The organism is Acidobacteriota bacterium (assembly GCA_035471785.1).
In the GTDB taxonomy this organism is placed as follows: domain Bacteria; phylum Acidobacteriota; class UBA6911; order RPQK01; family DATIPO01; genus JANQFM01.
Genome location: DATIPQ010000062.1, coordinates 1 through 57671 on the forward strand (window position 1 = coordinate 1; position 57671 = coordinate 57671).

The following is a 57671-nucleotide window of genomic DNA, read 5'->3' on the forward strand; positions in this document are numbered from 1 at the left end:
CAACTGCTGAAGGAATACGTGGCGGACGAGCAGGCTCGTTCCGAAATCCTCTCTTCGGTGACCTCCGCGATGGAAGCCAATCGATGATGAGCCATTACGCAGGTCCAATCCGCCCATGACTTCTGGTCTGTGCCCGGCGAAAGGGTGATCCTGCTCATCACCGTTGCCGGTCCCCCCATGATTTTTGTCCGGCTTGTGGAGGGAGATGATCTTGATTCTCGTGGGCAAGTTTTGGTTCGTCGTGTGTTCCAGCTCGTAGATCACGCTGTCTGGTTTCAAGGAAGGATCGAGTTGAAATGATACGGTCAGCTCATGGGTCGGCGCAATGACGATGGATTGCCACTCTTCTATTGTCCACTTGAGTTTGTAAAGCAAGGAATCGATGGTCGCTTGGCGAACGCCTCCCCGAGAGTGGAGAAGGAGACGCCCACCAGCGCCACTATGATCGACACCGGCCAGCGGACTCGTTGCCTTGCTTTCCGTATTTTCATTCTCCTTACTAAGAGTCGATCGAGCGAAGCAGAGTTCATCGCGCGGGCGGCCAGGGAGGGGTTCCTCGGTTGACCACTTGAAAGCCTGGGCGCATAATCGAGAGGAGCTTCGAAGGAGGAAAAAGTGTCGGAACCGTCACCGCGAACGATTCCGCCCGGGAGGATCAAGCTGTCCTACCAAGACTACTTGGCCCTGCCGGATGATGGAAAGCGCTACGAGATCATCGAAGGAGACCTCTACGTGACACCTTCGCCGACGACCCGTCATCAGCGGATCTCGAAGAGAATCTTGTTCCTCCTGATGCAAGAGTTGGAAGAACATGGCGAAGGTGAAGTCTTCAATGCTCCATGTGATGTGTTGCTCGATGAGCACAACGTGATTCAGCCGGACCTCATCTTCGTCCGCCAAGACAACGAGGCGATCGTCAAAGAGAAAAACATCCAGGGAACGCCCGACCTCCTGGTCGAGATCGTGTCGCCTTCCACCCGCCGAACGGACGTCATGATCAAATCCCGCCTCTACGCCCGTTTCCAGGTCCCTCACTACTGGATTGTCGATCCCGACCTCGACCGCATCGAAGCTTTCGACCTGTCCGAGGAAGGCGAATACCAATTGGTCAAGACCTTCTCCAGCCCCGAAGTACTTCAGCTAGAAGCCTTCCCCAACCTCAAAATCCCTCTCAAAGCGATTTTCCGCTAGAGATCGTGTTCCCAGCTTCTCCCTTCCCCCCTCTCAAATTGTCACCCTGCCAACCCTTCTCAAAGGTCACTACGGCGACTAGTTCAACCGCTTCCAGACGAACGCCGCCGCCTCCAACGCCAAGAAACCATCCAATGGGGCCTGATCTCCCCTGTTCCCAGCCGTCACCGGTGTCGGGCGTTGGCAAAGTGACACAGGCCTGGTGGGAGGCGCATCCTTGCGGCGATGGAGGAGATGCCCCCGGTCGGTAGACCGAAACCGGGGGCTGCACTGGATGGGTCAGCCGTTGTGGCGAGGAATTGGCACCGTCGGGACTAACCGGCGCGAATGGCGCAGGTTGGCTCCTGCCTCAGGGACGCTCTTGGCCTCCCTCTCCCACTCTTCAAGGTCATGGGCGGTGTGCCAGGTGATGGTGCGCACTTTGTCCATCAGGCGCTGCATGGCGCCGCGGGCCACCTGCAGGCTGCGCCCCGAGAGACCCGGCAGCGCCAAGGCCTGATTGGCCAGCTTGGCCAACTCTTCGACCTCGTTCCATTGGTGGCGGGAAATCTGTACACGGGGAATGTGCGATAAACTTCGTTCAGCCATTTCGTTCTCCTCTCGTGAGAATGAAGTGGTCAGGGGTCGCAGATAGCGCCTACTATCTGCGGCTCCGCTTAACCGGATTTTCGGTTTTGACCGGCCCCGGCATCGTTCGACTTCGCAGCCGATAAACTTGCAACAACCGAAATCCTATATTGTTTTACCAAGAATTTCGAGGTGAAAATCCACTTTTCTTTCAAGTTACTTAGGCTCGAGTGAGGTTGAGCTGTCTCGCAACGCCCTCTCCATCGCCGCAAGGATGCGCCTCCCACCCGGCCTTGGTACCGCTCAGTGGCCTCCCCGCCTAGCCGTACTGAGGCCTTCATCGGATAGCCGCCATAGGTACAACGGGTGACCGGCAACTGGACTGATCCTTCCAAAGCTGGGAGGCGCATCCTTGCGGCGACTCTCAAGCCGTGTGGCAAACTGACAGGAGCCGACCGACGGTCGACCCGTTTGGGAACTTGTTGACCACCTAGTCGCCCGAGTGCCGTAGGATGTGGAGAGGCCGCTGGATGCCCTAATCGGCGGTTCTGGGAGAGTATGAATCGAGAAACGATTCTTGGGCTCATTGACGGCATCAACGTGTGGAAGCGGGGATCGGTTCGTGCTCCTAATAAGCCCCTCTTGCTTCTCTACGCGCTCGGCAAGATCGCGCGGGAAGAAACTGAGCCGATTCGATTCGAGGAGGCTGCCCCTGTACTGACGGAGTTGCTGCGGGAATTCGGTCCCAGTCGGACGAACTACCATCCAGAGTATCCATTCTGGCGTTTAGCCAATGACGGCCTGTGGTTGCTGGAAGCTGAGGAACCGTTGAGCATGGAGGAAACGGGTCACGATCCCTCAGCCAGGGAACTGGTCGACAAGAAGGCCCAAGGGCGATTGCCGGATGCCTTGTCCGAGAGGCTTGGGTCTGATCCCAAGCTCACCTGGGAGCTTTCACTCTCAACGCAGAGCACCACATTTTGGTCTCAGAACGCGTCACCGGCTCAACCGGCTTTCATCACACTCTCCTGCGCCACCACGCCCACCCAGCCCGCCTCCCCCAACACCCCGAACACGTCCCCGATCCGAAGTCCCTGGCCTGGCACCGCAGAGAGGTGTTCAAAGCGCGTCCCCGGCACACTGCCTAGCTTTCTTTTGCCAGGTAATGGATCCAGCAAGGGGTCCCTAGATGCAGCCAGTGACAGCCAGATAAGATCAGACAAACTACGGAAAGAGAGGCATTTACAGCAGGGCGCCCAAGAGGAGGAAGAGGGTGACGGCTAGGGCGGCGGCGGTGGCGGCGTAGGGGGCTTGGGTGCGGACGTGGTCGATGTGGTCGGTGGCGGCGGCCATGGAGCTGATGATGGAAGTGTCGGAGATGGGCGAGCAGTGGTCGCCGAAGACGCCTCCGCCCAGGACGGCGGCGATGGTCAGAGATTGATCGAGTCCGATCAGGGTCACCATGGGGATGGCGATGGGCATCATGATGGCGAAGGTTCCCCACGAGGTTCCCGTCGAGAAGGCGATGAAGCAGCTCAGCAGGAAGATGAGGGCGGGAATGATGGCTGCCGGCAAGGCGGCCTGAGCCAGCTTGGCCACGTAGGGGCCGGTGCCGAGTTCCGTGCAGGTGGCTCCGATGGCGAAGGCCAGCATGAGCAGGGCCGCAACGGGCAAGAGCGGCTTGGCGCCGTTGATGGTCAGGTCGATGGACTCGTGCAGGTTGAGGACGCCTTGCAGGCGGTAGCTGATTGCAGCCACCACCAGGGCCGTCACCACAGCCCATAGCACCGCCTTCGATCCGCTGCCCGCCAGGATGTCGCCTCCGCCGTCCACGTAGAGGCTGATGGGCACCATTAGCACCAGCGTGACGACCGGCAGCACCATGTTGAAGGCCCGTGCCGGAACCCCCTCTTTGGCTTCGATCTCGCCCGCCTCTTCCGAGATCATGGGACGCGCGTCCGGATTCAGCTTCTTGCCCTCCAAGGTGCGCTTCTCAGCCGCCACCATGGGGCCGTAATCGCGTCCCGTGATGACCAGCACCGCCACCAGCAGCAAGGCCGCCATGGCGTAGAAGTTGAAGGGAATGGAGGAAATCAGCGCCTGCACCGGACGCTCGATGTTCTGGGCCGCCAGCAGTCCGATGACGTAGGCGCCCCATCCGTTGAGCGGCAGCAGCATGCACTTGGGCGCCGAGGTGGAATCGAGGATGTAAGCCAGCTTTTCGCGCGAAACCTTGTAGCGGTCAAAGAGCGGACGCGACACCGTGCCCGACACCAGGATGCAGATGTTGGACTCGATGAAGATCACCAGCCCCAGCACCCAGGCCATGAGTCCGGCCTGCTTGCGGTTCCTGACCAGCCCCCGCGACTCCACCCAGGTGATAAAGCCCTTGACGCCGCCCGAACGCTGGGTGAAGGCGATGACCGAACCCATCAGCAAGGTGAAGAGGATGGCCCTCGTGTTGGAGGCGCTCTCGAAAACCGAGACGATGGCGTCGATCGAAGAAGCCACGCCCGCAAAGGGATTCCAGTCGTCGATGATGGTCCATCCCAGGCCGATGCCCAGCAGCAGCGAGAGGTAGACTTGCTTGGTGGCGATGGCCAGGACGATGGTCAACACGGGAGGCAGCACGGAAAGCCAGCCGTAATCTTGCATCCGCCCGTTCTACGTGTCGGCGGGTGTGCTGTCAAGACGCGAGGCGTCGGTGTCAGACACGGGCACGGCGGAGTTAGAGAACGACAAGTTGGGGAAGCCGGGTGATTTTATGGGCGCCTTCAGTATGATCTCATTTCGATGCTAAATTGCCGGTTGGCGCTGGATCTCAGACTCAGCAGCAGGTTTCATTTCGAATAAACGGCCTTGCCAGCACCCTATTCTCGCCTAAGGGCTGTCGCATCGTTCCAGGAAAACGGGCCGTGTGCCGAGATTCTCTGGACGCGCCAAGGAGACTTCCTTTCAAGAAGTCCGTAACGCAGCCGGACACGGAATTTTTCGCCCAGAGTCGGCGCGTCCCTTCCAGCCCGCCAGATCGTGTCCTCGACCGATGGGTTGTAGCGATCTTGCAGAAGACCGTTCGGTATGGCGGCTGCAATGATGCTCTTCAGACTCGTATTCCTTTGTTCTTGTTCATAGTGGTACTTCACGATGATGATAGTGGTCAGGTAATGGAATTTTCCGCTTTCCCAGACTTTCGGCATAGAGCCGGGCTGGTCAATCAGCGTGCCACGGCGCTCTTGTCTGACACTCATCGAGGTCTGCGACATCTGAAGCGTAACAGTCTTGGCATCCTTCTCGGTTTTCGAATCGACGAATAGGGCCTGCCGCAAGGCATATTCAGGATGGAACACATATCTGGCGCGCTTGTAGTCGATTTTCCCAAATAGCCGGTCCTCGATGCGAGACAGGCCCATCCGATCCAAAGCTTCACGCGTGATGTCTTCGCCGACATCCTGAAGGTTGTGTTCGAATTTCTCCGTTTGAACCTGGAAGATTTTGAGGGCTTCTTCCCTGAATTCGATCAGCGCCTGAACTGCGAGGCGCAGAGACGCTTTCTCCACATCCTCCACAATAGTGGCCGTGGCATCTTCAGGATTCAGAAACATCACAGTTGCCGGGTCGACCGTCTGAGGTTTCGCCGGGCCAATTCAGCATAGCGCGGCTCGATGTCGATGCCGAGAAAACGCCGATTGTGTTTCGCTGCGGCAATCGCGGTGGTTCCGCTCCCGACAAAGCAGTCAAGAACAGTGTCCTCAGGATCGCTGAGCATCCTCAGAACTCTCGTCGGCAGTTCCTGTGGGAACTTCGCCTCATGGTCGTCGTTGGCCCGCACCGAGGGGAACTCCCACACGGCCCTGGAACCCCAATCGCGCCATTCCTTTCGACTCAACCTGGAACGGTCGATCTTCGTGACCCCCGGCTTCCAAAAGAAGTACAGGTACTCGAACTCGTCAACCGCCCGATACGACAGCGAAGCCCAGCGGCTGTTCTCCCAGGCGGCATCCTTGACCCAGATCCGGCGATCATAGAGATAGAATCCGGCATCCATTCCCCACTGTTCGATCAAGCCCCCTACCAGCTTGACTCGCGTTTGACTGCCGTATTTGCCTCCGCGGATATTGTTGCCGTTCAGTCTCCGGTCAACCGTCTGCTCGCTGCACCCGAGCATTTTGGCGATCTGGTAGCGATTCAGGTCCGGATTCTCCTCCATCGCCTGAACGACATCATCCCGCGTGACAGGCGAACGTCTTCGTCCTACGTTCTCGGTGGCGATGCGAGGCATTTCCGCATCCTTGAAACAGAGGATATCGGCGATGTTGATGACTAGAAATCCACCAGGCTGGATGATCGGATAATGAAGGGCGATGACCTGCTCCAGCAGGCGCTGCCATTCCTCAAAGCACAAATCAGCCTCGTAGCTCTTGCCCACGAAGTAGGGCGGTGACCAGACGCTGACCGCGATGCTGTTCGGCTCGACCTTCGGCAGCAGTCCAAGCGCATCGCCGCAGTGAATCGTATTGGTAGCCAGCCATTCCCTCTCCTCATTTCCGTTGCGCGAGTAGACTTTCTTGAGCTGTTTCTGCAAGTCCTTGGGTAATCTGTCGTAGTTGAACGGCATTTCCGCGCATGCGCTGCTCATCACAATCTCCTTTCCAGGGCTACCGATCGAACGGACCACTACAGGTTATATCTTGGGAGTGACAGTCAGACCCCAGGACCCGCCACCGCCAGATCCCCTTTTTCGTTTCCATTCGCCGTAAAGATGATGCCCTGTCGGGCGCGATGTTAAAATATCCAGTTTCGGGGTGGGCGGAACCTTCGGGGCTTGGACGGAGTATAAGACAGAGCAACGACTACAACTGTCATGGAAACTAAGCGACAAGAACTAGATATCGACGCCATTCAAGAGAAAATCCAGCAGGAGAGCGCCTTTGTGGGGCGGCTGACCGACGAGATCGGACGCGTCATCGTGGGTCAGGAATACATGGTGGAACGCCTGCTCATCGGACTGCTGGCCAACGGACACGTGCTCATGGAGGGCGTGCCCGGGCTGGCCAAGACGCTGACCGTGCGGACGCTGGCCCAGGCCATCCAAACCAAGTTTCAGCGCATCCAGTTCACGCCCGACCTGCTGCCGGCCGACCTCATCGGAACCCTCATCTACGACCAGAAAGACGGCGAATTCAAGACCAAGAAGGGACCCATCTTCGCCAACATCATCCTGGCCGACGAGATCAACCGCTCTCCCGCCAAGGTGCAGTCGGCGCTGCTCGAGGCCATGCAGGAACGCACCGTCACCATCGGCGAGAGCACCTTCCCCCTGGAGGAACCTTTCCTGGTGCTGGCCACCCAGAATCCCATCGAGCAGGAAGGCACCTATCCTCTGCCCGAGGCCCAGGTCGACCGCTTCATGCTCAAGCTCAGGGTGGGCTATCCCGACAAGCAGCAGGAGTTGGAGATCGTCCGCCGCATGTCGCGGCTGGAGCAGCCGCATGTGACGGCCGCCGTCACCCCCGAAGAGATCCTCAAGGCCCGCCGCGCCGTCGATCTCATCTACATGGACGCCAAGGTCGAGCACTACATCGTCGACCTGGTCTTCGCCACCCGCGAGCCCGAACAATACGGACTGGGCGAATTGTCGGAGCTGATCGATTTCGGAGGCTCCCCCCGCGCTTCCATCTGCCTGGCCAAGACGGCCAAGGCTCACGCCTTCCTGCACCACCGCGGATTCGTCACCCCCGAGGACGTGCGGGCCGTGGCCATGGACGTGCTGCGCCACCGCGTCATCGTCACCTACGAGGCCGAGGCCGAAGAAGTCACCTCGGAAGACATCGTCCAGAAAGTCATCAACAAAGTCGAAGTCCCATAGGCCCGCATGATTCCCAAAGAGATCCTGCGCAAGGTGAAACGCCTGGAGATCACCACCCGTGGACTCGTCAACGACGTCTTCTCGGGCGAATACCACTCCGTCTTCAAGGGCCGCGGGATGGATTTTTCGGAAGTGCGCGAATACCACTACGGCGACGATATCCGCAATATCGACTGGAACGTCACCGCCCGCAGCGGACGCCCCTACGTCAAAGTCTTCGAGGAAGAACGCGAGCTGACGGTGATGCTGCTGGTGGACGTCAGCCGCTCGGGCGAGTTCGGCAGCGCCCAGCGCATGAAAGGCGAAATCGCCGTCGAACTGTGCGCCCTGCTGGCCTTCTCGGCCATCAAGAACAACGACAAGGTGGGGCTGATCATCTTCACCGACCGCATCGAGAAGTTCGTCCCCCCGCGCAAGGGTCGCAGCCACGTGCTGAGGGTGTTGCGCGAACTGCTCTACTTCAAGCCCGAGGGGCGGGGCACCGACATCGGGGGGGCGCTGGAGTACCTGATGCGGGTGACCCGCCGCCGGGCGGTCGTGTTCCTGGTTTCGGACTTCATTTCAAAGCCCTACCGTCAGCCGCTCAAGGTGGTGGCTCAGCGCCACGATTTGGTGGGATTGCAGATGATCGATCCGCGCGAGATGGCCATTCCGCCGGTGGGGTTTCTCGAGATCGAGGACGCTGAAAGCGGCGAACACCTGTTGGTCGATACCGGCAGCCAGCAGTTCCGCAAGCTGGTGCGCGCCAACACGCAGGCTCAGCAGCGCCGGCGCGAGGAGCTGTTCCGCTCCCTCAAAGCCGACCTGGTGGAGATCATGACCGACCAGAGCTATTTCGAGCCGCTGGTGGAGTTTTTCCGCAACCGGGCCAGGAGGATCAGGCGGTGAGGAGTTCTTGGGCCAACTCGGAAATCGCCGCAGGGATAAGCTTCCCACGCTGCGCGCGGGCCGGGATGCTGTGCTTGCTGCTGACGGCTGGGCTGCAAGCCCAGTCGGTGGACGCCCAGCTCGACCGCCAGAGCATGCTGTTGGGCGACCGGGTGTCGCTGACCGTGACCGTGCTCCACGATCCCGCCGGACGCATCGTCTGGCCCCAGCCTGAGGAGGGACGCTTCGGCCCCTTCGAGGTGCTCGACGAGCAACTGCTCGACCCCGCCAGCCAGGACGGACGCATCGCCTCGCGCAAGCGCTGGATTCTGACCGCATTCGAGCTGGGCCAGCTCGACCTGCCGCCACTCAAGCTGGAGTGGATCCCGGCCGGACGCGACGACGGAGAGGTGCTGGAGACCCCCGCCCTTTCCCTCACCGTAGAAGAAGTCGGAGCCGATCCCCAGGGCGAGCTGCGCGACATCAAGCCGCCCGCCGAGATTCCGCTCGACCCCTGGAGGGTGGCTCTGTGGATCGCGCTGGGTTTGGCGGCGGCGGCCCTGGCCTGGTGGCTCTACCGGCGCTGGAGGCGGCGTCCGCGCCCCGCTCCGGTCCGGGCTCCGCGCCGCGCTCAGCCCCCCCTGCCGCCTCACGAGCTGGCCTACCGCGAACTGGCTGAACTGGAGGTCTCGCCGCTGCTGCAGGAAGGACAAATCAAGGAGTACTACACGCGGGCCTCGGAAATCATCCGCCGCTACCTGCGCGGACGCTACGGCATCGACGCCATGGAGATGACCAGCCGCCAGATTTCCCAGCAACTGCAGCGCCTGCGTCTCAGCCTGCACAACCAGCGCCTCTTCGAGCTTTTCAGCGAACGCTGCGATCTGGTCAAGTTCGCCAAGCTGCGTCCCAGCGCCGAGAACAACTCCAAGATCGTCCCCCTGGCCCGCCAGATCGTGGACGAAACCAAGGAAGAGCCCAACAAGCCCCAGCCTCAGCCGGCCGCGGCCATGGCCACAGCCTCGGGAGAGGAGGGCCCATGAGCTTCTACCGCTTCGCCGATCCTTACCTGCTGGGCCTGCTGGCGCTGCTGCCCTTGATGGGGCTCTGGTACTGGAGGCGCGTGAAACGCAAGGGCGCCACCCTGCTTTATTCCGACATCGGACGCCTCAAGCGGGCCGCCCGGGCCTCTTCGGCGCGCCGGCGCCATCTTCTCTTCGCGCTGCGCATGCTGAGCATGGCCTTGCTCATCGCGGCCTTCGCGCGTCCTCAGACGGGGGTCAGCGGCGAGGACATCCTGACCGAGGGCATCGACATCATGCTGGTGCTCGATTTCTCCAGCTCGATGCTGGCCGAGGACCTCCAGCCCAACCGCTCCCAAGCCGCCAAACAGGTGGCCTCTCAGTTCGTGCAGGGACGCCGCAACGACCGCGTGGGACTGGTCGTCTTCGCCGGCTTGGCCTACACCCAGTGTCCGCTGACCCTGGACTACGGGGTGCTGCAGGACCTGCTGGACGAGATGGAGGTGGGCATTATCGAAGACGGCACCGCCATCGGGATGGGGCTGGCCACCGCCGTCAAGCGCCTGCGCGACAGCGAGGCTGAGTCGAAGGTGGCCATCCTGCTCACCGACGGACGCAACAACCGGGGCGAAATCGATCCCCTCACCGCCGCCCAGATGGCCAAGGCTTTCGGAGTCAAGGTCTATACGGTGGGCGCCGGCACCCGGGGGGAGGCGCCCTATCCCGTCAACGACCCCATCATGGGACGCCAATACCGGCGCATCCGCGTCGACATCGACGAAGACACCCTGCGCCAGGTGGCCGAGACCACCGGCGGACGCTACTTCCGCGCCACCGACCGCGAGAGCCTGCAGCAGGTCTACGGCGAAATCGATCAACTGGAACGCACCGAGATCAAGGTCGAGCAGTTCACCCGCTACGGCGAGCTCTTCCACTATCCGCTGGCCGCCGGGCTGCTGCTGCTGCTTTTGGAACTGGCTCTGGCCCAGACGCGTTTCCGTAAAATCCCATAAGAAAGGGGGAGAGGCCGCCACATGTTTCGATTCGCATTTCAGTCCATGCTCATCGGCTACCTGTTGGTGCCCTTGCTGGCCCTCTTCCTGTGGTGGGCCTGGCGGCGCAAGAAGCAGGTCTTGCAGACCTTCGCGGGCAGCCGGTTGGCGCCCAAGCTGGCCCAGATGGTCAACCGCAGAGCGCCCCTCTACAAGGCCCTGCTGCTGGTCGTTGCGCTGACCCTGCTGATTACGGCGCTGGCCCGTCCTCAGTTCGGCACCCGCCTTGAAACCGTACGCCGCGAGGGGCTCGACATCATCATCGCGCTGGACGTCTCAGAATCGATGCTGGCCGAAGACATCGCTCCCAACCGGCTGGAGAAGGCCAAGCACGCCGTCTCCTCGCTCATCCGGCGCCTGGACGGCGACCGCATCGGACTGGTGGCCTTCGCCGGCGAGGCCTTCGTCCAGTGTCCGCTGACGCTCGATTACGGAGCCGCCCAGATGTTCCTGCGCTCGATGGACACCCAACTGCTCTCCGTTCCCGGCACAAACCTGGGCAAGGCGGTGGAACTCTCTCTCAAGGCCTTTCAGTCGGGAGAAATGAAACACAAGGTGCTGATTCTCATCACCGATGGAGAGGACCATCAAGGCCAGCCGCTGGAAAAGGCCGAGGAGGCCTCGGATCAAGGCGTGACCATTTTCACGGTGGGGATCGGATCGCCCCAGGGCGTCCCCATTCCCGAGTTCGATCAAAGGGGCCGCCGGGTCGGCTTCAAGAAAAACCAGCAGGGCGAAGTCGTCACCACGGCTCTGGACGAGGCCAGCCTGGAGCGGATCGCCGAGACCGCCCAGGGACGCTACTTCAGGGCCACGCCCGGCGAGGACGAACTGGCCGAGCTGGCTGGAGAAATCGAATCGATGGAGAAAAGGGAACTGGACTCGCAGCAGTTCAGGCGTTATGAAGAACAGTTCCAGCTCTTCCTGGGCGCGGCCTTGCTGCTGCTGTTGGGCGAGTTCTTCGTGCCCGAGCGGCGCAAGCCCAGCCGCATCTGGAAAGGACGTTTTCAATGAAGCCTTGGAACCGATCTCGCGACTTGCGTCACGGCCTGCTCGTGCTTTTGCTGTGGCTGGCCGCAGGCCCGTCTCTGCGGGCCCAGGCCGGACGTTCCCAAGTGGCCGAGGGCAACCGCCTCTATGAGCAGAAGCAGTTCCAGGAGGCGCGGGAGAAATACCTGCAAGCCCTGCGCGAGGCTCCCGACTCGCCCGTCCCGCCTTTCAACGAGGGCAACGCCCTCTACCAGAGCAGCGACTACGAAAAGGCCTTGCAGTCTTACCAGCAGGCGATTCAGAAGGCCGATCCCGGACTCGAGTCCAAGGCCTGGTACAACCTGGGCAACGCCTTCTTCAAGCAGGAGAGCCTGGAGGACGCCATCGAGTCCTACAAGCAGGCCCTGCGCCTCGACCCTTCCGATCAAGACGCCAAGTACAACCTCGAAATGGCCTTGCGCCGCCAGCAGCAACAACAGCAGCAACAGCAGAACCAGGACCAGCAGCAGAACCAGAAGCAGCAGCAAGATCAGGACCAGCAACAGGATCAGGACCAGCAGGACCAGCAGCAGGACCAGCAGCAGGACCAGCAAGAGCAGGGCCAGCAACAGCAGCAGCAGGACCAGGATCAGCAGCGAGATCAGCAACAACGGCAGGACCAGCGGCAAGACCAACAGGAGGACCAGCAGCAGCAGAACCAGCAGGACCAGCAGCAACAGCAGCCTGAGCAGGGCCAGGACCAGCAGTCCCGGCCGGAGGAAGGAGAGGGCGAGCCGCTGCCCATGAGTCCGCAGACGGCCGAGCAGTTGCTGCAGGCCATCCGCGAAGATCCCAAGGAAATCCGCCGCCAGCAGCTCAAGGCCAAGCGTCCCGTCAAGGTGGAGAAGGACTGGTAGAGGAGGGCCATGCGAAGAATCCCGGCAGGACTCGGTTTGGCGATCTGGACGGCGCTTTGGGCGGGGCTGGCCCTGGCTCAGGACGTGCAGGTTTCGGCCAGCCTCGACAAGGACGTGGTGGGGCTCAACCAGACCTTCGCCTTGGTGGTCGAGGTGCGGGGGCGCGACGTTGAGGGGGCCGAGACCGAGTTGCCCCCGGTCGGCTCATTCGCCTCCTTCCTGGGACGCAGCAGTTCTCAGCGCTTCGAGTGGAGCAACGGACGCAGCAGCCGAACCGTCACCTACGAGTTCCTCTTCCGGGCCTCTGAGTTGGGACAGCACGAGATCGGCCCGGTCAAGGTGCGGGTGGGCGGCAACACCTATTCCACCAAGCCGGTGCGCATCAACGTCCGGCCGGGTCCGCCGCCCGGCGCACAGCCCGGCTTGGACCGCTCGGGCAATGACGATCTGGTAGCGGACCGGGAGCTCTTCCTGCGAGCCTCCGCCGACCGCACCCGCGTCTACCAGAACGAGCCGGTGGTGGTGGAGTTCAAGATCTACACGCTGGTCCCGGTAAGCACCTACGCCATCACTTCGCCGCCCTCAACGGCCGGATTCTGGAGCGAGGAGTACGAGACGCCCGACCGCGGTCCCCAGACCACCACCGAGGTCATCGGGGGACGCCGCTACACGGTGGCGGTCATCCGCAAGCTGGCCCTTTTCCCCACCGCGCCGGGGACCAAGACGGTGGGCGCCATGACGGTGGACTCGGAAGTCCGCCTGCGAAGCCGGCGCCGCTCCCGCGATCCCTTCGACATCTTCGACTCCGGACTCTTCGGTTCACGCACCGTCCCCAAGCGCCTGCAGACTCAGCCGCTGGAAATCGAAGTGCTGCCTTTTCCAGCGCAAGGGCGTCCGGCCAACTTCAGCGGGGTGGCCGGCAGCCTCAACCTGCGCGCTTCCGTCGACCGCCGGCAGGTGGACGCCAACCAGGCCGTCACCTACCGTCTCACCGTCAGCGGAAGCGGCAATCTGCGCACGCTGCCCCAGCCTGAAATCGAGTTCCCCGACGGCTTCGAAGTCTATCCGCCCAAGATCAGCGAGAGCATGAACCTGGAGTCCGATCCCATCGGGGGGCGCAAGGTCTTCGAGTGGGTGCTGATCCCGCGCAGCCCGGGAAAGAAGACCCTTCCGGCGGTGGAGGTGGCCTTCTTCGACCCGTCAAGCCGCCGCTACAAGAGCGCCTCGGCCCCCGCTCTCGAGCTGGAGGTCACGGGCGATCCCGACGCTCCGGCCGTGGCGGGGGCCAGAAGCCGCGGCGAAATCCGCCAGGTGGCCGAGGACATACGCTTTATCAAGACCCGCGATTCCGATTTTCGCCGGCGCGGCGCCAACTGGTGGGGCGGCGCCACCTTCTGGGCTTTGGCGCTGGGTCCTCTGCTGGCAGTGGCTCTGGCGTTCGGCTACCGCCGCCATTCCGACCGGCTGGCCGCCGACGTCGCCTATGCCCGCCAGCGCCGGGCCGGACGCAGGGCCCGCAAACGGTTGGCGAGCGCCCGCAACCTGCAAGATCCCGAAAAGCAGGAAGAGTTCTACGCCGAAGTCGGACGCGCCCTGAGCGGTTTCGTGGGCGACAAGCTCAATATCGCCGAGGCCGGAATGATCAGCCAACAGGTCAAGCCCCGCCTGGCCGAGAAGGGCGCTTCCCAGGAACTGATCGAGGAGTACTTCGAGTGCATCCGCACCTGCGACTTGAAGCGCTTCTCCCCGGTGGCCGCCACGGCCTCCGAGATGGCCGACTTCATCGGGCGGGCTGAGAAAGCCATGACCCGGCTGGATCGCGAGGTGAAGGGATGAGAGCTTTGCGCCCGGCTCCGGCCGCACTGCGTCCGCTGCTCTGGGTTGCCCTGATGACCGGCCTGCTGGCGGCCCAGGATGACCCCCGCAGCCTCTTCGAGAAGGGCAACCAGCACTACCGCGACGCCCAGTACCAGCAAGCGCTGCAAAGCTATCAGCAGATCCTGGAGAGGGGATACGAGAGCGGCCCGCTCTACTACAACATCGGAAACTGCAACTACAAGCTGGGCGAGCTGGGACGCGCCATCCTCAACTACCGTCGGGCGGCGCGCCTGATGCCGGCGGACGAAGACCTGCAAGCCAACCTGCGCCTGGTGGAATCGCTGCTGGCCGATGACATCGAGCCCCTGCCCGAGTTCCTTCCTCTGCGCCTGCTCAAGGCATGGGTCTATCTCGTTCCCGGCCGCCTTCTGGGCCCGCTGACGGCCCTGCTTTGGGTGGGCGCGGTGGCCGCCTTCGTCCTTCACCTGCTGGCCCGACGTCCGGCGGTGTCTTTGTGGGGATGGCGTCTGGCCCTGGCCGCAGGTGCGCTCTTGCTGCTGCTGGCGCCCACTCTGGCCGCTCAGCGCGGCGACTGGCTGCTGCCGCGCGAGGGAGTCGTCCTCAGCCGGCAAGTGGAGGTGCAGAGCGCCCCCTCCCAAGACGCCGGGCTGCGCGTCTTCACCATCCACGAGGGGACCCGCTTCCGCATCGAGCAGGAGTCGGGCGAGTGGGCTGAGATCGTGCTTCCCGACGGCAAGGTGGGATGGATCCCGCGCACTTCTTTCGAGACGGTTTGACGCCGCCCGCCCCTCTGGTTCATCCTTTGTGATCAGGATCACGAAAACAACCCATCTCGGTCTCTTAGAATTTTGAGGATGTCACAAGATATTGCGGGGCCCATGTCCGCGGTCCGCGGCGAGCTGGAAGAGAAGCGCCGCGGCCAAGACCGCCGCCGACAACCAACTCCATTCCTCAGCACCTACTCCCTGACCCGGCGCGGACGGCGCATGGGTCCCCGGCGCAGACGCGACCGCCTGACCTATGGCTACGCCGACCGCTATGACGTGCCGTTGGTGCTGACTCTGGTCACGGCTCTGCTGCTCAGCACCGCCGACGCCTTCTTCACCCTCCAACTGGTGGCCCGCGGGGCCCGCGAAGTCAATCCCCTCATGAACTTCTTCTTGCAGATGGGACCCACTCCCTTCCTGCTCAGCAAGTATCTGATCACGGGAGCCAGCCTGCTCTTCTTCCTGGCCCACAAGCACCGCCCCTTTTTCGCAGGCGTGACCGGCCGCCATCTGCTCTTCGCCGTCCCCTTCGTCTATACCCTGGTCATTCTCTGGGAAATCACCCTCAGCCTGCGGCTCCCCTGAACGCTTGCGAGTTGGGTTCTTGGAGATTGAGAGTTGGTGACGCAGTCACGCTATACTGGCGCCATGGTTGAACTGAGAAAGCGTCCAGTGGTGCTCATCGTGCGCGACGGATGGGGCCACAACCCCTATCCCGAGTGGAACGAGGCCAACGCCGTCTACCTGGCCGACACTCCCGTCAACGACCGCCTGGTCAAAGACTATCCGACCGTCCAGATCCATACCTCGGGGGAGGACGCGGGATTGCCCCAGGGCGTCATGGGCAACAGCGAGGTGGGCCATCAGAACATCGGGGCGGGACGCATCGTCGATCAGGAGATCATGCGCATCACCCGGTCCATCCGCGACGGGAGCTTCTTCGCCAACGAGAAGCTGCTGGGGGCCTTCCGTCACGCCCGCGAGAATGGCGGCTGCGTGCACCTGCTGGGCCTGTTCTCGGACGGCCGCGTCCACAGCGACATGCAGCACGCCTTCGCCGTCATCGACTTGTGCGCCCGCCTCGATTTCCCGTCCGAACGCTTTTTCGTCCACGTCATAACCGACGGACGCGACACGCCGCCCCAAAGCGGAATCGAGTTCATCGGGCAGTTGCAGGAGCATCTGGGCAAAGCCGGGGTGGGACGCGTGGCCAGCGTCATCGGGCGCTACTACGCCATGGACCGCGACCACCGCTGGGACCGGGTGGAAGAAGCCTACCGCATGCTGACCCAGGGCGCCGACAAGGTCTTCTCCAGCGCCCGGGCCGCCGTTCAGCACTACTATGACCATCCCAGTGAGCCGAGCCGCCGCGGCGACGAGTTCATCACCGCTTCCAGCATCGCCCCGCAAGGGCAGGTGGACTCCAAACAGACCGTCAAGGCGGGCGACTCCCTCATCTTCTTCAACTTCCGCGGCGACCGTCCCCGTGAATTGACCAAGGCCTTTACCTTCTCCGACCGGGACTGGGCAGAGGTCAAGGGCGGGGGATTCGATCGGGGAGAAAAAATCGACGATCTCTACTTCGCCACCATGAGCGCCTACGAGCAGGGACTGCCGGTGGAGGTGATCTTCCAGAAGCCCCCCAAGATGAAAAACATTCTGGGGCAATACCTCAGCGAACTGGAATTGCGCCAGTTCCGCTGCGCCGAGACCGAGAAGTTCCCTCACGTCACCTTCTTTTTCAATGACTACCGCGACGATCCCTTTCCCGGAGAGGACCGTCAGATCCTGCCTTCGCCCCGCGACGTCTCGACCTATGACCAGAAGCCGGAGATGTCGGCCCCCCAGGTCACTGAGGAAATGCTGCGCCGCATCGCTTCCGGCCGCTACCACCTTTTCGTTCTCAACTATGCCAACGGCGACATGGTGGGGCACACCGGCTCGCTGCCGGCCGCCGTCAAGGCGGTGGAAGCCGTCGACCGCTGCGTGGGCAGGGTCGTGGAAGCCGTGCTGGCCAAGGGAGGCGCGCTGCTGGTGACTGCCGATCACGGCAATTGCGAGCAGATGGTCGATCCCCGCAGCGGCGGTCCCCACACTGCCCACACCACTTACGACGTCGACCTCATCCTGGTGGACGACGAACTGAAGGGCGCTACGCTGCGCCAGGGAGGGCGCTTGGCCGACATCGCTCCCACTCTGCTGGCCCTGATGGGTCTTCCTCGACCCCAAGAGATGACCGGCCGTTCTCTGCTCGATTGACCCGCTATCGAACTTCGCAATCCGCTACTGCGAACTTCGCCCTCGTCCGCACCGTCGGGCCCAAGAGTGCTAGCATTCGGGCCATGGAGGAGCGGCGATTTTTCTGGGCGCCCATGGCGCCCCGGGAGAGTGACTTTCAGCAGCGGCGGGCCCTGGGCATGGGGCTGGCATCGGTCTTCGCCGACTTGATGGCGGGCTACGGGCTGGATTTCCCCACCTTCGGGGTGCGTCCCGGGGACTACTCCACCCCGGCTGAGTTCTTCATGCAAACGCCCGGACATCCCGGCTGGGTGGGAGTGTGCGGCTGTTACGGCGACTCGCTTGCTCAGATCGGCTTTCAACTCATCGACGTGGCCGGCTCGCGGGTATTGGACGAGACCAGTTTCCCGGGACCCGGCGGGGGAGGGGATGAGTGGACGCGTCCTCTGGCCCTGTGGCTGGCTGAGGGGACGGGCCACTCGGGTCTCAGCCTGCCCGATGCCCCGCAGTCCCCGCCTGAGGAGGCGGGAGAATTGCTGGCCGAAGCTCATGCCGCCGGCCTGAAATGGATGGCCGGCGAGGTCTCCACCCCCTACGACCGGGAGTTCCAGAAGGCTCTGATCGGGGCGTTCGCTCACTTCGACGCTCACATCGGCCGTTCCCGCCCGGAGCCCGCCATCCGTCAGGCCCTGCTGTGGCTGGCTCAAGAGCTGGGCGACTTTCAGCGCCGCCTGGCCCAGCAGCAAGGCGACGTGCTGGAGGAGATGGGCGCCAATCTCGATCCGGCCCCCATCAAGCCGGTATGGGAGATGTTGAGGAAAGGAATCGAGCAGGGCGCCGATGGCCTGGCCTTCCGGGCTTGCCGCGGCTACGTCAACCTGGCCCTGGGACGGCCCACGGCGGCGCTGGAGGATTTCCGCCTTCTGCAACGCCGCCGGCCTGTCCACGGCCACTTGGCCCTGGCCCGCGCCTACGAGCGCATGGAAGAGCCCGATCAGGCCGTCAGGGAGTTCTCGAGGGCTTTGAGGGCGTCCCCTCCCGATCAGCCTTATGTCGACGTCCTGGCCGGACTCGAATCGCCGCCCGCCCCCGGCTCTCCCTCCATGCGCGCCCATTTGCTTTTCGCCCGCGGCCGTTGCCAGTGGCTCTTCGGCCGCTTCGGCCCGGCGCTGCAAGACCTGGGGCAATCGGTGAGGGAAGAGGGGCTGCGCATCCCCTCTCTGGAGATTCTGGCCCATCTCTACCGCGATTGGGCCCTGGCCCTGGACCGCCAGGGCCTTCCCCAGGCTGCCGACAAGCTGCGCCGTCATCTGGATGTCCTGGAAGACCTTTACAGAGTGCAGCCGAGCGTGCAGGATGTGGAGGCGGCCATCGACGCCGCCCGCCGGCTCAACGATCCGCAAGCCCTGCAACGCTGGCAACGGAGAGGACGAGAACTGCAATTATGAGGAAGAGAATCAAGGTCATCCAATGCGGACTGGGTCCCATCGGCCTGCGGCTGACCCACCTCCTGGCCCAGCGGCCCTGGATCGAGATCGTGGGCGCGGTCGACATCAATCCGGAGAAAGAGGGGGAATCCCTGGACGCGCTGGCCGAGTTGCGCCAGCCTTTGGACGTCAAAGTCGTGTCCGGCTTTGAAGACCTGCAAGGAGTAGCCGCCCACGTCGTCATCCTCACCACCTCATCGCAATTGCAACAGACCGGCCCTCTGATACTGGAGTGCGTGGCCCGCGGGTGGGAAGTGGTCTCGACCTGCGAAGAGCTGGCCTTTCCCTGGGAGACCCATCCCGAGCTCTCCTCCCGCATCGACAGCGAAGCCCGCCGGCAGGGCGTCAGCGTATTGGGCACCGGCATCAATCCCGGCTTTCTCATGGACTATCTTCCCGCCGCCGCCACCGGACTCTGCCAGCGCGTCGACAGCATCCGGGTCGAGCGCATTCAGGACGCCGTCTTCCGCCGCTTGCCCTTTCAGCGCAAGATCGGCGCCGGACTGCCGCCTCGAGAATTCACCCGGCGCGTCGAGGAGGGCAGCCTGCGCCACGTGGGACTGACCGAATCGATGCACCTGATGGCCGCCTGCCTGGGCTGGACGCTGGAACGGACCGAAGACGAGGTGGAACCCGTCATCGCCGAGCGAGAAGTCGAGTTGGAAGACCACACCATCCAGCCCGGACAGGCCCTGGGCGTAAAGCAGACGGGCCGCGGATGGCGTGACGGGCTGGAAGTGATGACGCTGGTCTTCCAGGCTGCCGTGGGGCAGGAGAATCCCCGCGACCGCATCCATATCATGGGCTCGCCTCCCCTGGAGATCGTCATTCCCGGCGGCGTCAACGGAGACATCGGAACCTGCGCCATCACCGCCAACGCCGCCCATACCATCCTGCGCGCCCCCGCCGGCTTGCGCACCATGGCCGACATCCCTCTGGTGAGTTGCCGCAACTGATCGGTTTCGGGCGTCCCGTCCCGGCTTGAGCGCTCTCGCCGGGATGCGGTTGTGATATCTTTAAAGACTCCTGTCTTTCTCAGAGGTGCCCCTTGAAGAATAGTCATTCCCCGCTTTTTCTGGCAGTCATCGCCCTTCTTCTCTCCGCTTCCGGTCTTGCCCAGGCTCCGGACATCCTGACCCTTTCCGGCAAGGTCGTGATGGAAGACGGCTCGGCCCCTCCCCATGAGGTGAAGGTCGAGTTCTTGTGCAATGCCCGCGTCATCCAGGTGGCCCGGACGCGCCACGAGGGCAGCTTCCATTTTCGCCTGGGCGAGGCGCGGCGACCGACCGAGTTGAGCGCCAGTTCGGCCGGTCCGGATACGCTGGAGGTGGGAGGCCGCGGCATCGGAGGGTTGAGAGCTGGAGGCGGCCTGCGCGAAAGCGGCGACGGGCGTTACGATCTCACCAATTGCGAAATCAGGGTGACCCCCCGGCCCGACTGGCGCGCCAACAAGATCACGCTGGGCGTGGAGAGCATCTTCGAGCCTGACGTCGGCGTCATTACGATTCACCAGGTGCAGCCCACGGCCGGCACTTTGGTCAGCGCTTCGACCCTGTCGGCCCCCAAAGATGCGGTCAAAGCGCTCAACAAGGCCAAGAAAGAGCTGGGCCGGAAGAATCCCAGATATGAGCGTGCCGCCGGTCATGCCCAGCAGGCGGTGGAAATCTATCCCGGTTTCGCCGAAGCCTGGAAGTTCCTGGGGGACACCCAGTTGGGAATGGATGAGCGGGATGCCGCCTACCAGGCCTACCGGAAGGCCATTGAAGCCGATGCCAATTTCGTTCCGCCCTATCTGACTCTGGCTGAAATGGAGCTTGAGCAGTACCGCTATCAGCAAGCGCTCGAGTACACCGATAAGCTGGTGGAGCTGACTCCCAACGATTCCAAGGCTCACTACTACAACGGTCTGGCCCGCTACAGCACGGGCGGATTGGAAGAGGCCATGGAGTCCTTCGCCGTCATCGAGAAGAACGGGGCCATCGAGCAGTATCCGGGCTCATTGTTGATGATGGGGGACGCCATGGCCCGCCAGGGACAAGTCGCGGGCGCCGCCAAGTACCTGCGCCGTTATCTTGAGGTGGGCCAGCCCTCCCCCGAGATGGAAGAAAAGATCCGCCGCCAGCTCCAGGTTTGGGCGGAGCAGGGCCTGATCGAAGAGGCCGGCTAAGCGGCCTTTGCTGCAGTGCGTCGCAAGTCTTGATCCACCCAGTTGCGTTATTGCACCCTCTCCAGCGTTCGGACCTTCGCACACCTGAAGGCAAGGTGGCGCCCGCGGTCTCGCTATGCTCGCCGGGGCTTACCCTGATGGGCCAACGAATCTGTCCCTTGCAGGGACAAGAAAGGGAGCCAGCGCCGGTGTTGAAAGCCAAGTCCGGGCTCGCTGAAAGCGAGCGATGCGCCAGCCCAGGGTGGGACCCGCGGCGAGCGAAGCGTCGCAAGGGTCAGAACCCTGGGTCATTGTAGTTCAGCCATCCAGGCTGAAAGCGTGGAATAACGCAACGGGGCCGGCTCAAGACCTTCCGCCGCCGCCGTTCCATCGACGCAATAAAAAGGCCGGCCCGGGGTGAACCGGGCCGGCCTTCAGATGTCGCCTTTGCAGAGGTCTTAGAATTCGTACTTAAGACCGAACTGCATGACGCGTGGCATACCTTGGATGCCGGTGATGTTGAACCAATTCGGCGGCGGCTCGCCTTCTTGCGGATCAACCAGCACGCCGGTGTTTCCAGGCGCTCCTAAGCGCTGGGTGTTGGTGGCGTTGAAGACCTCCCAGCGGAACACGACTTGGTGGCTCTCGTTGTAAGGCATGCGGAAAGCCTTATGGAGACCGAAGTCGAGGGTAATGAAGGAGGAGCGGTTGAAGACGTTGCGGTCGCCCACTTCCCCGGCGTAGGCGTCGCGGAAGCTGTTGTAGGCGAACTGGACGTCGGGGAAGAAGTTGGGATTGTCGCCGCTCTTGGTGGGACCCGGACGCGGGTCGCGGATGCGGGTCACGTTGCTGGAGAGGTTCCAGTTGGTGGCCCAGCGGGCGGACTCGAAGGGGCTGCCGATGGGCCGTCCCGAGTTCCAGCGGAAGACGCCGTTGAAGGCCCATCCGCCCAGTACGCCGTTAACGATGCTGTTGGAGTTGGTTCCGAAGCGCCGTCCCCGGCCAAAAGGCAGGTTCCACAGCCAGTTGGCGTTGACGATGTGCTGGGTGTTGAAGTCTGAAACCGAGTGGCTCAGGTCCAGATTCAAAGGGTTGACGATAAACGCCGCTCCGAAGGTGCCGCTGGTCTGCAGACCGGAGGCCGTATCGAACGACTTCGACCAGGTCCAGTTGAAGTCGAAGTTGAGCGAATCGCCGAAGCGCTCGCGCACCGTGACGGCCAGAGCGTGGTAGTCCGACTCGGCGATGGTGCTGAAGGCCGAGAAGGCCGCGTACTGCGGGTGGAAGAACATGCAGCTACGGCCGTCTCCCAGTCCGCAGTCGATTTCGCCGCGGGTGTCGAGGATGGCCTGGAAGAAGGTCCAGTCGAGGATGTCGAAGCCGCCGGCTCTTCCCCGAGCCACCAGGCCGTAGGCGTTGGTGGTGGCCGTTCCGCCAAAACCGAAGTTGAGGTTGGGGAACAGGTTCTCGAAGAAGGGGATGGCTCCGATGTCTTCAACCGGCGTGTCGGCCAGACGGTTGTCCATCAGGATGCGGGCCGCCTGGTAGAACGACTGGCCGGAGGCCGGGTCCACCAGGTTGTTGAGATGCATGATGTCGCGGGTGGCCAGCAGGTTGCGGGCGCTGCGTCCGATGTATCCCGCTTCGATGAAGAGCCCGTCTCCGAACTCGCGTCCGATGGAGAAGTTCCAACTGTAGTTGACGGGAGTGGTGAGCGCGCTGTCCAAAGAGGACTCGATGCGGCGCGACCGGTCGGAGGGCGTATTGAGCGGGAAGGTCAAGTCCGTGGGCGTGGGGATTCCCGGAAGCGACCGGATGTCCTGGCCGAAACCTGTGAAGAGGGGCGCCAGATTGTCGGTCACATTGTAGGTCTCCGCCGCGATGGTGGTCGAAGAGGAGAAGCCCAAGGTGTTGTTGAGGTCGAAGGAAACCGCCAGTTGGCTTCCGATGCGGTCGTAGGTCATGGCGAAGCCGCCGCGGAAGACCGATTCGCCGTTGCGTCCGAAAAGGGCGCCCAGGAAGCCGCCGTCGAAGTTGGGAGACCAGGCGGCCGAGATTCTGGGAGCGAAGTTGTTGTAGTCGGTCGGGTAGTATCCGTCCTTGCCGTAGAAAGGCCCGGAGGTGTCGACGATGACGGGCTGGTTAAAGGGCACGCCCATGTTGGCCGAAGCCACCCGCTGCTGGAAGATGGTGTCCAGCGGAACGGTGGGCTGCACCTGAAAGCCCTGGGTCTCGTTGACCGGCGTGTTGACGCCCCAGCGCAGACCCAGATTGAGGGTCAACTCGGGAGTGACCTGCCAGGCGTCCTCGAAATAGAACTCGTACTCCTCGGTGGCGAAATTCCGGTCGGTGGGGGTTCCGCTGGGGAGCAGCGAGCCGTCGGCGTCGAAGGTGAAGTTGGCCGTGTACTGGCTGAAGCGACCCAGCACGGCGGCCACGGCGTTCTGCAAAACGCGTTCGGAGGCCGGCGCCAAGTCGTCGATGGGATCGGAAAGCACCGAGCCGGCTCCCTGGTAGAAGCCCAGGTTGGTAACGGCGTCGTCAAAGGCATTGGCGAAGGTGGCCCGGTTGTTGTCGATGAGGCGGATGTTGGTTCCGAACTGCAGCGTGTGAGAACCCTTGATCCAGGATATGTCGTTGATGATGTTGTGAGTGGGCGTGGTGCGGTTGAGCGTGCGGCTGTAGTCGAACTCCTGGAAGACGTCCCTGAAACGGTAGGAGTTTTCACCCGAGTCGCCTTGCTGAGAGAAGGCCTGACGCGTCAGTCCGTAGCGGAAGGTGTTGATCAAGGTCGGCTTGATCGTCCAGGTATGGCCGGCGCCGATCCCGAAGGGGTGGCTCCAAAGGCCGGGCGAGGGTCCTCCGGGGAAGCGGGGCAGCAGCGGGTTCTCAGCCGCGCTGAACTGCTGGTTGTCCCACTGGTAGTTGCTGCGGATGAAAAGCTGCTGGTTGTCGCTGAGGTTGAAGTCGACTTTGCCGATCCAGGTGTTCTGATCCAGCGGCGTCGAGTCGTTGAAGCGGAATCCGCTGGTGTTGAAGCCATCGCCCACCGAACTGTCGTTGGCGGGGAAACGCTGGGCGGCGTCGGCAAAAACGGCCAGCGCCACCGGGTTGACTCCGCCCGTTGCCGGATAGAGGTTGAGGATGTCGTCGGGCGTCAATGTGACGGTTTCGCCGGACGTGTTCTGGTACCTGACCAGTCCTTGTCCCAGATGGGGAAGAGGCACGGTATTGATGCGGTTCGACTGGCTGCGGTCCTTGCGGCCTTCGTAATTGAAAAAGAAGAAAGCCTTGTCCCTGGCGATGGGACCTCCGATGGAACCTCCGAAGAGGTTTCGCAGCAGGACCGGCGTGTCGAGGCCGTCGTCCTCGGTTCCGAAACGTCCGTCCTCGCCCGCCGTCTGAACACGGTTGTTGAAGAAGTCATTGGCCGTGGTGGCGGTGTTGCGGTGGAAGTGATAGAGCGATCCGTGCCAGTCGTTGGTGCCTGACTTGGTGACCAACGAGACCTGCCCGCCCGAGGAGCGGCCCTGACTGGCATTGGGGTTGGTGACGGTGACGCGGAATTCCTGCACCGAGTCGGGCGTCACCCGCAAGACCGGCGTGAAGGCCGTACCCGTCTGCTGCTCGTTGACGTCGATCCCGTCCAGCGTCAGGTTCGATTGGTCGCGACGGGCTCCCGTCACGTTGCCCTGGACGTCGACTCCGGGCTGCAGGCTGAGCAGGTTCACGACGTTGCGCGATTCGAGCGGCAGGTTGACGATCTGATTTTCATTAAAAGTGTTGCCGATAGTGGCGTCCGAGGTGTTCAGGACTTGCTCGGCGGCCCCGGTAATGGTGACCACCTCGCTAATCTCCCCCAATTCCAATTTGAGATCCAGAGTGGCGGGGGTGTCGACCAACAAACGGACGTCTCTCGCCGTGGTGGTTTTGAAGCCGGCCTGTTCGGCGCGAATCGTATAGGTCCCCGGCGAAAGTTGCAGGAACTGATAACGGCCCTCGTCATTAGTGAGAACCGACCGCTCAGCTCCAGCCGCCGACACCGCAGTGACTGTCGCGCCGGGTACGATGCCGCCCTGGGGATCCTTTACGGTCCCAGTCAGCGACGTCGTCTGCCCGAACAGACTGGTGCAGCTCAGGGCCACAAAGCATAGGACCCAGGCAGCCGCAAATAAGGTTTTCAAACAACGCTGTCGTGACATGCGGAATTACCTCCCTAGTCAATCCATCTGCGACGGCGCCTACCACAGGCCCGCGCAAAATAGCTAACGCACTCGCCCAAAACGGTTTATGGGTGCCCTTTCTCCCAAAAGGCACGACCAAACAAATCTAGCCACGAGATTGTTGGCCGAAAGACTAGCAAATCCGATGCCACCTGTAAAGACATGCCTGCTCAGAAGCGCAAGAAACCTGTCTTCGACACCCTTCAACAGCGCAGGAAGGCGTATGAACGATCCATAAAAATGGATTTTTCACCTCCTTGACAATTCAGTGCATTGGATCAGGACGCCGCGGCGCACGACAAGTTCTATCTATTAACTAGAGATAATATCGTTTTTTGGTCTTTGATTTCAGGCGGCCTGACCGGGTTGGACATTGTGCGCGCCACTTGTGTAAAAATAGGAGGCAACGATCCGTCGGCGTTTGCGGCCTGCAGCAAAAGATCAGCGAGCCGGCGGCGGGGAGATGAAAACATGTCAGGACGTCTTTTGCGAGCGGCTCTGTGCATCCTTTGCGGCTGGGTCTTGCTCTCCCTTTGGACCTACGGCGAACCTGCGTCTGGGCAGGAAAAGCAGGAGAAGGAGCGGCGCCAGGAAGAGCAGGAGGACTACTACCAGAAGTGGCTGCGCGAGGATGTGACCTACATCATCACCCAGGCCGAGCGTGACGTCTTCGAAAAGCTGGTCACCGACGAGGAGCGGGATCAGTTCATCGAGCAGTTCTGGCGCCGCCGCGATCCCGACATGAGGACTCCCAACAACGAGTTTAAGGAAGAGCACTATCGTCGCGTCGCCTATGCCAATGAACGCTTCGCCAGCGGCGTTCCCGGCTGGAAGACCGACCGTGGCCGGATTTACATCATCCACGGCGAGCCGGTGGAGATCGAGAAGCACTACTCGGGCGAGAGCTACCAGCGGCCCTCTCATGAAGGCGGCGGCTTCACCTCGGTCGTTCCCTTCGAGATCTGGCGCTATCACTACATCGAAGGACTCGGCCCCGACGTCGAGATCGAATTCGTCGACCCCACCCGCACGCGCGAATTCCGCCTGGCCCGCAATCCCTGGGAGAAGGACGAACTCCTGGTGGTTCCCGGTGCCGGGCCCACCATCGCCGAGAGCTTGGGACTGATGGAGCGGGGGGATCATCCCTACTTCACCTACACCAATCGCGACCAGTATCCCGGCATGTCCTACCGGGCTGAGGACAACCCCTTCACACGCTATGAGAAGCTGGTCACGCTGCAATCGCCCAAGGAGATCAAGTACAACGACTTGAAGGCCCTGGTCGTCTCCGACACCTACTACGACAACCTGCCGGTCACGACCCGCCATGACTACTTCCAACTCAACCCGCGGCGCACCCTGGCCGTGGTCTCTTTGGAGATCGACAACCGCAATCTGAGCTTCAATCTGGAGAACGGGGCCTACGTGGCGCGGGTGGCCCTTTACGGGATCGTCACCAGCATCACCAACGAGGTGCTGACCGAGTTCGACCACGAGCTGATCACATCCTACTCGCCGGACGAAATCGAGCGCGGCCGCAACAGCCGCTCCATCTATCAGAAGGTGATCCCGGTCGACAGCAGGATCCGCCACCGCATCGATCTGGTCGTGAAAGACCTGGTGGGCAACAACGTAGGCGTCAGCCGCAAGGCCATCTTGCCGCCAGGCTCCACGGAAGGTCTGGCCACCAGTTCGATGATCCTCTCCGACCACATCGTGCCGCTGGGCGAGATCCCTCAAGAGGACGAGATGTTCGTCATCGGCGACGTCAAGGTGCGCCCCAATCTGAGCGGAGTCTTTCAGGTCGAGAATCCGCTGGGGGTCTACCTGCACGTCTACAACGCGGCTGTCGATCAAGCCAGCGGCCAGCCCCACCTTAACGTCGAGTACCAACTGCTCAAGGACGGTGAAGTGGTGTTCAGCGAGTCGGACGAGGGCGGTCAGTCGGTCTACTATTTCTCTTCATCGCGGGTCGTACTCATCAAGGGGCTCTCGGTTTCCGACCTGGAGCCCGGCAGCTACCAGCTCAAAGTGCGGGTGGAAGACGAAGTGCGCCAGAAGGAACTGGCGGTCACCGAGTCGTTGCGCTTGGAGAAGAGCGGCCAAGCCACCGATTAAGCTATAATTTTGGGCAGCATGAGGCGATCTATTCTCATCGGCGCGACGGCTTTGTGCTGGCTCCTGCTGCCCTCCATGGCGTCCGCGGCGGAGGGAGCCGACTTGCTGGAGCAGGGCCGCCGCTCGGCTCGAGCCGGGGAGTTGGCAAGCGCTCTGCAAGCTTTCGCAGCCTACAAGCAGCAATATCCCGACGATTTTCGACCTTACCTCTATTCCGGCATCGAATTGGCGAAAGCCGGACGCGAGAGGGATGCCGCCCTGGAACTCAACGATGCCGCCTCGCGGGGCCTGGAGGGAGGCCCGGAGGTGGTCGAGTACGCCCGGGCCCGCATCCAATTGGGCGATCTGCGCGAGGCCGCCCGTCCTCTGGTTGAACTGGAAGCCTCCGGCCAACTGCCCGCCGAGGGCCTGTGGCTGCTGGCCGACATCCACTACCGCCTCAAACAGGCCCCGGAGGCCAAGCAGGTCCTGGACAAGTTCGCACGCCTTCAGCCCAATGATCCCCGTCTCAATCTCAGACGCGGGCAGGTTTATATTTATCTGGAGCAGTACGAAAAAGCTCTAACGGCCATCGAAGAGGCCGTGTGGGCCGCCCCCGATTCGCCCGAGCGCCATTTCGAAATGGCGCGGACTCTCTACTACGGCATCAACTTCGAAGCCGCCAAGACGGCGGCCCTCAAAGCCGTGCAGCTCGCCCCCGGCAACGCCGAGTATCTGCACCTGCTGGGCATCATCTGCGACCGGCTGGAACAGTACGACGAGGCTGTCAAGTACCTCGAGCAGGCCGCCGCTTCGCCCCAGGCCTTCAACCGCATTTACTTCGATCTGGGCAACGCCTTGCGCAAGGCCGGAGAGCGTGAGCGGACCCGCGAAGTGCTGCAGAAATACCGCGACTTGCACAACCAGTCGGAGGAGCAGGCCAACCGGGAAAAGACCATCGAAGCCTTGGTCAATCAGGGCCGCTTGCAGATTCAGGACGGAGATATCGGCGCCGGACGCGAGAGCCTGCTGCGGGTGCTGCAACTCGATCCCGATCACTGGCTCATCCACAGCTTGCTGACCAAGATCTACCTTTCTTCGGGACGGCCCGATCTGGCCCGGCCTCACGTCCAGAAGCTGGTCGAAATCGATCCCCAGAGTTCGGAGGGGCACTACCTGGCGGGCATGTACTGGTATCAGAAAAGGGATCTTGCCAAGGCCTTGACCCACGCCCTCAAGTCCAAGCAGCTTCGTCCCGGCGACGCCGAGGTGCACAACCTGTTGGGCAACATCTACTTCGGCCAGGGGCAACTTGAGGAGGCGGCTGAGGAATACGCTGCCGCCGTGGGCCTGGCGCCGGACCGTCTCGACTTTCAAGCCAATCACAGAACCGTGGAGAGAAAGCTCAACCCCTAAGCCATGATCCTGGTCCGCTGCATGCTCCCTCTTCTGCTCTCCCTCTCCCTCAACGGCGCTCTGCTGGGGGGAAACGGGAAGCCCCTTTTCGAAAGCGTGCCTCCCGACCGCAGCGGCGTTTCCTGGACCCACGAGAGCGCCCGCTCGGAGGAGCACTACCTGCCCGAGACCATGTCGGGAGGACTGGCCTTTCTCGACTATGACCAGGACGGCTGGGTCGATCTTTACTTCGTCAACACCGGCCCCAGCGAGTTCTTTCAGCCCCGGCGGCCGCTCAGCAACGCCCTCTACCGCAATCAGGGCGACGGAACCTTCCGCGACGTCACCCAGTCGGCCGGCGTCGAGGGACGCACCTTCGGTATGGGCGCCGCGGTGGGAGACTACGACAACGACGGCTATCCCGACATCTACCTCACCTCCCACGGCAAGACCATCCTCTATCACAATCAAGGGGACGGAACCTTCCGCGACGTCACTCAAGCGGCGGGCGTGCTGCTGGAGGGCTGGACCACCAGCGCCGCCTGGCTCGACTACGACAACGACGGTCTGCTCGACCTCTTCGTGTGCAGTTTCGTGGTCTTCAACAAAGATCAGCACATCTCCTGCGGACTCAATCCGCTGGGGAAGAGTTTTTATTGCGTGCCCCGGGTCTTCGAAGCCACGGCCAGCGTCCTCTTCCGCAACAAGGGGGACGGCACCTTCCAAGAGGTCTCCGATTCGGCCATCGCCGGCAACAAGGGCAAGGCCCTGGGAGTGGTGGCCGCCGACGTCAACAACGACCGTCTCATCGACTTGTTCGTGGCCAACGACACCGTGCAGGACTTTCTTTTTCTCAACCGGGGCAAGGGTGAATGGGAAGAAGTAGGGCTGTTCGCCGGAGTCGGGCTTTCTTCGGAAGGCGCCGCCCAGTCGGGAATGGGAGTCGATGCCGCCGATTTCGACGGCGACGGATGGCAGGAACTCTTCGTCGCCAACATCGATCACCAGTACTATTCGCTCTTTAAGAACAACCGCGACGAGTCGTTCCAGGATCTGGCCATCTCAAGCGAATTGGGCCGTTCCACCTTCCTCCTGAGCGGATGGGGGGTGCGTTTCTTCGATCTTGAAAACGATGGAGATCTCGACCTCATCCAGGCCAACGGCCATCCCGACGACATGATCGACGAGTACGCCAGCAGCGTCACCTACAAGGAGCCGCTGCTGCTTTTCGAAAACCGCGGAGGGCGTCTGCTCGACATCAGCAACGAAGCCGGCCCGGTCTTCTCAAAGCCCTTTCCCGCCCGCGGACTGGCCCTGGGCGACTTCGACAACGACGGCCTGCCTGATGCCGCCGTCAACAACATCGGCGAAGCTCCCCTGCTGCTTCACAACCGGACCGACTCGGGCAACCAGTGGGTGGGCTTGCGGCTGGTCGGACGCACCAGCAACCGCGACGCCATCGGGGCCGTCGTGCGCTATTCGGCGGGCGGAAAGGTGAGGACCCGCCATCTCAACGGCGGCGGCAGCTACCTGTCGGCCCATGATCCCCGCCTCATTTTGGGTCTGGGATCGGCATCGCAGGTGGATTGGATCGAGGTGCAGTGGCCCGCTCCCAGCGAGAGGCTGGAGCGCCTCAAAGAAGTCCCCCTCAACCGGTATCTGACGATTGAAGAGGGAAAGGGAATCGTCGAGCCGTAGCGAGCGACCTCATACCGCCGAGGGCAATTGAGCCTTCACCGCGGTCGCTGAAACTTGGCCCGCGTGTGAACTTGTTGGCCACCTCGTGGCCCTGGCGGGCCTTTCAGATCTTGGCCAGGGCCTGGTCAAGATCAGCCATCAAGTCCTCGACATCCTCAAGCCCCACGGAAATGCGGGCCAGGCCTGGGGTGATTCCCAGGCGCCGGCGTTCCTCGGGAGGAACCGAGGCATGAGTCATGGCCGCTGGGTGGGAGGCCAAACTCTCCACACCTCCCAGGCTTTCCGCCAGGGCGATCAGCTTAAGCGAGCTGAGGACGCGGTCGGCGTTCTCGAAGCTGCCGGTCTCGAAACTGATCATGCTGCCGAATCCCTTTTGCTGACGCTTGGCCAACTCATGCTGAGGATGGTCGGGCAGGCCGGGGTAGAGCACTCGTTCCACCTTGGGATGCTGGACCAGAAAGCGTGCTAAGCGGCCGCCGTTTTCTTCATGGGCCTTCATGCGCACGGCCAGTGTCTTGGTGCCTCTCAGCACCAGCCAGGAATCGAAGGGACTGAGAATGGCTCCGGCGGCGTTCTGAATGAAGCGCAGGTCTTTGGCCACCTCCTCCTTCGAGGTCACCACGATCCCCCCCACGCTGTCGCTGTGTCCGTTAAGGAACTTGGTGGTGCTGTGCACCACGATGTCGATGCCCAACTCCAGCGGACGCTGCAGGTAAGGCGACATGAAGGTGTTGTCGACCGTGGTCAGGATGCCCCGCGAAGAGCAGAGCCGGGCCGCCGCCTTGAGGTCGGTCAAGCGCATGGTGGGATTGGTGGGCGTTTCCAGGAAGACCATCTTGGTCCCAGGCCGCAGGCTGCCGCGCAGGGCCTCCTGATCGGAGGTCTCGACCCAGGAGAAGTCGAGTCCGAACTTGCGCAGGTTCATCTCGAAGAGGCGGTAGGTGCCGCCGTAGACGTTGGACGACACCACGAAATGGTCGCCCTTGGCGAAGCGGCTCATGAGGGCGTTGATGGCCGCCATCCCCGAGGCGAAGGCGACGCCGTGCAGTCCGCCTTCGAGCTTGGCCACATTGGCCTCCAGCGCTTCCCGAGTCGGATTCTGGGTGCGTGCGTACTCGTATCCCTTATGTTTGCCCACGCCCTGCTGGACGTAGGTCGAAGTCTGATAGATGGGCTGGGTGATGGCCCCCGTCGATTCATCGGGTTCCTGCCCGCCGTGGATGGCGTCGGTGGAGAATCCCATAAGTACTCCTTGGAAAAGCCTGCGTCAGCAGCCGCTAAGCCGTCGCTCAAACGGCCCCCACGAGCGTCTCTTAGAAGAAGAGGACTATAGCAGATGGATCAGCGCAACGTCGATTTCCTCAGAACGATGCTGCGGCGCTTCCCCCGGCTGGGGACGCGCCTGCGCTTGCGGCCCGTTCCCAGCGTCAAGCGCCATGGGGCCTGGCGGCGCCTCAAGGCGGCCTTCCCCGCGGCGGACGGCCTGCGTCTGCTGCTCAGCGACGGAAGCCGCCTCACCCTGGCGGCGGACGCGCGGGCCTCGGAGCGCCTGCGCTTTCAGCATGAGATGGGACGAGTGGCGGGCGCCGCGCTGCATCCCTGGCGTCCGCTGCGGACTTTGGCCGCCACCGACCGGATGCGGGGACATACCGCCGCCGTGGTGCGCCTTCTGCTGGCTGGTCCTGGCGAAGCCCGGGCGCTGGCGCTGGCGGCTCGTCCCCGGTCGCATCCCTCCTTCCAAGCCCGTCTGCTGACCTCGGCCCTTCTCTGGTGGAGCCAGCGCTGCCAAGGAGGCCGCCGGCCCCGCCAGATCTTTTTGTTCATTCCCCGTCATTGGGGCCGCCGCATCATTGAGATCCTGCCCCACTTGGCCCTGCCCATCGCCTGCTGGGAGTACGACGTCCTCCCCGGCGGAGGGCTCGATCCTAGCAGCCTCAAGGCCATTTACCCCAGCGTCTTTCTGCGCGCCGCTCTCAACCATCCCTATGTCATGCACCCTTATCGCCGCCGTCCGCCTGCGGCCATGCGCCGCCTCAGCCGCCGCCATCCCGACCTCGATCTCCTCTTCCGCCGCAGCCGCTGGGAGCTGTCCTACTTGGGCTACCCGGTGGCCTGGCAGCCGACGGGGGGAGAGGTCCGCTTCGGGGACGAACCGGGTATACTTTGGGAGCCCTCTCGAGCCCGCTGCTTGAGCGAGTTTCTCGAGCGGCTCAAGCGCCGGCGCCGAGCTTGCCCCGAGCGGCGCGGGGACCCTTTTCAGCGCTATCCCGAACGCTGGATGGAGAGCCTGATGCTCAAGCGTCCCTCCCTCATACATCCTCGACTGCGGGGAGAGATCTATTGTCAGGTGCCCACCAGTCTGGAGAGCGACCGCGCCGTGGTGGATGCTTTGGGACGCCTGCGCGGCGGGCGATTGGCCGTCATCGAATTCAAGGTTGAAAAAGACTTCAACCTGCTGCTGCAAGGACTCGACTACTGGGACCGCGTGCGCCGCCATCTGGGCCGCGGCGACTTTCAGCAGGCCGGCTACTTTCGGGGCCGGCGCCTCTCCCCACGTTCGCCGCTTTTGATCCTGGTCTCGCCCCTCTTCCAGTTCCACCGTCTGCTGCCCGCGTTGCGGGGTTATCTGACCTCTGAACTGGAAGTCGTATGCGTAGGGGTCAACGACGACTGGCGCCGCCGTCTCAAGGTGGTGCGCAGGATTTCCCTGGGAAGAGCAAAGCGGCTACCGGGCTGAACTGCGCAGCATCCAAGACCCAACTCCCAAAGGTCGGATGACTTGTGAGTCGGGAATTGGAAGTCGGGAGTTCGACCAAAGGTCGTTCACTTGGCTTCTTCGGTTTCCGCTTCCGATGATTCCGACTCGGACTTCACCGCGTTGCGGAAGTTGTTGATGCCTTGACCGAGCCCCTTACCCAGTTGGGGAAGCCGGCTGGCGCCGAAAATCACTACTACGATAAGCAGGATGATCACCAACTCGGGGACGCCCAGTCCTATTAGCAATGGCATACTTGACCTCGTTTCGTCACTTCTAATCCTAGCCTTCTTGCGCTCCGGCTGTCAACGCGCGTCATAGTCGATGAGGCTGACGGAGAGGCCTTCCAGATGCAGGCTCAGGCGCCGCCCCTCGGCTTCCAGGGTGATGTGGGCATCCTCGCTGTCTGGGAGCCGGGACTCGATTTGAAGCCGTTGGCGCGAGGCTTCGAGCAGGGCGCGATAGAATTCTCGGGCATCGTCCTGGCTGTCCCAAACGGTGCGCAACCACAGAGCCTGCCGTCCGTCGGACGCCTCCAGCCACTCGAAGCGGTCGCCGTCCCAGCCCTCGGCGGCCTTCCGGGCAGTCTCGTCTTCGAGAGATGCTGCCAACAGGCGCGAGAGCATGTATTCCCCGAACACGCCCTGGTGGGTGCGTTGCCAGGTCCCCTCCAGTTGCGGGGGCGGCTGCTGAGAAGGCTCGACAGGAGTCGGATCATCGCGCTCCCCGAAGTACTTCTCGGAGTGGATGATCTGTTCGCTGGAGCGGGGAGGATCGCGGTAGAGCTCGGCCAGATCCTCCCAGGGACTGCGGAGCCGGAAATCGCGCACGAAGATGGCCCCGTAGGAGTAAGGAAAAATGAGGAGGTCCTTGAGAAAGGCCGGCGTCTTGGCCATGGCCGCCGATTGAGGCGCAAAGTCCTGCATTCGCGAGATCTGCCGGTGCAGTTGCGGGATGTTTTGGAACTCCTGTCCCATGGGCTTGAGCACGAAGTCGAACATGATGGCGATCCCCTCCCCCTCCACCAAGGCCTGGCGGGCCAGGAACTGGTCGTCGTCCTCTTCCACCTCGCGCAAAAAACCGTCCAGGTCGAAGTGCTGGTCTTGCAGCACGTGAAGCAGTTCGTGGGCCATGACGGGACGCTGCATGGAGTCGGGAATCCAGTCGGCGATGGTGAAGGTCTCGGTCAGGGGATCGTAGAATCCCGCGATCTGGTCGGTCAGCAGGTCGAGCATGAGGGCCTTCAGGTCGTCCTCGGCCGAGAGCAGGCCCAGCCGCAGGAAGACCTTTTCGTCGGCCCGCAGTTTGGGATCGGGATATTCCTTTTCCAGTTTGTCGATCAGGAATTGACGGATCTGAGGGCGCGACATGACTTTCTGGCGGACGTCTTTCTTGACCTCCAACCCGCGCAGTTGCGCGACTTGTTCCAGCACCTCCTGGGAGAGCTCGATGAGCGCTTGCTCGTCCTGGTTCGTCTGTTCGGCCGGGGCAGTCTCCTGGCCCTGCCTGAACCCGCTCAGGAAAAACGAAAATGCCGCCAGGACGAGGAGGTAAAAAAACTTCTTCATATCTTAAATCGCTTAAAATCGCCTCCCAGGCGATCCCTTCTTCAGGATGCGCTGGTCTCCAGTACGCAATGTGGCCTGGATGCGGTCCAAAAACTCCAGATATGGGATGGCGAACTTGCGGCTCACTCCCAGCAGGTCCTTGAAATCGGCCACGCTGAAGGGCTGGCCCGGCTGAAAGCGGCTGTGCATCAGATCGATCAGCCGCGGGGGCGCCGAGGCGGGCAGCACCAGGTCTTCGTTGATGCGCACCAGCTCTTCCTGCTCCAGCAGATAATAATAAATGTCTCGGACTTCTTTCTCGGAATCGGCCAGGGCCTGGCACAACTCGGTCAGCGTGGGCGGGTTCCATCCACCTTCCGCGACCGCGTTCAGCAGGCGCCGGCGAAGGGCTTGCTGCGACTCGGTCAGTTCCACCTCGCGGCCCCTCAGTCCCACCTTGCCGCCCTGAAGGCGGATTCGTCCCCGCTTCTCCAGATCATTCAGCAAGTCCTGGAAATAAGCCGCTGACGCCTGCGGCATCAGGCGCTTCTTGAGTTCCTCGCGCGAGGCGCCTGTGGCCAGCCCGTCGGCGTCGTGGAACCTTTCCAGAAATTCCAGCAGGCGCCGGCCCAGGGCTTCCATCTGTTCATGCAGCACGGCCAGGGGCGGATCCTGACCGACGATGCGGACGCCCTCCAGATCTTCCAGGCGCCTCAGCACGGATTGAGTGCGCAGTCCGGTGGCGGCGGCCAGGCGCTGCACGTCGATGCCTTTTCGGCCGGCCCGCTGCAAGGCGTATTCGATGTAGCCGTCCGCCGCCCGGCCCTCTCCGCTCTGGCGGGCCAGTTCCTTCAAGAGGGGCAGGAGTTTCCGCAAGTGGCGGCGGCGGTGCTTGGGGGGAGCGGGGTCGATGACGATTCCGCCCCCGATGGTTTCCATGGGCGAGTAGCGGCGCAGGATGAAGCGGTCGCCGCAGCAAGCCGCGATGGGAGTGTCCAGTCGCACCTGGCAGATGGCGGTTTCTCCCCGCTCTGCTTGGGGGGACTCCAGCAAATAGATGCGTCCTACGGCTTCTCCGCTGCCGTGGTGGAAACGCACCGGGGCCCGGTGCTTGAGGGAAGCGGGAGCCTGCTCCAGCAGCGAAAGCTGCACGTCGAGCATGTGCGAAGGCGCCAGCGAGGCGGGCGGGGCCAGGATCATGCCCCGTTGCAGGTGGCTTTTCTCCAGCCCGGCCAGGTTGAGTGCCGCGCGTTGTCCGGCCTGGGCCTGGGACGACTTCTCGTTGAAGATCTCGATACCCCGCACCTTGGCTTGCCCCTGGCCGGGGTAGGCCTGCAGAGGTTCGTCCACCTGCAGCCGTCCGGCGTGGGGAGTGCCGGTGACGACGGTGCCGAATCCGCGGATGGAGAAAACCCGGTCGACCGGCATGCGGAAAAAGGCCCCCTGCAGGTTTTCCTGGCTGCGGCGGGCTGCCGCCTCGACTTCTCTCAGCAACACCTCCTCAAGCTGATCGATGCCCTCTCCGCTGGGGCTGTCGACGGCCACGCAGGGAGCCTCTTGCAGGAAGGTCCCCTCGACCAGATGGCGCACTTCGGCCTCCACCAGTTCACGCAGTTCGCTGTCGACCTTGTTCTTCTTGGTCAGTACGATGACGCCGCGGCTCACGCCCAGCAGCCGGCAAATCTGAAAGTGCTCGACGGTCTGGGGCATGACCGATTCATCGCTGGCCACCACCAGCAGCACCAGGTCGATGCCGCCGATTCCGCTGAGCATGTTCTTGACGAATTTCTCGTGCCCGGGGACGTCGATGAATCCGACCCTGAAGTCGCCCAGCCGGCGATGGGCGAATCCGATGTCGATGGTGATCCCCCGCCGCTTTTCTTCCTCCAGCCGGTCGGCGTCAATCCCGGTCAGGGCTTTGAGCAGAGTCGTCTTGCCGTGATCAATATGCCCCGCCGTCCCCACAATCACATCTCTCATGCCCCCCCATTGTAGCCTGAGATCTTCAGTGCAAAGGAGGCTACGGCAGTGCGTCAGAAGTTTTGAGCCACCCTGTGGCGTTATCCCACGCTTTTCAGCGTTCAGACCCTTGCCGTCTGAAACCCAGGGTGGCGCCGCCGCCTCGCTGGCGCTCGCCGCGGCTGACCCTGGGCAGGCGAAACGCTCGCCTTCAGCGAGCCCGGACATGACTTCTAACACAGTCGCTGGGCTGACGAATCTGTCCCTGTCAGGGACAAGAAGGGAGGGCCCTGGCTCAGAACTTATGACCGGCAGCACAGTGCTTTCCTGCATAAGTTGGCGTCACCACTGGGCGATCCTTTTCGCCGTCCACTTCGCTGCGCCCCCTCGAAATGCTCCCGGTATTGCTGCGGCGATCCTGACCGTGCTCCACAGCCCCAAAACGCCTCATGGTAGCGGAGAGTCCCCTCTTCCTCCTTGCCGGACTTTTTTCCGGCACCACGCCGCACCGGCTTTGACATAGCGGGGGCGAAGATGCGACAATTCGCAGTTTCCGGTGGTGGGGCGAAGTATGCCCCGCGTAGAGGACGGGAACCGGCTGGGACAGACGGACAATGCTGGACACTTTATCCGACAAGCTGCAAGGCGTACTCAAGAACCTGAAGGGCGAAGGCCGGGTTTCGGAACGCCATATCGAGAAGGCCATGCGCGAGATCCGCATCGCCTTGCTTGAAGCCGACGTCAACTTCAAGGTCGTCAAGGGTTTCGTGGCCGGAGTCAAGGAGAAGGCGCTGGGCCAGGAAGTGCTCAAGAGCCTGACCCCCGGACAGCAGGTGGTCAAGATCGTCCGCGACGAGTTGATGGCCCTTTTCGGAGATGAGGCCGTCCCCCTGCAATTCGCCAAGACGCCGCCCACCGTGATCATGATGGTGGGGCTGCAGGGAAGCGGTAAGACGACCAGCAGCGGCAAGCTGTCGCTGTGGCTGCGCAAGCAGGGACGCCGTCCCATGATGGTGTCGACCGACGTTTACCGCCCCGCTGCCATCGAGCAGTTGGCGGTCGTGGCCCGCGAACTGGATGTGCCGGTCTTCGAGTCCGATGACATGGACCCCGTCTCGCGAGCCGAAGCGGCCGCCCGCGAAGCCCGCAACACCGGACACGACGTGCTGCTCATCGATACCGCCGGACGCCTGCACATCGACGAAAAGCTGATGGACGAGCTGGAGCGCATCCGGCGCAGCCTGGGTCCCAAAGAGATCCTGCTGGTGGCCGATGCCATGACCGGGCAGGACGCGGTCAAGAGCGCCAAGCAATTCGACGAATGGCTGGATGTGAGCGGCGTGGTGCTGACCAAGATGGACGGCGATAGCCGCGGCGGCGCCTCCCTTTCCATCAACCAGGTCACCGGCAAGCCCATCAAGTTCATCGGCGTGGGCGAGAAGTACAGCGCCCTCGAGGTCTTCCATCCCGAGCGCATGGCCGGACGCATCCTGGGAATGGGCGACGTTCTCAGCCTCATCGAAAAGGCCGAGGAGACGGTGGACGAAGAGCAGGCTGAGCGCATGCTCGAGAAGATGCGCAAGGACGAATTCAGCCTGGAGGATTTTCGCGACCAGTTGCGCCAGTTGCGCAAGCTGGGGCCGCTCGACGAGCTCATGGGCATGCTGCCCAACGCCGGACCCCTGAAGGGCCTGGACAAAGTGAATTTGGACGAGAAGCAGTTGTCGCACACCGAGGCCATCATCAACTCGATGACGCCTCTGGAGCGGCACAACTTCAAAGTCATCAACGGCTCGCGCCGCAAGCGTATCGCCGAGGGCAGCGGACGGCCCGTATCCGAAGTCAACCGTCTGCTGCGCCAATACGCCGATATGCGCAAGATGATGAAGAAGATGTCGAAAGGAATGCTGGGACGGATCGGCAAGGGGGCGTTGGGCAAACGCCTGCCCAAGATGAACTTTCCGTTCTAGTGTAGATTTGATAAAATTTTGGTTTGCTTACGAGGAGGATCTCCGTTGCTTAGAATTCGACTCAGTCGCCACGGGGCCAAGAAAAATCCCCACTATCGCGTTGTCGTCTCGGAGAAGAGCGATCCCCGGGACGGACGGTTCGTGGAGATAGTGGGCAACTACAGCCCGGCAATGAAACCCAAGCGTTTGAAGCTGAACATGGAGCGGATCGAATACTGGATCGGCGTAGGAGCCAGACCGTCGCAGACGGTGTCGGGCCTCATCGAAAAGGCTCGCACCGCTCAGGCTGAGGCGGAAGCGGAAGCCAAGGCTGAAGCGCCGGCGGAGAAAGCCGACTCAACCGAAAAGGACAGCAAGGCCAAGGAATCCGCCAAGGAAGAGAAAAAGGAGGCCAAGGCCGCCGGGAAAGAGGAGTCCGAACCGGAGCCCCAGGAAGAGGCCGAGTCCGAGGCCGATAAAGAGGCCGCCGAGGCTTAGTCCACTTCGCTGCAGGATCCCATCCGGATCTTCAGAGAAACGCCCCCGCGACCCAAGTACGGAGTCACTCCCGACGCCGGACCGGGCGGCGACTCGCTGGGCGCGAAGCTGACGGCTCGGCGGCATCACTGTGAACGCTGGAGCACCCGCTGAGATCGTCAGTCTGGAGGCCGAAATGAAAGATCTGGTTGAAATGATTGCCAAAGCGTTGGTGGACAATCCTGAAGAAGTCGTGGTGACCGTTGTTGAAGGCGAGCAGACGACCGTTCTGGAGTTGAGAGTGGCACCCTCGGACTTGGGCAAGGTGATCGGCAAGCAGGGCCGGACGGCGCGCGCCATCCGCACCCTCCTGGGGGCCTGCGGCATGAAGATGCGCAAGCGCTACATGCTGGAAATTTTGGAATAGAGTGAGCGGGTTCGTCACAATCGCCCACATCGTCAAAGCCCGCGGAGTGAGGGGAGAAGTCGCGGCCGAAATCCTGACCGACTTTCCGGATCGATTTCAAAAGACCGCAGATGTCCGCGTCAAGTCTCCCTCGGGTGAATTCCAGGAGCGGCTGCAGTGGCACCGCTTTCACCAGGGACGGGTATTGCTCAAGTTTGAAGGCAGGGAGTCGCCCCAAGAGGTCGAAGAATTGATCTGGGGCGATGTGCAAGTGCCGCTGCAAGAGCGGGTTGCGGCCCCTCAGGGGCACTACTACAACGATGAGTTGATCGGCTGCCGGGTGGAAAACAGCGGAGAGCCGCTGGGGCAGGTCGAGGACGTGCTGGAGATCGGCGGCGGCCAGAGCAATCTCGTGGTCCGCCATGAACGCGGCGGGGAGTGGCAGTTGCCTCTGGTAAGCGAGTTCGTAGTCGCCATCGACGTCCAACGGCGGCTGATCGAGGCTCGTCCGCCACGCGGACTTTTGGAGTTGGCGGTGGAGCCGGGGCCGGGAAAGCGCAAGCGGCGCCGGGCCCGCCGGGCAGCCGCCCGCAGCGGTCAGAAAGAGCCGGGTAGCGGAGATGCGAATTAGCATCGTGACGATTTTTCCGGGCCTGTTCGAGCGGGTCTTCGATTACGGGATGATCCGCCAGGCCCGCAAGAGGGATCTTTTACAAATTGACGTTGTCGACCTGAGGGATTACGCTCACGACCGCCACCGCACGGTGGACGATCGACCCTTCGGAGGCGGGGACGGCATGGTGCTCAAGCCCGAGCCCCTTCACCAAGCCCTGAGCCACCTCGGCTCGGCCGGCCCTCCGCCGCGCAAGGCGCTGCTGACGCCCCGCGGACGGACCTTCGACCAGAGCCTGGCAGTGGAATACTCCCTGCTCGGGCACCTGGTGCTGGTGTGCGGACGCTACGAAGGCGTCGATCAGCGGGTGGCCGATCACATGGTCGACGAAGAGGTTTCCATCGGAGACTACGTCCTCTCGGGAGGCGAGTTCGCCGCTTTGACTATCGTCGACGCGGTTTCGCGCCTGATACCCGGCGTGGTCTCCAAAAGCGGCTCCGTGCTGCAGGATTCGTTTATGGACGGCCTTTTGGATTGCCCCTACTACACGCGTCCGGCCGAATATCGCGGCTGGAAGGTGCCTGAAGTGCTGCTTTCGGGCGACCACGAGGCCATTGAAAACTGGAGAAAGAGGGAGGCCCTGCGCTTGACGCGGGAGCGACGGCCCGATCTGTTAAAGAGGAAATAAGCATCATGAACGTCATCGAGAAAATCGAGCAGGACTATACCAGGAGCGAGATCCCCGACTTCCGGGCCGGGGACACGGTTCGCGTCAACGTCAAGATCAAAGAAGGCGACAAGTTCAGGATCCAGGCTTTCGAGGGCGTCGTCATCGGCATGCACCGTCGCGGAATCGGCTCCACCTTCACGGTGCGCAAGATCTCCTTCGGATACGGCGTCGAGCGTATCTTCCCCTTGCATTCGCCCACCATTGACAGCATCGAGCTGGTTCGCCACGGACACGTGCGCAGGGCCAAGCTGTACTATCTGCGCGAGCGCAAGGGCAAGGCCGCCCGCATCCGCGAGCGCCGCCGATAATCCCCGGAGCGGGGAAAAGCGATTTGTCTCTACTTGTGGGGCAGATCACTTGCCCTTGAGCCCGAACGCTTCCATAATCGTGGCCGGACACAGGTGGGCGATGCCGTAGGGGCTTGAAGGTTCGCCTCGGCGGTGCCCGCCACGCCGAGAAACTCAACGGCCTACCGTATGCTGGACAAGTACAAGGTACTGCGAAACGCTGAGCGATTCGTCATCGAGAAGAAATTCTCGCAGGCGATCCAGGAATACGAGAAACTGCTGGAAAAAGACAGCAACGACGCCGGGCTTCTCAATACCATCGGCGACCTCTACGTACGCGTTCAAAACTACCCCAAGGCGCTCAAGCGCTTTCACAAGGTGGCCGAGATCTACCTGCGCAGCGGCTTCGCACTGCGCGCCATCGCCACCTACAAGAAGATCCACTCCCTCGACCCTTCCGACGTGCAGGTCAATCAGCGCCTGGCCGAGCTCTTCCAGAAACAGGGGCTCAACCAGGACGCGCGCCGACACATGCAGTTCCTGGTCGATCACAGCCTGGAAGAGGGCGACAACAAGGCCGCCATCACCTGGATGAAGCGGGTGGTGGACCTCGATTCCTCGGCCTGGAACACCCAGCTCAAACTGGCTGAAATGCTGAGCCGGGCCGATTCGCCTTCCGAGTCCGCCTACTACTATCGTGAAGCCGTCCGCACCCTGCAGAAGCGCCAGCGCCACGAGCAGATCATGGAAGCCTGCGAAACGGCCTTCCAAAATGCCGAGTACGAAAGCGAACTGGTAGAGGCCTACGCCCAGGCCGCCGAACGCCTCTCCCGCATCCAACAAGCCGAGGAGAAGATGCGCCAGAGCCTGGAGGAAAGCGGACGCGAACTGCCCTACAAGCTGGCCCTGGCCCTCCTGGCTGAACGTCGGGGAGACGCCGAAGGCGCCCACAAGCTCTTCAGCCAATTGAGCGACGCCGGACACTTCGAGACCGTCGTCAGCGAAGGCCTGCAGCGGACGGCCTCAGCCGCTCCGGGCGTTCCCGCCTCTCAGCCCCACGACGCCATCGATCTTGACCTGGGTGCCGACGCCGACTTGGGCGAAGAAGAGGAGGACCAGGAGCAGGAAGACCAAAGCTTCGACTTCGGCGGCCAGCAATGGGACAGCGATGAAGAGCAAGGAAGCCTGCAGGTCGGTGAGAGCCCCTTTCACCCCGCCGGAGAGGTGGAGGAGTTCGTGTTGCCCGATGAGGAGGATGAAGACTCCTTCCAGGACTCGGGCGGCAGCGGACTTTTTCTGCAAGACGACGACGTCGAGGTCGACCAATCCGAGGCGCTGGGCAGCGGCCTGCTGCTGGAGGACGAGGAAGATGTATCCGAGCAAACGGCCGAATCCTTCCAGCTCGAGTTGGAGGAGGACGAGGAGGAAGAGGACCAGGACGAGCAGCCCGCTCCCGAGTTGATCTCCTCGGTCCAGGACGAACAAGAACTCAGCGGCGAAGCCGAACTGGCGGCCATGGGCGTTATCGAGCTTGAAGAAGAAAAAGCCGACGAGGCCTCGCTGGAACCCGAGTTGGTGGAGGAAGAAGAGGGCGATGCGGCGGCCGCACCCCAGGAGGACCTGGACGACATCGTCATATCCTCCCTGGAAGAGGCTCTGGAAGAGACCGACTTCTACCTCAAGCTGGGATTCCAGGACGAAGCCACCCGGCTGCTCAAGGTGCTGCTGCGCGATTTCGGGGATGAGGAACGGGTGCTGCGCCGGGCCAAGAAGATTCCCGGGCTGGCGCCCTCCGCCCCGGCTCCCAAGCAAGCCGCCGCCGAGGGTCCTCAGGCGGAAGGATTCGAGGACGAACTCGACGCCGCCCTCGATGCCCTCTTCGAGCCCGGAGCCCAAGACCAGAGCGGAGAGGTCCTGCGCTACGACGTGCAGGGAAGCAGCGCGGCCAGTCAGGAGGAGAACCCCAGCGTCCACTACGACCTGGGCCTGGCCTACAAGGAAATGGGCCTGATCGCCGACGCTGCTCAAGAGTTCCGCGGCGCTGTAGATCTGCTGGGAGAGGGCCAGGAACCGCTGAAAATCCTCTGCTGCAGCATGCTGGCCAATTGCTACCTCAACCTGAAAGAATATGACCGGGCCATTCGTTGGGCCCGTGAAGGCCTGGCCATCGAAGACATGAAAGACTTCGAGTGGAAGGCCCTGCAGTATGACCTGGCTTGCGCTCTGCAATCGCGCGGAGAGGCTGAGGAAGCTCGCCAGGCCTTGCTCGAAATCACCGAAAAGGACGATTCCTACCGGGATGTGAAAGAGCGTCTCGAACAACTTGCCTCGGCTGATTGAGAGCGGGCCAGCCCGGAAATGCCCATGTTCAACCGCCTGCTTTTTTTCGTTTACCTGCTCTATTGCTTCGAGGTGGGCCTCTTTCTCATGATCTTCCCCTGGCTGGAGCTTTGGGACCAGAACTCCCTGCTCAATTATCTTTCTTCTCCCCTTCGCGAGGCGGTGCTGAGCAATTACTTCCGGGGCGCGGTGTCGGGCCTGGGGCTGGCCAACGTGACTTTGGGCCTGTGGGAGGTTCTGCGTGTCTTCGTTCTTCCCCAACGCTCCGCCAAGTCAGGCGATTCGTTACGCCATCTCGAATCGTAGGGCTTTCGCGGATCTGGATCACCGCCGCTATCTGCGCCGTCTCTTCGCCGTTTCCAGTCATGCCGTGCAGTTGCGCGAGAAGGACCTCGACCAAGAGGCTCTGGCCCGGCTGCTGGAAGTGGCGGCTGAGGAAGCCCGGCGGCGAGGGCGTGTCTTGCTGGTCAATTCTCCGGGCCACCTTCAATTGCCCGCGGGAGCCGGAGTGCACTTGACCTCCGGCCAGACCGCCCGCAGATGGGAGAAGGGCGGGCGTCCCGCCATCGTGGGCAAGTCGGTGCACAGCCTTGAAGCGGCTCTGGAGGCCGAGGCGGAGGGCGTCGACTACCTGCTGCTCAGTCCCATTTTCGCTCCCCTTTCCAAGAGCGCCTCGGGTCCGCTGTTGGGACTGGAGGGGCTGCGCCGCACGGCCGGCCGGGTGAAGATCCCCGTGCTGGCGCTGGGCGGGGCCGGACCCTGGAAGGAAAAGGAGATTTTGCAGGCAGGAGGAGCCGGGTTCGCGGGCATTACCTGGGCTCATCGCGAAATGCTAGACTAGCGCAATGCCCGTCATCCAAGCGATCGCCACAGCCGTGCCTCCGCACGTGCTCGCTCAGGAAGATATCCGCGATGCCGCTCTCCATCACTTCTCGCGCGGCCGCCGCGACATGAGGCGTCTCATCCCCATCTTCGACAACGTCAACGTCAAGACGCGCCATCTGTGCGTGCCGCTGCAGTGGTACGACAGCCGGCATTCCTTCACCGACACCAACGGAGAGTACATCCGCTGGGCCCGCAAGCTGGGGCGGCAAGCCGCTCAGGAGTGCCTGCAAAGAGCCGGACGGAGCCCGGGAGACGTCGATCACCTGATTTTCGTTTCCACCAGCGGACTCTCCACCCCCAGCATCGACGCCCACCTCATCAACGAGATGGGTTTCGATGCCCACGTGCGCCGCACCCCCGTCTTCGGACTGGGATGCGCGGGAGGAGCCGCCGGACTCTCCCGGCTTCTCGACCTGTCGCGCGTGCCGGGTCAGGGCTGCGTTCTCCTGGTGAGCGTCGAATTGTGCTCTTTGACCTTTCAGTTCCACGACTTCAGCAAGGCCAACCTGGTGGCATCGTCCCTCTTCTCCGACGGTGCGGCCGCCGTGCTGGTGTGCTCGGGCTCCCAAGCCAACGGGGCCCGCTGTCCACGCATCGTGGCTTCCCACAGCACCCTCTGGCCCGACACCATGGACGTGATGGGATGGGACTTCAGCGAGCACGGGTTGGGCGTCATCTTCTCGCGCCGGATTCCGACTTTGATCGGCGACCGCATCCGCGACAACATCGCTCAATTCCTCGAGCGTCAGGGATTGGGACTGAGCGACCTTTCCCACTTTCTGGTCCATCCCGGCGGCGCCAAGATCCTGCAAGTGCTGGCCGAGGTTCTGGAACTGAAGGAGGAACAACTGGCCCACAGCCGCTGGGTGCTGGAGAACTACGGCAACATGTCCAGCCCGACGCTGCTCTTCATCCTGGAGCGCTTCCAGCGCCTCTCCAATCCCCGCAAGGGCGATTACGGACTGGCCGCCGCCTTCGGCCCCGGCTTCAGCTCAGAACTGATCTTGCTGCAGTGGTGAATCCTAGTGCTGCCGGTCATAAGTTCTGAGCCAGGACCACCCTCCGTTTCTTGTCCTGCAGTGGACAGATTCGCCAGCCCCTTCCTCCGCCAAAGGCCAGGGAGGGCGAGGCAAGGCTTCTGAGGGTCGGCAGCGACCGTGTTGAACGTCGCGCAAAAGCTCCCTGATGAAGGGGAGCCGCTAGCCCAGCGACTGTGTTGAAAGTCAAGTCCGGGCTCGCTGAAGGCGAGCGATTCGCTAGCCCAGCGACTGTGTTGAAAGTCAAGTCCGGGCTCGCTGAAGGCGAGCGATTCGCCAGCCCAGGGTCAGCCGAGGCGAGCGCCAGCGAGACGGCGGCGCCACCCTGGGTTTCGGAAGGCAAGGTGCGAACGCTGAAGGCGTGGGATAACGCGACAGGCTGGCTCAAAACTTCTGACGCACTGCACTAGTCCCGTCCCATTTCCGCTTGTACCTTGGTCGTCGGATCTTGGAAGTTCGCCGCAGGCGCAAAGGCGCTACTCGCTGCCCTCGAGGAAATGACGGGAGCCCTGGATGGCCACTTCGGTGATCTTCTCGGCTTCCAGCAGTTCCCGGTAAAGAGGCTCGTCGCGCGTCTCGACCGCCACCTTCTTGAACTCCTGAATCTGCTTGAGGTAGTCGGGCGCCTTCTTATCCAGCTTCTTCATCACGGCGCGGATCGCATCTTCGGAAGCGGCCTGCCGCTTGTAGGCATCATCCACGTTGATGGTGATGCCGTCCATGGCCCGTTCGTAAGCTTGCACGAGTTGGGGAGGAGTGAAGAAGAGCAGGGGATTCTCGGCTTTCTCGCCGCCTTCCGCTTCGGCCTTGCGGCGCTTCTCTTCCTGCTTACGGTTCTTCTCGATGCGCTTGGCGTCCTCTTTGTCGGACGCCTCGGGGACATACTCCTCGTCCTTGAGGCGACGGGTGAGTTCCACGATTCGGCTTTCGGCGATGTCGAGGAAAACGTCCACCCTGAACCCCAGGCCCTGATTGAGGCGGATGAGGTCAAATTCCTCTTCCGTGAACTGATCGCCCCTCACTCCCTGACGTCGGCGCTGGATCGCGCCCTTGAGGGAGGCTCCTGCGGGCGAGCCGCTCAAGGACATCAGCATCGCTGAGAGTCCGCTTCCCGGCGGAGGCGGCTCAGAGCTGTTGGATCCCTCCTCCGCCTCGGGCTGGAAGGCACGTCCGAAAATGCCCGCCAAGAGCTGCTCGCGCAGGCGCTCCAGGTCGCGCCTGGCTTCTTGCAGATCCTCTTCCATTTCGTAGGGGAATTGGAACCTCAGGTCCTCGAGGAAAGAAATCAGCTTGCGCAGCGTGATTTCCAGCTTCTTGGTCTTCTTGGCCCGCCGGTCCTTGGGGAATTGGTCCAGGGTAGGCTCGTGGTAGGCGTACTGGCTGAGGTATCTCATAGAGGCCAGGGTATCGGACATGCCCTGGTGCTGGCGGTCGCGGGCCTGCTGTTCGAGGATTTCCTCCCAGCGCTCGAAGGCCTTGCGGAAGACCTTCATGCGCTCCTTGTAACGGGCGTCCTTCTGGTAGTCTCTCCATTCCTTGGAAGAGAGAAGGTTCTGCAGCGGCGGCGCCTCGGGTTGCTCCTGAAACGCCGCCACGGGGCCGTGCAGCCAAACCGTCAGCAGAAGACAAGCGACCGGAATTCTCATGCCCATTTTTCTCCAGCAGGTTTCCTGAAAATCATAGCAAAACGCTCGATTCGCTGAGGAATTGCGGCCCGCGCTTTCTCCTGGGGAAATGCTATTCTGATAACCTTCGTCGGCTAGCGGAGGTTCAAAAACATGGCTAAGGTTCTCTATTTCGACCCTTTCAACGGCATCAGCGGCGACATGATCCTGGGGGCTCTTCTCGACTTGGGCCTGCCTATGGAACATCTGCGCAGTCAGCTCTCCAAGCTGGAGATGGAGGAGGAATACGACCTGTCCTCCACCCGCATCGGACGCCAAGGCCTGTTCGGGCAGGATTTCAGAGTGGAAGCCGCCCAGCCCGGCCACCACCATCGTCACTACACCCACATCCGGCGCATGATCGAGCAGTCCCGACTCGACGACTGGGTCAAAGAGACCGCGCTGGGCATCTTCAAGCGCTTGGGCGAGGCCGAGGCCAAGGTGCACGGAAGCACCCTAGAAAAAGTCCATTTCCACGAGGTTGGAGCCGTCGATTCCATCATCGACATCGTGGGCTGCTGCATCGGTTTCCGTTACTTCCAGGTGGAGCGCTTCTATACCGCCGCCGTCAACCTGGGACATGGGACGGTGCGCTTCTCTCATGGCAATTGGCCCGTGCCCGCGCCCGCCACCGCTGAGCTGATGCAGGGACTGGCCGCCTATCCAGGCGAAGTCGAAGCCGAGATGACCACTCCCACGGGTGCCGCCGTGTTGGCCCACCTGGTGGAACGCGGGCCCATGCCCACCGTACGCCTGGGACGCTCCGGCTACGGAGCGGGCGACCGCCAGTTCGAGCAGGTGCCCAACATGCTGCGCATCATGCTGGCCGATACCTTGACCGAGGAAGGTGCCCAAGCGCCGGCCCCCTCCTGCGGCGAGGACCAGGTCATGCTGCTGGAGGCCAATGTCGACGACATGGACGGCCAGCTCTGCGGGCACTTCATGGGAGTGGCCTTGGAGCAAGGCGCCCTGGACGTCTTCTACACCCCGGTGCAGATGAAAAAGAACCGTCCCGGAGTGCTGCTCTCGCTGCTCTGCCGGCCTCAGGACGGCGCACGGCTGACCGATCTGCTTCTGCGTGAAACCTCGACGCTGGGGGTCCGCCGCCGCCTGATGGACCGCACTGTGCTGGAGCGCGAAATCCGCGCCGTGGAAACGCCGTGGGGCCGCGTGCGCGTCAAGATCGCCCGGCGCGGGGAGGAGATCCTCAACATCGCCCCCGAGTTTGAAGACCTGCGGCGCCTGGCCCGCCAGCAAGACCTGCCCCTCAAGGTGCTGAGCCGGCGTCTCAGCCGCCTGCTGGATCAAATGGAATCTGAGGCCGGCGAGTGAGGAGCAAGCCATGTGGATCGACTCGCACTGCCATCTCGACTTCCCCGACCTCAAGGACCACCTGCCCGAGGTGCTCGACAACGCCCGACGCGCCCAGGTCGACCGCATCCTCACAGTGGGTTGCGTAGCCCATTCGCCCGGCGTCTGCGAGTCCGTCACAGGACTGGCCGAGAGCTATCCCGAGATGGTGGTGGCCTCCTTGGGGGTGCACCCTCATGATGCCTCCAAGTGGGATCCGTCGGTGGGCCAACAGATCCTCCCCTTCATGGACCATCCCAGGGTGGTCGCCTGGGGCGAAATCGGCCTCGACTACTACTACGACAATGCTCCCCGGCAGGTCCAGCAGGAGGCCTTTCGCGCCCAGATTCGGCTGGCGCGAAGCGTCTCCAAGCCCATCATCATCCACAGCCGGGACGCCGAGGAGGACACCTGCCGCATCCTGCGGGAGGAGTACGGCGGGGACGACCAAGGGCCCCGCGGCGTGCTGCACTGTTTCAGCAGCCGTTGGGAACTGGCCGAGTGCGGGCTGGAACTGGGGTTCTATCTGGGGTTCGGCGGAATGCTGACCTTCAACAAAGCCGCCAACGTGCGCGATGTGGCCCGAAGGGCTCCGCTCGATCGCTTGCTGGTCGAAACCGATGCGCCCTATCTGGCTCCCGTCCCTCATCGCGGCAAGACCAATCAGCCCGCCTATGTGGCCCTCGCGGGCGAGAAACTGGCCGAGGTGCGCGGCCTCTCCTCTGGGCAAACAGCCTCCGCCACCAGCGGCAATTTCCGGACGCTCTTTCAGGTATGAGCTGGCATTCAAGCTCGCCTACCGTCGTGGTATAGTACGCGGGCGATCATGAAAGCAGCAGCGGCCCCTTCTGAATTCTCCATCGATGACATTTTCAAGCTCGTCCAACCGGAATTGGCCGACGTTGAAGTGGGGCTGCGCGACCGGGTCCGTTCGGCGGTTCCGGTGGTGGAGGAGATCAACCGCTACATCCACGACAGCGGAGGCAAGCGCATGCGGCCCACGCTGTCGCTGCTGACCTCCAAGATGTGCGGCTACAACGGTCCCGCGGTCATTCACATAGGCGTGATTCTGGAACTGATTCACGTCGCCACCCTGGTCCACGACGACATCATCGACAATTCCAAGATGCGCCGCGGACGGCCCGCCGTGCACACCCAATGGGGCAACACCTGCACGGTCCTTATGGGCGATTGGCTCTACATGACCTGCTTCTACCTGGCCCTCGACCTGCAGGAGATGCGCTACCTGGAGATCCTCATCAACATCACCCGCAAGCTGGTGGAAGGCGAGTTGATGCAACTGGACCACAACGGCAACCTCGACATCACCCGCGACGAACAGTTGGCCATCTGCATGCGCAAGACGGCCTATCTTTTCGCGGGGTGCTGCAAGCTCTCGGCCATCGTGGCCGACAAGGGCCCGGAAGCCGAACTCAACCTGTGGAATTTCGGCCAGTACCTGGGCATGGCTTTTCAGTTGATCGACGACCTGCTCGACTACACCTCGACCCAGGCCCAAATGGGCAAGCCCAACCTGAAGGACCTGGAGGAGGGCAAGGTCACTTTGCCCGTCATCTACCTGCTGCAAAGGGCCAGGCGCGAGGACGCCGAGGAAGTGCGCCAGGTGGTGCGCAACGCCGACTACACCAACGCCAACAAGCGCCGCATCATCGAGTTGGCCGAGGAATACAACACCCTCAGGGACGTCCGCCGCGAAGCCACCGAGTACGCCGACAAGGCCCGCAAGTGCCTCATGACCTTCCCCGACAGCCCCTACCGCCAAGCCCTCCTGAACCTCACCCAATTCGTCCTCGACCGCAAGAAATAGGAGCCTGGGCTTTTGCCCGGCGATAGGGTCAAGTGCGATTGGCGATATGCGAAGTTCGAAGTTTGCCTATCGCCCGCTGCTGTTTCTCTTGTCAGGCGGCGGAGGCGGGGGGATTTCTTCTACTTCTATGCCGGAGGGGAGGACGCGGCGCTTTTTGCGGGGAGTGGGCGTGATGGGTTCCCCTTCCTGGTCTTGCGGGATGGGGCTGGCGGCGTATTCGATGTCGCGGGGGTCGACGTCGTAGGCGATGTGGAAGTTCTCGGCCGGCAGCTTGTCGTCGATGCGCTGATAGAAATCGATGCAGATAGGCAGGGCCAGGGTGGAGCCGTAGACCTTCTTGCCCAGAGTCTTCTTCTCGTCGTGGCCCACCCACACGCCGGCCGTCACCTGGGGCGTGATGCCCACGAACCAACTGTCGGTGTAGTCGTCGGTAGTGCCCGTCTTGCCCGCGATGGGACGCCCCAGTACCAGGGCGCGCCGGGCCGTTCCGCGAGGCTGCGTGACCACGCCGCGCAGCATGAAAAGCATCTTGTCGGCCACATCCTCGCTGACCACGTCCTCGACCTGAATGCGGTGCTCCTCCTTGAGGGTGCCTTCGTAGTCTTCCACGCCCTCGATGAGGAAGGGAGTGGCCCTGAAACCCTGGTTGGGAAAGACCGAGAGGGCCGAAGTGATCTCCTGCAGCGTCACTTCGCCGGCTCCGATGGCGACCGGAAGGAAAGGCGGCATGTTGCGCCGGATGCCGAAGCGCTTGGCCACCGCCACCACCTTCTCCATGCCCAGCTTCTGAGCCAGCCGCAGGGTGGGGATGTTGCGCGATTCACCGAAGGCCTGATAGAGGGTGAGGACGCCTTTGTAGAGTCCGTCCGAGTTGCCGGGCTCGTAAGGCCGCCCCAGGCCGTCCAGAAACTTGACCGGCTCGTCCAGTTCGGTCTCCAAGGGAGTGCGTCCGTTTTCGAATGCCGTCACGTAGGTGAAGGGCTTGAAGACCGAGCCCGGTTGGCGCAGGGCCTGAGTGGCCCGGTTGAACTCGCTGTATTGATAGTCGTATCCGCCCACCATGGCGCGGATGGCGCCGGTCCTGTTGTCGAGCACGATCATGGCGCCCTGGACTTCGGGTATGCGGTCCAGAGAGGCCTTGATGGTGCGGGCGGCACGGTCGATCTCCTTGAGCCTGAAGAGAGCGACATCGCCCTTCTTGAGCGCCTCGTCCACCTTTTTCCTGTCCGTCCAGGCGATGTCTTCGGGAGTGATTTCGGCCAGGTAGCTGCCGATCCTGACTTTGGCCCTGTCGGCTCCGGCTTCCAGCACCAGGCCATGGACCAGCATGTCGCGGTAGAAGATGAGGCGCCATTCGGGATGGCGGTATTCTTCCAGGTTGCCGCCCTGGTCGAGAATGTTGAGCGGTGCGCCTTCCCAGTCACGGCGTTCTTTGTCGAAGGCCTCCAGGCCGGCCCGCACGGCTTCTTGAGCGGCCTGCTGCATGTCGTAGTCGATGGTGGTGTGGATGCGCAGGCCCTCGTTCCAGATGTTTTCGGTGTTGTATCCCATTTCGGAAAGGCGCTGTCGCACCGCCTCCACCGCGTAGGGAGCGATCCCGGGGTCTTGCTTGCGAACGTCCAGGGTGATGGGCTCCTGCCGGGCCTCCTCCATCTGCTGGACATCGATCATGCCTTCGGCCCGCATCCGCCCCAGCACGATGTTGCGGCGCGCCGCGGCCCTTTCCATGGAATTGATGGGCGAGTAGCGGGGAGGACTTTGGATCAGACCTGCCAGCAAGGCCGATTCGGCCAGCGTCAACTCGTCCAGCCCCTTGCTGAAGTAAAAATCGGCCGCCGTCGCGATGCCGTAGATGCCGTGGCCCATGTAGATCTGATTGAAGTAAAAGGTGAGGATCTGTTCCTTGGAATAGTTCTTCTCGATCTCCACTGCGTAGAGCGCGTCCTTGATCTTGCGCTCGTAGGTGCGCTCGTAGCTGGTCAAACGCAGCTTTGAAAGCTGCATGGTGAGAGTCGAGGCTCCCTTTCGTTCCCAGTTGATGATGTTGTTGACGACGGTGGCCAGCACGCGCTGAAAGTCGATTCCGGCGTGCTCGAAGAAATCGGCGTCCTCGATGGCAAGAACGGCATCCTTCATTTGCTCGGGGATGTCCTGGTAGCGGATGAGGATGCGCTTTTCCAGCGCCAGTTGGCCGATCACGCGCCCGTCGGCGCTGTAGATCTCGGTGACGGTTCCGGGGCGGATGTCGCCCAGTTCGTCGACGCGCGGCAGGTCGAGGGCGTAGCCGAAGACCATCCCCGCCAGTCCTCCCAGCAGCATGGCCGCCACCACGGCCAGGGCATAGAAGGCCCAAAAGACTTTTCCGCCCTGGTCCAGGCGCAGCAGAACCCTGGGCGACCATCCGTTCTCGCCCGCTGGCGCCGACTGGCCCTGGCGGCCCCCGGCCTCCGCTCCCTCCAGCGAGCGCAAACGCTGCAGCAGGGCCTTGGGCGACCATGGGTTTTCGGCTTTGTCCCTGGGTGAATCGTGCTTGCTCATATCCCCGTCGTATTGGCGGCTTTCCGCTTCATTGTACTGTAGAGGCCCGTCGCCCGAGAAAGTTCCGCCCCGTCACTTTGCGATTTTCATCACCAAATCAGCGCCGGCCTTCGGCTAAGATGGAAGAATGATGAAGAAAGCATTCGTGTCGTTTGTGTTGCTGGCGGCGCTGTCGGGGCTGGTCTTCCCAGCCCAGGATGACGTCATGCGCATCCCTGGCGATGCCCGGCAGGTGGGTGAACTGCTCTCCGACACCTATTCCGGCGAGACCATCTTGCTGGTAAAGATCTCCAGCGAGATCGAGCTTGACGCCGCTCTCTGGGTTCAGGCCCGCGACGGATCCTGGGCCGAGCGGGTCGAGCCGGCTCACGTCTTCGGCAGCTACGTGGTCATTAAGAAGAAGCTCAAGAACGAGTACCTCATCGGGTCGCGGCTCTACCAGTGATCTCCTCGAGGAGGGAGAAACAACCCTCCTTGGCCAGGGCTATGGACGGCAGGCCCTCCTGATTCCTCGCCGAGGCGCCGCTGGGTTCATTCCTCGGGCTCCTTTTCAAGCGTAGCCTGAGCTTTGTCATGGATGGTAGTGAGGCTGAGGATCTCGCAGTTGCGGACGCCTCGGGGAGTGCGGATGCGGACTTCGTCGTCGACCTGACAGCCCATCAGCGCCCGTCCGATGGGTGAGGTGGTGGAGACCTTGCCCTGGGCCACGTCGGATTCCTCGCTGGAAACCAGGTGGTAGGTGAATTCCTCTTCCCTGTCGATGTCGTAGAGAACCACCGTGGACCCATAAGAGGCCCGGTCGGTGGGGATCTTGTCCAAGTTGACCATGGAAAGCTTGGAGAGCCTCTGCTGCAACTGAGCCAGTTTGGCTTGGACGTAGCTCTGCCGTTCCTTGGCCGTTTGGTATTCGGCGTTTTCACGCAGGTCGCCCATTTCGATGGCCTTCTTCAAAGCCTTGGGCAACTCCTCTCGAAGTTCCTTCTCAAGAATCTTGATTTCCTGCTTAAGTTTCTCTTGAACGTCTTTCAAAACTGCACTGCTCCGTTCGCCAGCTCCAGGAGGGGAGCCGGATAGAGTCCCAGGAAGAGCGTTCCCAAAACCAGCAGAAGGATGATGGCCCTGAGGCTGGTTGTCAGTTCCACGCTGAGGGGCTGGGAGGAGCCTTCCTGCATAAACATGACTACGATGACTCGTAGATAGTAGTAGAGACCGATGGCCGAAGTGATGACCGCAATCACCACCAGCCAGTAAAGCTGTTGTTGGATGGCCGCCGAAAAGAGAAAGAACTTGCCCATGAATCCGGCGGTGGCGGGAATGCCCGCCATGGATATGAGGAAAATAGAAAGGGAAAGGGTCAGAAAAGGGGCTTTGAAGCCGATTCCTTTGAAGTCTTCCAGGTCGATGCCTGCTTCGCCCTTCAAGCTGATGACCTGGATGATGACGAAGGCTCCGATGGTCATCAGCGCGTAGGCCGACAGGTAGTAGAGGATGCCCTGGGCGCCCAGTTGGTTGTGGGCCGCCACGCCCACCAGAATGTAACCGGCGTGGGCCACTGAGGAATAGGCCAGCAGCCGCTTCAGGTTGCGTTGCGAAATGGCCGCCACGTTGCCGATGGCCATGGTCAGGACGGCTCCCATCCACAAGGCGTCCACCCAGTACTCGTTGATCTCGGGCGTCACTTGCTGAAAGATGCGCAGCAGAGCGATGAAGGCGGCGGCCTTCGATCCCACCGCCAGGTGGGAAGTGACGGGCAGGGGCGCTCCCTGGTAGACGTCGGGAGCCCAGACGTGAAAGGGCGCCATGGCCACCTTGAATCCGAATCCCACCAGCAGCAGTCCCACGCCCAGGTAGAGGGTGCCGTCGAAGGTCCCCTGGGAGATGAAGGCGGCGATTTCGGGATAGCGGGTCGAGCCCGCCTGGCCGTAGAGGAAGGCGATTCCGTAGAGCATGAAGCTGGTGGAGAAGGCCCCCAGGATGAAATATTTCCAGGCCGATTCCGCCGACTTGACGTCCGCCTTCTGGCGCATTCCGGCCAGCACGTAGGTGGCGATGGAGAGGGTTTCCAATCCCAGGAAGGTCATGATCAGGTCGGAACTGGAAGCCATGAAACACATGCCCACGGTGGCGAAGAGCAGCAGGCAGAAGAACTCTCCCTGCAGGATGCCCTCGCGCCGCAGGTAGGGTATGGCGGAAGCGGCGATGAGCCCGCTCACCAGCAGCAGCAGCAGGCGCGTCACAGTGCCGAACTCGTCCTGCACGATCATTCCGGAGAAGGCCGCACCGGAGGAGGTCCCCAGTTGCCATCCCGCCGCCGCCAAGGCAGCGGCGATGCCGCCGACCGAGAGCCATCCCAGCCTCTTCTGGCCATCCTTCCGGACGGAGGGGACCAGCAGCATGACCAGGATGCCGGTCAGGCTCAGAATGATCTCAGGGAGAATCGCTGCGTAATTAATTTCCACGATTTTCCACCCGCATGTCTTGGTTCTGGCGAACGTCCTCGACCCGGTCTACGATTTTTTGAATGGATGCGTCCATGGGCCGCAGGAAAGAACTGGAGTAAAGGCCCATCCACAGAGCCAGGATGACCAGCGGCAAAAGGAGTCCGATTTCACGCGGCGACAGGTCGGAGAGAGTACGGTTTTCCGAGCTGGAGACCTTGCCCAGGAAGACCCGCTGGTACATCCACAGCATGTAGACCGCCGAGAGAATGACTCCCGTGGTGGCGAAGGCGGCGTAGAGGGGATTGGCCAGGAAGGTCCCCTGCAGGGTCAGGAACTCGCCCACGAATCCGTTGAGGCCGGGGAGCCCGATGCTGGAAAGGGTGATGACCATGAAGAGCACGGCGTAGACCGGCATGGACTGGGCCAGTCCGCCGAAGTCTTCGATCTTCCGGGTGTGGCGGCGGTCGTAGATCATGCCTACCAGCAGGAAGAGTCCGCCGGTGGAGATGCCGTGATTGAGCATCTGCATGGTGGCTCCCTCCACCGCCTGCATGTTGAAGGCGAAGATGCCCAGCACGATCAGTCCCATGTGGCTGACCGAGGAGTAGGCCACCAGCTTCTTGACGTCGGGCTGCACCATGGCCACCAGGGCGCCGTAGATGATGGCGATGATGGCCAGCCAGGACACCGTGGGCGCCGCCTGCACGGCCGCTTCGGGGAACATGGGCAGGCAGAAGCGCAGCAGTCCGTAGGTCCCCATCTTGAGCAGTACGCCGGCCAGGATGACCGATCCCGCCGTGGGCGCTTCCACGTGGGCGTCGGGCAGCCAGGTGTGGAAGGGGAAGAGGGGCACCTTGATGGCGAAGGCCAGGAAGAAAGCCGAGAAGAGCCAGAAAGCCGTCGTTTCGTCGAGAAAGACGGCTCCGCTGCTGAGGGCCTGGGTCAATTCCACTATGTTGAGGCTGCCCACCTTGAAGTAGAGCGTGATGAGCGCCGCCAGCATGAGCAGCGATCCGGCCGCGGTATAGAGAAAGAACTTGACGGCCGCGTAGATGCGGCGTTCGCCTCCCCAGATCCCGATCAGGAAGTACATGGGGATGAGCATGACTTCCCAGAACAGGTAGAAGAGCACCAGGTCTAAAGCGATAAACACGCCCACCATTCCCACCTGAAGGGCCAGCATGGAGATGAGGTAGCCCTTGAGGTGTTTTTCCACATGCCAACTGGCGAGGATGCAGAGGGGCATGATGAGGTTGGTGAGCAGGACCAGGAAGAGGCTGATGCCGTCAATGCCCACGGCGTAGCGGGCCTGGAAAGTCCCCAGCGTGAACCAGGGCGCTTCAGCCGTGAACTGCATGGCGCCTGAAGCTGCCTCGAATCCCGTCCACAGGGGAATGGAAGCCAGAAAGGTCAAGGTGGTGGCCGCCAGTGCCGTCAGGCGCAGCATTTCCTTGCTGCCGGAGGGGAGCAGCGCCAGAGCCAGTACCCCCAGGCCGGGCAGCAACAAGACGACGGTAAGGATCATGCTCTCAGACATAAGCTCACGAGGTGAAATAGAAGACGAAAATCAGCACGGTGCCGAAAAGCACCCAGGCGGCGTAGCTGCGCACGTAGCCGGTCTGCATGCGACGCGCCATCTGGCTGAAGATCTGCACCAGGGCGGCCGTTCCGTTGACCAGCCCGTCAATGATGGAGGCGTCCATGAGCCGCCACAGGATGTTGCGCGAAATCCACTGCAGGGGATGGACGAAGAGGGCGTCGTATAGCTCGTCCACCAGAAACTTGTTGCGCATGAGTTGATAAGCTCCGGCGAAGCGGGTGGATACCCGTTGCGGCAGCTCGGGATCTCGGATGTAAGACCAGTAGGCCACCAGAAATCCCACCAATCCCAGGGCCACCGCCAAGCCGGCCAAGGTCAACTCCATGGCGGTATGGTCGCCGTGATGCTCGCCCGCCGCGGCCAACGAGTACTTGTACTGGAAGGACGGCTCCAGGAAGTGATGCAACTGGTTGGTCTCAGCCAGCCAGGGCGGCAGGCCCACCCATCCGCCTATGAAGGAAAGCACGGCCAGCAGCACCAGCGGAAGCAGCACCACCATGCCGGGTTCCTTGGGTTTGGCATCGTGATGGGCTTGCTTCTCGGGTCCTTGGGCGTGATGGTCGTCATCGCCGTGATGCTCGCCCATCTCGATGCGTTCCGAACCGTGGAAGCAAAGAAACATGAGGCGGAACATGTAAAAGGACGTCAATCCGGCAACCAGGGCCCCGACCGCGTAGAAGGCCGGTCCGCCGTAGGGACTGGAGAAAGCTTCCCAAAGGATCTCGTCCTTGGAGAAGAAGCCCGAGAGAAAGGGGAATCCGGCAATGGCCAGAGTGGCGATGCCCATGGTGGCCCAGGTCCAGGGCAGGTACTTGCGCAGCCCTCCCATCTTGAAAAGGTCCTGCTGGTGATGCATGGCCAGGATGACGCTTCCTGAGCCCAAAAAGAGCAGAGCCTTAAAGAAGGCGTGGGTCATGAGATGAA

General features: G+C 62.3%; 48 protein-coding genes (1 of these 48 running past the window's edge). 32 read left to right on the forward strand and 16 right to left on the reverse strand.

The annotated features are described in order from the left end of the window. Positions 1–375, reverse strand: a 375-nt coding sequence (locus VLU25_08775) for a hypothetical protein (protein HSR68022.1), incomplete at its 3' end; no start/stop codon positions are given. Positions 376–615: 240 nt separating this feature from the next. On the opposite strand from VLU25_08775, the gene VLU25_08780 reads away from it, so the two are divergent. Next, entirely contained in the window at positions 616–1191 is a 576-nt protein-coding gene (locus tag VLU25_08780; GenBank protein HSR68023.1) for a Uma2 family endonuclease, read from the forward strand. A gap of 279 nt (positions 1192–1470) precedes the next feature. Here the strand turns inward: VLU25_08780 and VLU25_08785 are convergent, their stop codons facing one another. The 4 genes from VLU25_08785 to VLU25_08800 form a co-directional block, all read right to left on the reverse strand. Then, complete coding sequence (locus VLU25_08785) at positions 1471–1779, reverse strand: hypothetical protein (protein ID HSR68024.1); 309 nt, start codon at positions 1777–1779, stop codon at positions 1471–1473. Positions 1780–3000: 1221 nt separating this feature from the next. Continuing rightward, positions 3001–4413, reverse strand: a complete 1413-nt coding sequence (locus VLU25_08790; protein HSR68025.1) for a Na+/H+ antiporter NhaC family protein — start codon at positions 4411–4413, stop codon at positions 3001–3003. Between the two features lie 215 nt (positions 4414–4628). After that, positions 4629–5360, reverse strand: a complete 732-nt coding sequence (locus VLU25_08795; GenBank protein HSR68026.1) for an SfiI family type II restriction endonuclease — start codon at positions 5358–5360, stop codon at positions 4629–4631. After that, entirely contained in the window at positions 5360–6394 is a 1035-nt protein-coding gene (locus tag VLU25_08800; protein HSR68027.1) for a site-specific DNA-methyltransferase, read from the reverse strand. The genes VLU25_08795 and VLU25_08800 overlap by 1 nt, the downstream gene beginning before the upstream one ends. Before the next feature lie 225 nt (positions 6395–6619). Here VLU25_08800 and VLU25_08805 point away from each other — a divergent pair, with 225 nt between their 5' ends. The 13 genes from VLU25_08805 (at position 6620) to VLU25_08865 (ending at position 20949) form a co-directional block, all read left to right on the forward strand. Beyond that, entirely contained in the window at positions 6620–7624 is a 1005-nt protein-coding gene (locus VLU25_08805) for a MoxR family ATPase (protein ID HSR68028.1), read from the forward strand. Between the two features lie 6 nt (positions 7625–7630). Beyond that, a complete protein-coding gene (locus tag VLU25_08810; GenBank protein ID HSR68029.1) occupies positions 7631–8512 on the forward strand; it encodes a DUF58 domain-containing protein in 882 nt (293 codons plus the stop codon). Further along, positions 8509–9534 (forward strand): DUF4381 family protein, encoded by a 1026-nt coding sequence (locus VLU25_08815; GenBank protein ID HSR68030.1) that lies wholly within the window; start codon positions 8509–8511, stop codon positions 9532–9534. Before VLU25_08810 ends, VLU25_08815 begins: the two co-directional genes overlap by 4 nt. Then, entirely contained in the window at positions 9531–10526 is a 996-nt protein-coding gene (locus VLU25_08820) for a VWA domain-containing protein (GenBank protein HSR68031.1), read from the forward strand. The genes VLU25_08815 and VLU25_08820 overlap by 4 nt, the downstream gene beginning before the upstream one ends. A gap of 21 nt (positions 10527–10547) precedes the next feature. Next, positions 10548–11579, forward strand: a complete 1032-nt coding sequence (locus tag VLU25_08825) for a VWA domain-containing protein (protein HSR68032.1) — start codon at positions 10548–10550, stop codon at positions 11577–11579. After that, positions 11576–12451: a tetratricopeptide repeat protein gene (locus VLU25_08830; GenBank protein HSR68033.1), complete on the forward strand. Its 876-nt coding sequence runs from the start codon at positions 11576–11578 to the stop codon at positions 12449–12451. The genes VLU25_08825 and VLU25_08830 overlap by 4 nt, the downstream gene beginning before the upstream one ends. A gap of 9 nt (positions 12452–12460) precedes the next feature. After that, a complete protein-coding gene (locus tag VLU25_08835; protein HSR68034.1) occupies positions 12461–14287 on the forward strand; it encodes a BatD family protein in 1827 nt (608 codons plus the stop codon). Next, entirely contained in the window at positions 14284–15066 is a 783-nt protein-coding gene (locus VLU25_08840; protein ID HSR68035.1) for a tetratricopeptide repeat protein, read from the forward strand. Before VLU25_08835 ends, VLU25_08840 begins: the two co-directional genes overlap by 4 nt. 78 nt (positions 15067–15144) lie before the next feature. Next, positions 15145–15642 carry a DUF5658 family protein gene (locus VLU25_08845; GenBank protein ID HSR68036.1) on the forward strand — a complete coding sequence of 166 codons (498 nt, stop codon included), beginning with the start codon at positions 15145–15147 and terminating at the stop codon, positions 15640–15642. A gap of 63 nt (positions 15643–15705) precedes the next feature. Next, a complete protein-coding gene (gene gpmI, locus VLU25_08850) occupies positions 15706–17316 on the forward strand; it encodes a 2,3-bisphosphoglycerate-independent phosphoglycerate mutase (protein HSR68037.1) in 1611 nt (536 codons plus the stop codon). Between the two features lie 83 nt (positions 17317–17399). Beyond that, complete coding sequence (locus tag VLU25_08855; GenBank protein HSR68038.1) at positions 17400–18743, forward strand: tetratricopeptide repeat protein; 1344 nt, start codon at positions 17400–17402, stop codon at positions 18741–18743. Continuing rightward, complete coding sequence (locus VLU25_08860) at positions 18740–19738, forward strand: dihydrodipicolinate reductase (GenBank protein HSR68039.1); 999 nt, start codon at positions 18740–18742, stop codon at positions 19736–19738. Before VLU25_08855 ends, VLU25_08860 begins: the two co-directional genes overlap by 4 nt. A gap of 92 nt (positions 19739–19830) precedes the next feature. Further along, complete coding sequence (locus tag VLU25_08865; protein ID HSR68040.1) at positions 19831–20949, forward strand: tetratricopeptide repeat protein; 1119 nt, start codon at positions 19831–19833, stop codon at positions 20947–20949. A gap of 437 nt (positions 20950–21386) precedes the next feature. Here VLU25_08865 and VLU25_08870 read toward each other — a convergent pair whose 3' ends face one another. Beyond that, positions 21387–25130, reverse strand: a complete 3744-nt coding sequence (locus VLU25_08870) for a carboxypeptidase regulatory-like domain-containing protein (protein ID HSR68041.1) — start codon at positions 25128–25130, stop codon at positions 21387–21389. A 492-nt stretch (positions 25131–25622) separates the two neighbouring features. On the opposite strand from VLU25_08870, the gene VLU25_08875 reads away from it, so the two are divergent. Genes VLU25_08875 through VLU25_08885 form a run of 3 tightly spaced genes read left to right on the forward strand, consistent with a single transcriptional unit; the run spans position 25623 to position 30341 of the window. Continuing rightward, positions 25623–27269, forward strand: a complete 1647-nt coding sequence (locus VLU25_08875; protein HSR68042.1) for a GWxTD domain-containing protein — start codon at positions 25623–25625, stop codon at positions 27267–27269. Positions 27270–27287: 18 nt separating this feature from the next. After that, complete coding sequence (locus tag VLU25_08880; protein ID HSR68043.1) at positions 27288–28664, forward strand: tetratricopeptide repeat protein; 1377 nt, start codon at positions 27288–27290, stop codon at positions 28662–28664. 3 nt (positions 28665–28667) lie between these two features. Then, a complete protein-coding gene (locus VLU25_08885; GenBank protein ID HSR68044.1) occupies positions 28668–30341 on the forward strand; it encodes a CRTAC1 family protein in 1674 nt (557 codons plus the stop codon). Between the two features lie 103 nt (positions 30342–30444). Here the strand turns inward: VLU25_08885 and VLU25_08890 are convergent, their stop codons facing one another. Beyond that, on the reverse strand, positions 30445–31584 hold the full coding sequence (locus VLU25_08890; protein HSR68045.1) for a PLP-dependent aspartate aminotransferase family protein: 1140 nt from the start codon (positions 31582–31584) through the stop codon (positions 30445–30447). Positions 31585–31677: 93 nt separating this feature from the next. Between VLU25_08890 and VLU25_08895 the strand changes: the two genes are divergently transcribed. Continuing rightward, complete coding sequence (locus VLU25_08895) at positions 31678–33078, forward strand: hypothetical protein (GenBank protein ID HSR68046.1); 1401 nt, start codon at positions 31678–31680, stop codon at positions 33076–33078. 86 nt (positions 33079–33164) lie between these two features. Here the strand turns inward: VLU25_08895 and tatA are convergent, their stop codons facing one another. Genes tatA through selB form a run of 3 tightly spaced genes read right to left on the reverse strand, consistent with a single transcriptional unit; the run spans position 33165 to position 36623 of the window. Further along, the gene (gene tatA / locus VLU25_08900) at positions 33165–33350 is read right to left on the reverse strand and encodes a twin-arginine translocase TatA/TatE family subunit (GenBank protein ID HSR68047.1); all 186 of its coding nucleotides are present in this window, start codon (positions 33348–33350) and stop codon (positions 33165–33167) included. Between the two features lie 51 nt (positions 33351–33401). Continuing rightward, entirely contained in the window at positions 33402–34664 is a 1263-nt protein-coding gene (locus tag VLU25_08905; protein ID HSR68048.1) for a hypothetical protein, read from the reverse strand. 12 nt (positions 34665–34676) lie between these two features. Beyond that, entirely contained in the window at positions 34677–36623 is a 1947-nt protein-coding gene (gene selB, locus VLU25_08910; GenBank protein HSR68049.1) for a selenocysteine-specific translation elongation factor, read from the reverse strand. 593 nt (positions 36624–37216) lie between these two features. On the opposite strand from selB, the gene ffh reads away from it, so the two are divergent. From ffh to VLU25_08960, 10 genes are all read left to right on the forward strand, one after another. Further along, positions 37217–38572 carry a signal recognition particle protein gene (gene ffh / locus VLU25_08915; GenBank protein HSR68050.1) on the forward strand — a complete coding sequence of 452 codons (1356 nt, stop codon included), beginning with the start codon at positions 37217–37219 and terminating at the stop codon, positions 38570–38572. Positions 38573–38617: 45 nt separating this feature from the next. Further along, positions 38618–39049: a 30S ribosomal protein S16 gene (gene rpsP, locus VLU25_08920; protein ID HSR68051.1), complete on the forward strand. Its 432-nt coding sequence runs from the start codon at positions 38618–38620 to the stop codon at positions 39047–39049. 175 nt (positions 39050–39224) lie between these two features. Next, positions 39225–39455, forward strand: coding sequence for a KH domain-containing protein (locus VLU25_08925; protein HSR68052.1), 231 nt, complete (start codon positions 39225–39227; stop codon positions 39453–39455). Position 39456: 1 nt separating this feature from the next. Continuing rightward, a complete protein-coding gene (rimM, locus tag VLU25_08930) occupies positions 39457–40065 on the forward strand; it encodes a ribosome maturation factor RimM (GenBank protein HSR68053.1) in 609 nt (202 codons plus the stop codon). Next, positions 40055–40735 (forward strand): tRNA (guanosine(37)-N1)-methyltransferase TrmD, encoded by a 681-nt coding sequence (gene trmD, locus VLU25_08935; GenBank protein HSR68054.1) that lies wholly within the window; start codon positions 40055–40057, stop codon positions 40733–40735. Before rimM ends, trmD begins: the two co-directional genes overlap by 11 nt. 5 nt (positions 40736–40740) lie before the next feature. Further along, a complete protein-coding gene (rplS, locus tag VLU25_08940) occupies positions 40741–41085 on the forward strand; it encodes a 50S ribosomal protein L19 (protein HSR68055.1) in 345 nt (114 codons plus the stop codon). A gap of 168 nt (positions 41086–41253) precedes the next feature. After that, a complete protein-coding gene (locus VLU25_08945) occupies positions 41254–43404 on the forward strand; it encodes a hypothetical protein (GenBank protein ID HSR68056.1) in 2151 nt (716 codons plus the stop codon). A 24-nt stretch (positions 43405–43428) separates the two neighbouring features. Next, positions 43429–43710, forward strand: a complete 282-nt coding sequence (locus VLU25_08950) for a hypothetical protein (GenBank protein ID HSR68057.1) — start codon at positions 43429–43431, stop codon at positions 43708–43710. Next, positions 43646–44245 carry a thiamine phosphate synthase gene (locus VLU25_08955; protein HSR68058.1) on the forward strand — a complete coding sequence of 200 codons (600 nt, stop codon included), beginning with the start codon at positions 43646–43648 and terminating at the stop codon, positions 44243–44245. The genes VLU25_08950 and VLU25_08955 overlap by 65 nt, the downstream gene beginning before the upstream one ends. A gap of 4 nt (positions 44246–44249) precedes the next feature. Next, a complete protein-coding gene (locus tag VLU25_08960) occupies positions 44250–45308 on the forward strand; it encodes a 3-oxoacyl-[acyl-carrier-protein] synthase III C-terminal domain-containing protein (protein HSR68059.1) in 1059 nt (352 codons plus the stop codon). Positions 45309–45802: 494 nt separating this feature from the next. On the opposite strand, the gene VLU25_08965 is transcribed toward VLU25_08960, so the two are convergent. Beyond that, positions 45803–46972: a hypothetical protein gene (locus VLU25_08965; protein ID HSR68060.1), complete on the reverse strand. Its 1170-nt coding sequence runs from the start codon at positions 46970–46972 to the stop codon at positions 45803–45805. 132 nt (positions 46973–47104) lie between these two features. Here VLU25_08965 and larC point away from each other — a divergent pair, with 132 nt between their 5' ends. From larC to VLU25_08980, 3 genes are read left to right on the forward strand one after another with little or no spacing between them, the layout of a single operon-like run. Then, positions 47105–48322 carry a nickel pincer cofactor biosynthesis protein LarC gene (gene larC, locus VLU25_08970; protein ID HSR68061.1) on the forward strand — a complete coding sequence of 406 codons (1218 nt, stop codon included), beginning with the start codon at positions 47105–47107 and terminating at the stop codon, positions 48320–48322. A gap of 10 nt (positions 48323–48332) precedes the next feature. Further along, the gene (locus tag VLU25_08975; protein HSR68062.1) at positions 48333–49118 is read left to right on the forward strand and encodes a TatD family hydrolase; all 786 of its coding nucleotides are present in this window, start codon (positions 48333–48335) and stop codon (positions 49116–49118) included. A gap of 48 nt (positions 49119–49166) precedes the next feature. After that, the gene (locus VLU25_08980) at positions 49167–50168 is read left to right on the forward strand and encodes a polyprenyl synthetase family protein (protein ID HSR68063.1); all 1002 of its coding nucleotides are present in this window, start codon (positions 49167–49169) and stop codon (positions 50166–50168) included. A gap of 66 nt (positions 50169–50234) precedes the next feature. Here the strand turns inward: VLU25_08980 and VLU25_08985 are convergent, their stop codons facing one another. Continuing rightward, positions 50235–52706, reverse strand: a complete 2472-nt coding sequence (locus VLU25_08985; protein HSR68064.1) for a PBP1A family penicillin-binding protein — start codon at positions 52704–52706, stop codon at positions 50235–50237. Between the two features lie 127 nt (positions 52707–52833). Between VLU25_08985 and VLU25_08990 the strand changes: the two genes are divergently transcribed. Beyond that, positions 52834–53151 carry a hypothetical protein gene (locus VLU25_08990; protein ID HSR68065.1) on the forward strand — a complete coding sequence of 106 codons (318 nt, stop codon included), beginning with the start codon at positions 52834–52836 and terminating at the stop codon, positions 53149–53151. A gap of 86 nt (positions 53152–53237) precedes the next feature. Here the strand turns inward: VLU25_08990 and greA are convergent, their stop codons facing one another. The 4 genes in view from greA to nuoL are tightly spaced (at most 4 nt apart) and all read right to left on the reverse strand, a layout consistent with a single transcriptional unit that may run on beyond the window. Continuing rightward, positions 53238–53735, reverse strand: coding sequence for a transcription elongation factor GreA (greA, locus tag VLU25_08995; GenBank protein HSR68066.1), 498 nt, complete (start codon positions 53733–53735; stop codon positions 53238–53240). Then, a complete protein-coding gene (locus VLU25_09000) occupies positions 53732–55165 on the reverse strand; it encodes an NADH-quinone oxidoreductase subunit N (GenBank protein ID HSR68067.1) in 1434 nt (477 codons plus the stop codon). Before VLU25_09000 ends, greA begins: the two co-directional genes overlap by 4 nt. Beyond that, entirely contained in the window at positions 55155–56684 is a 1530-nt protein-coding gene (locus VLU25_09005) for an NADH-quinone oxidoreductase subunit M (GenBank protein HSR68068.1), read from the reverse strand. The genes VLU25_09000 and VLU25_09005 overlap by 11 nt, the downstream gene beginning before the upstream one ends. Positions 56685–56688: 4 nt before the next feature. Next, positions 56689–57671: the 3' portion of an NADH-quinone oxidoreductase subunit L gene (gene nuoL, locus VLU25_09010; protein HSR68069.1), read on the reverse strand. It continues 1009 nt past the right edge of the window; the window shows 983 of its 1992 coding nt (coding positions 1010–1992); its start codon lies beyond the right edge, outside the window; it ends in the stop codon at positions 56689–56691.

Bases quoted from the DNA above. Each gene is read 5' to 3' on its own strand.
- VLU25_08785 (HSR68024.1), bottom strand. From the start codon at position 1,779: ATGGCTGAACGAAGTTTATCGCACATTCCCCGTGTACAGATTTCCCGC.
- VLU25_08790 (HSR68025.1), bottom strand. From the start codon at position 4,413: ATGCAAGATTACGGCTGGCTTTCCGTGCTGCCTCCCGTGTTGACCATC.
- VLU25_08795 (HSR68026.1), bottom strand. From the start codon at position 5,360: ATGTTTCTGAATCCTGAAGATGCCACGGCCACTATTGTGGAGGATGTG.
- VLU25_08800 (HSR68027.1), bottom strand. From the start codon at position 6,394: ATGAGCAGCGCATGCGCGGAAATGCCGTTCAACTACGACAGATTACCC.
- VLU25_08805 (HSR68028.1), top strand. From the start codon at position 6,620: ATGGAAACTAAGCGACAAGAACTAGATATCGACGCCATTCAAGAGAAA.
- VLU25_08810 (HSR68029.1), top strand. From the start codon at position 7,631: ATGATTCCCAAAGAGATCCTGCGCAAGGTGAAACGCCTGGAGATCACC.
- VLU25_08820 (HSR68031.1), top strand. From the start codon at position 9,531: ATGAGCTTCTACCGCTTCGCCGATCCTTACCTGCTGGGCCTGCTGGCG.
- VLU25_08825 (HSR68032.1), top strand. From the start codon at position 10,548: ATGTTTCGATTCGCATTTCAGTCCATGCTCATCGGCTACCTGTTGGTG.
- VLU25_08830 (HSR68033.1), top strand. From the start codon at position 11,576: ATGAAGCCTTGGAACCGATCTCGCGACTTGCGTCACGGCCTGCTCGTG.
- VLU25_08835 (HSR68034.1), top strand. From the start codon at position 12,461: ATGCGAAGAATCCCGGCAGGACTCGGTTTGGCGATCTGGACGGCGCTT.
- VLU25_08840 (HSR68035.1), top strand. From the start codon at position 14,284: ATGAGAGCTTTGCGCCCGGCTCCGGCCGCACTGCGTCCGCTGCTCTGG.
- VLU25_08845 (HSR68036.1), top strand. From the start codon at position 15,145: ATGTCACAAGATATTGCGGGGCCCATGTCCGCGGTCCGCGGCGAGCTG.
- gpmI (HSR68037.1), top strand. From the start codon at position 15,706: ATGGTTGAACTGAGAAAGCGTCCAGTGGTGCTCATCGTGCGCGACGGA.
- VLU25_08855 (HSR68038.1), top strand. From the start codon at position 17,400: ATGGAGGAGCGGCGATTTTTCTGGGCGCCCATGGCGCCCCGGGAGAGT.
- VLU25_08860 (HSR68039.1), top strand. From the start codon at position 18,740: ATGAGGAAGAGAATCAAGGTCATCCAATGCGGACTGGGTCCCATCGGC.
- VLU25_08870 (HSR68041.1), bottom strand. From the start codon at position 25,130: ATGTCACGACAGCGTTGTTTGAAAACCTTATTTGCGGCTGCCTGGGTC.
- VLU25_08875 (HSR68042.1), top strand. From the start codon at position 25,623: ATGTCAGGACGTCTTTTGCGAGCGGCTCTGTGCATCCTTTGCGGCTGG.
- VLU25_08880 (HSR68043.1), top strand. From the start codon at position 27,288: ATGAGGCGATCTATTCTCATCGGCGCGACGGCTTTGTGCTGGCTCCTG.
- VLU25_08885 (HSR68044.1), top strand. From the start codon at position 28,668: ATGATCCTGGTCCGCTGCATGCTCCCTCTTCTGCTCTCCCTCTCCCTC.
- VLU25_08890 (HSR68045.1), bottom strand. From the start codon at position 31,584: ATGGGATTCTCCACCGACGCCATCCACGGCGGGCAGGAACCCGATGAA.
- VLU25_08895 (HSR68046.1), top strand. From the start codon at position 31,678: ATGGATCAGCGCAACGTCGATTTCCTCAGAACGATGCTGCGGCGCTTC.
- tatA (HSR68047.1), bottom strand. From the start codon at position 33,350: ATGCCATTGCTAATAGGACTGGGCGTCCCCGAGTTGGTGATCATCCTG.
- VLU25_08905 (HSR68048.1), bottom strand. From the start codon at position 34,664: ATGAAGAAGTTTTTTTACCTCCTCGTCCTGGCGGCATTTTCGTTTTTC.
- selB (HSR68049.1), bottom strand. From the start codon at position 36,623: ATGAGAGATGTGATTGTGGGGACGGCGGGGCATATTGATCACGGCAAG.
- ffh (HSR68050.1), top strand. From the start codon at position 37,217: ATGCTGGACACTTTATCCGACAAGCTGCAAGGCGTACTCAAGAACCTG.
- VLU25_08925 (HSR68052.1), top strand. From the start codon at position 39,225: ATGAAAGATCTGGTTGAAATGATTGCCAAAGCGTTGGTGGACAATCCT.
- trmD (HSR68054.1), top strand. From the start codon at position 40,055: ATGCGAATTAGCATCGTGACGATTTTTCCGGGCCTGTTCGAGCGGGTC.
- rplS (HSR68055.1), top strand. From the start codon at position 40,741: ATGAACGTCATCGAGAAAATCGAGCAGGACTATACCAGGAGCGAGATC.
- VLU25_08945 (HSR68056.1), top strand. From the start codon at position 41,254: ATGCTGGACAAGTACAAGGTACTGCGAAACGCTGAGCGATTCGTCATC.
- VLU25_08950 (HSR68057.1), top strand. From the start codon at position 43,429: ATGTTCAACCGCCTGCTTTTTTTCGTTTACCTGCTCTATTGCTTCGAG.
- VLU25_08960 (HSR68059.1), top strand. From the start codon at position 44,250: ATGCCCGTCATCCAAGCGATCGCCACAGCCGTGCCTCCGCACGTGCTC.
- VLU25_08965 (HSR68060.1), bottom strand. From the start codon at position 46,972: ATGAGAATTCCGGTCGCTTGTCTTCTGCTGACGGTTTGGCTGCACGGC.
- larC (HSR68061.1), top strand. From the start codon at position 47,105: ATGGCTAAGGTTCTCTATTTCGACCCTTTCAACGGCATCAGCGGCGAC.
- VLU25_08975 (HSR68062.1), top strand. From the start codon at position 48,333: ATGTGGATCGACTCGCACTGCCATCTCGACTTCCCCGACCTCAAGGAC.
- VLU25_08980 (HSR68063.1), top strand. From the start codon at position 49,167: ATGAAAGCAGCAGCGGCCCCTTCTGAATTCTCCATCGATGACATTTTC.
- VLU25_08985 (HSR68064.1), bottom strand. From the start codon at position 52,706: ATGAGCAAGCACGATTCACCCAGGGACAAAGCCGAAAACCCATGGTCG.
- VLU25_08990 (HSR68065.1), top strand. From the start codon at position 52,834: ATGATGAAGAAAGCATTCGTGTCGTTTGTGTTGCTGGCGGCGCTGTCG.
- VLU25_09005 (HSR68068.1), bottom strand. From the start codon at position 56,684: ATGTCTGAGAGCATGATCCTTACCGTCGTCTTGTTGCTGCCCGGCCTG.